This is a genomic window from Bacteroidales bacterium (assembly GCA_014860585.1).
In the GTDB taxonomy this organism is placed as follows: domain Bacteria; phylum Bacteroidota; class Bacteroidia; order Bacteroidales; family 4484-276; genus RZYY01.
This window is the reverse complement of the sequence record JACZJL010000116.1, coordinates 1-52,335: the sequence shown is the minus strand read 5'-3', so window position 1 is coordinate 52,335 and position 52,335 is coordinate 1. Positions and strand designations below refer to the sequence as shown.

37 protein-coding genes and 2 pseudogenes are annotated in these 52,335 nt (G+C 42.7%); 12 read left to right on the top strand and 27 right to left on the bottom strand.

The features are described from left to right. Both IH598_12805 and asnB read left to right on the top strand, forming a co-directional pair. A partial coding sequence (locus IH598_12805; GenBank protein ID MBE0639390.1) for a lactate utilization protein occupies window positions 1–946 on the top strand: 946 nt, incomplete at its 5' end. A 138-nt stretch (window positions 947–1,084) separates the two neighbouring features. Then, window positions 1,085–2,767, top strand: coding sequence for an asparagine synthase B (gene asnB, locus IH598_12800; GenBank protein ID MBE0639389.1), 1,683 nt, complete (start codon window positions 1,085–1,087; stop codon window positions 2,765–2,767). Window positions 2,768–3,423: 656 nt separating this feature from the next. On the opposite strand, the gene IH598_12795 is transcribed toward asnB, so the two are convergent. Both IH598_12795 and IH598_12790 read right to left on the bottom strand, forming a co-directional pair. Continuing rightward, window positions 3,424–3,657 (bottom strand): hypothetical protein, encoded by a 234-nt coding sequence (locus IH598_12795; protein MBE0639388.1) that lies wholly within the window; start codon window positions 3,655–3,657, stop codon window positions 3,424–3,426. 70 nt (window positions 3,658–3,727) lie between these two features. Next, complete coding sequence (locus tag IH598_12790; GenBank protein ID MBE0639387.1) at window positions 3,728–5,023, bottom strand: tyrosine--tRNA ligase; 1,296 nt, start codon at window positions 5,021–5,023, stop codon at window positions 3,728–3,730. Window positions 5,024–5,335: 312 nt separating this feature from the next. Between IH598_12790 and fbaA the strand changes: the two genes are divergently transcribed. Beyond that, the gene (gene fbaA, locus IH598_12785) at window positions 5,336–6,415 is read left to right on the top strand and encodes a class II fructose-bisphosphate aldolase (GenBank protein ID MBE0639386.1); all 1,080 of its coding nucleotides are present in this window, start codon (window positions 5,336–5,338) and stop codon (window positions 6,413–6,415) included. Window positions 6,416–6,525: 110 nt separating this feature from the next. Here fbaA and IH598_12780 read toward each other — a convergent pair whose 3' ends face one another. Beyond that, a complete protein-coding gene (locus IH598_12780) occupies window positions 6,526–7,620 on the bottom strand; it encodes a T9SS type A sorting domain-containing protein (GenBank protein MBE0639385.1) in 1,095 nt (364 codons plus the stop codon). A gap of 154 nt (window positions 7,621–7,774) precedes the next feature. Between IH598_12780 and IH598_12775 the strand changes: the two genes are divergently transcribed. Continuing rightward, the gene (locus IH598_12775) at window positions 7,775–9,445 is read left to right on the top strand and encodes a HAMP domain-containing histidine kinase (protein ID MBE0639384.1); all 1,671 of its coding nucleotides are present in this window, start codon (window positions 7,775–7,777) and stop codon (window positions 9,443–9,445) included. Beyond that, complete coding sequence (locus IH598_12770) at window positions 9,445–10,149, top strand: response regulator transcription factor (protein MBE0639383.1); 705 nt, start codon at window positions 9,445–9,447, stop codon at window positions 10,147–10,149. The genes IH598_12775 and IH598_12770 overlap by 1 nt, the downstream gene beginning before the upstream one ends. Before the next feature lie 51 nt (window positions 10,150–10,200). Here IH598_12770 and IH598_12765 read toward each other — a convergent pair whose 3' ends face one another. The 24 genes and pseudogenes from IH598_12765 to IH598_12650 form a co-directional block, all read right to left on the bottom strand. Next, window positions 10,201–11,838, bottom strand: coding sequence for a GDP-mannose dehydrogenase (locus IH598_12765; GenBank protein MBE0639382.1), 1,638 nt, complete (start codon window positions 11,836–11,838; stop codon window positions 10,201–10,203). Window positions 11,839–12,020: 182 nt separating this feature from the next. Next, window positions 12,021–14,480 carry a phenylalanine--tRNA ligase subunit beta gene (locus tag IH598_12760; protein MBE0639381.1) on the bottom strand — a complete coding sequence of 820 codons (2,460 nt, stop codon included), beginning with the start codon at window positions 14,478–14,480 and terminating at the stop codon, window positions 12,021–12,023. 360 nt (window positions 14,481–14,840) lie between these two features. Next, window positions 14,841–15,875, bottom strand: a complete 1,035-nt coding sequence (locus IH598_12755; protein MBE0639380.1) for a hypothetical protein — start codon at window positions 15,873–15,875, stop codon at window positions 14,841–14,843. Between the two features lie 516 nt (window positions 15,876–16,391). Beyond that, window positions 16,392–17,282 (bottom strand): annotated as a pseudogene (locus tag IH598_12750) (KilA-N domain-containing protein). Between the two features lie 492 nt (window positions 17,283–17,774). Beyond that, window positions 17,775–18,854: a PCMD domain-containing protein gene (locus IH598_12745; GenBank protein MBE0639379.1), complete on the bottom strand. Its 1,080-nt coding sequence runs from the start codon at window positions 18,852–18,854 to the stop codon at window positions 17,775–17,777. Between the two features lie 18 nt (window positions 18,855–18,872). Beyond that, window positions 18,873–19,643, bottom strand: coding sequence for a DUF481 domain-containing protein (locus tag IH598_12740; protein MBE0639378.1), 771 nt, complete (start codon window positions 19,641–19,643; stop codon window positions 18,873–18,875). A 189-nt stretch (window positions 19,644–19,832) separates the two neighbouring features. Beyond that, a complete protein-coding gene (locus tag IH598_12735; protein ID MBE0639377.1) occupies window positions 19,833–20,411 on the bottom strand; it encodes an SHOCT domain-containing protein in 579 nt (192 codons plus the stop codon). Further along, a complete protein-coding gene (locus IH598_12730) occupies window positions 20,401–21,174 on the bottom strand; it encodes a hypothetical protein (GenBank protein ID MBE0639376.1) in 774 nt (257 codons plus the stop codon). Before IH598_12730 ends, IH598_12735 begins: the two co-directional genes overlap by 11 nt. 159 nt (window positions 21,175–21,333) lie before the next feature. After that, on the bottom strand, window positions 21,334–22,611 hold the full coding sequence (locus IH598_12725) for a hypothetical protein (protein MBE0639375.1): 1,278 nt from the start codon (window positions 22,609–22,611) through the stop codon (window positions 21,334–21,336). A gap of 49 nt (window positions 22,612–22,660) precedes the next feature. Beyond that, a complete protein-coding gene (locus IH598_12720; GenBank protein ID MBE0639374.1) occupies window positions 22,661–23,575 on the bottom strand; it encodes a hypothetical protein in 915 nt (304 codons plus the stop codon). Window positions 23,576–23,665: 90 nt separating this feature from the next. Beyond that, window positions 23,666–25,333, bottom strand: a complete 1,668-nt coding sequence (locus IH598_12715) for a hydrolase (protein MBE0639373.1) — start codon at window positions 25,331–25,333, stop codon at window positions 23,666–23,668. A 33-nt stretch (window positions 25,334–25,366) separates the two neighbouring features. Continuing rightward, on the bottom strand, window positions 25,367–27,061 hold the full coding sequence (locus IH598_12710) for an amidohydrolase family protein (protein MBE0639372.1): 1,695 nt from the start codon (window positions 27,059–27,061) through the stop codon (window positions 25,367–25,369). After that, window positions 27,058–27,612 (bottom strand): threonine/serine exporter family protein, encoded by a 555-nt coding sequence (locus IH598_12705; protein MBE0639371.1) that lies wholly within the window; start codon window positions 27,610–27,612, stop codon window positions 27,058–27,060. Before IH598_12705 ends, IH598_12710 begins: the two co-directional genes overlap by 4 nt. A 68-nt stretch (window positions 27,613–27,680) precedes the next feature. Further along, window positions 27,681–29,063, bottom strand: a complete 1,383-nt coding sequence (locus IH598_12700; protein ID MBE0639370.1) for a beta-lactamase family protein — start codon at window positions 29,061–29,063, stop codon at window positions 27,681–27,683. 53 nt (window positions 29,064–29,116) lie between these two features. After that, entirely contained in the window at window positions 29,117–29,341 is a 225-nt protein-coding gene (locus IH598_12695) for a hypothetical protein (protein MBE0639369.1), read from the bottom strand. An 8-nt stretch (window positions 29,342–29,349) separates the two neighbouring features. Then, window positions 29,350–30,345, bottom strand: coding sequence for a class A beta-lactamase (gene bla / locus IH598_12690; protein MBE0639368.1), 996 nt, complete (start codon window positions 30,343–30,345; stop codon window positions 29,350–29,352). Window positions 30,346–30,368: 23 nt separating this feature from the next. After that, a complete protein-coding gene (locus IH598_12685) occupies window positions 30,369–31,814 on the bottom strand; it encodes a beta-lactamase family protein (GenBank protein ID MBE0639367.1) in 1,446 nt (481 codons plus the stop codon). Between the two features lie 31 nt (window positions 31,815–31,845). Beyond that, window positions 31,846–32,016, bottom strand: coding sequence for a hypothetical protein (locus tag IH598_12680; protein ID MBE0639366.1), 171 nt, complete (start codon window positions 32,014–32,016; stop codon window positions 31,846–31,848). A gap of 96 nt (window positions 32,017–32,112) precedes the next feature. Further along, window positions 32,113–34,740, bottom strand: coding sequence for a hypothetical protein (locus tag IH598_12675; protein ID MBE0639365.1), 2,628 nt, complete (start codon window positions 34,738–34,740; stop codon window positions 32,113–32,115). 247 nt (window positions 34,741–34,987) lie between these two features. After that, window positions 34,988–35,707 (bottom strand): annotated as a pseudogene (locus IH598_12670) (ATP-binding protein). Window positions 35,708–35,766: 59 nt separating this feature from the next. Further along, window positions 35,767–35,952: a hypothetical protein gene (locus IH598_12665; GenBank protein ID MBE0639364.1), complete on the bottom strand. Its 186-nt coding sequence runs from the start codon at window positions 35,950–35,952 to the stop codon at window positions 35,767–35,769. 282 nt (window positions 35,953–36,234) lie between these two features. Continuing rightward, window positions 36,235–38,931 carry a T9SS type A sorting domain-containing protein gene (locus IH598_12660; GenBank protein ID MBE0639363.1) on the bottom strand — a complete coding sequence of 899 codons (2,697 nt, stop codon included), beginning with the start codon at window positions 38,929–38,931 and terminating at the stop codon, window positions 36,235–36,237. Window positions 38,932–38,988: 57 nt separating this feature from the next. Then, window positions 38,989–39,162 carry a hypothetical protein gene (locus IH598_12655; GenBank protein MBE0639362.1) on the bottom strand — a complete coding sequence of 58 codons (174 nt, stop codon included), beginning with the start codon at window positions 39,160–39,162 and terminating at the stop codon, window positions 38,989–38,991. A 173-nt stretch (window positions 39,163–39,335) separates the two neighbouring features. Continuing rightward, on the bottom strand, window positions 39,336–41,162 hold the full coding sequence (locus IH598_12650) for a tetratricopeptide repeat protein (GenBank protein MBE0639361.1): 1,827 nt from the start codon (window positions 41,160–41,162) through the stop codon (window positions 39,336–39,338). 512 nt (window positions 41,163–41,674) lie between these two features. Here IH598_12650 and gyrB point away from each other — a divergent pair. The 7 genes from gyrB to IH598_12615 all read left to right on the top strand — a co-directional run bounded on the left by gyrB (window position 41,675) and on the right by IH598_12615 (window position 51,761). Continuing rightward, on the top strand, window positions 41,675–43,639 hold the full coding sequence (gene gyrB, locus IH598_12645) for a DNA topoisomerase (ATP-hydrolyzing) subunit B (protein ID MBE0639360.1): 1,965 nt from the start codon (window positions 41,675–41,677) through the stop codon (window positions 43,637–43,639). Window positions 43,640–44,265: 626 nt separating this feature from the next. Then, complete coding sequence (locus IH598_12640) at window positions 44,266–46,611, top strand: ABC transporter permease (protein MBE0639359.1); 2,346 nt, start codon at window positions 44,266–44,268, stop codon at window positions 46,609–46,611. Window positions 46,612–46,841: 230 nt separating this feature from the next. After that, window positions 46,842–47,252: an Rrf2 family transcriptional regulator gene (locus IH598_12635; GenBank protein MBE0639358.1), complete on the top strand. Its 411-nt coding sequence runs from the start codon at window positions 46,842–46,844 to the stop codon at window positions 47,250–47,252. A 1-nt stretch (window position 47,253) separates the two neighbouring features. Next, window positions 47,254–48,153 carry a 4Fe-4S binding protein gene (locus IH598_12630; protein ID MBE0639357.1) on the top strand — a complete coding sequence of 300 codons (900 nt, stop codon included), beginning with the start codon at window positions 47,254–47,256 and terminating at the stop codon, window positions 48,151–48,153. A gap of 42 nt (window positions 48,154–48,195) precedes the next feature. Continuing rightward, window positions 48,196–49,848 (top strand): hydroxylamine reductase, encoded by a 1,653-nt coding sequence (hcp, locus tag IH598_12625; GenBank protein MBE0639356.1) that lies wholly within the window; start codon window positions 48,196–48,198, stop codon window positions 49,846–49,848. A 16-nt stretch (window positions 49,849–49,864) separates the two neighbouring features. Beyond that, a complete protein-coding gene (locus IH598_12620) occupies window positions 49,865–50,188 on the top strand; it encodes a cupin domain-containing protein (GenBank protein ID MBE0639355.1) in 324 nt (107 codons plus the stop codon). Between the two features lies 1 nt (window position 50,189). Continuing rightward, window positions 50,190–51,761, top strand: coding sequence for a PepSY domain-containing protein (locus IH598_12615; protein ID MBE0639354.1), 1,572 nt, complete (start codon window positions 50,190–50,192; stop codon window positions 51,759–51,761). The last annotated feature ends 574 nt before the right edge of the window (window positions 51,762–52,335 follow it).

The following is a 52,335-nucleotide window of genomic DNA, read 5'->3' as shown; positions in this document are numbered from 1 at the left end:
CATCGTAACCCCGGCCATGCACAAATCGAAGGAGGAGGTTTCAGCATTGTTTCACGAAAAATTTGGTACGCCGGAAGATTGGGCGCCAGAGCAAATTACCAGCTATGTGAGGGAAAAATTGCGTGAAAAATTTTTCAAAGCTGATGTTGGCATCACAGGCGCCAACTTCCTGATAGCCGACACCGGATCCATAGCCCTCACTGAGAATGAGGGAAATGGTGTTTTGTCATTTTCGATGCCCAGGATTCACATTGCTGTTGCCGGTATCGAAAGAATTATTCCTTCAATCCGCGATCTTGATTTGTTTTGGCCACTTTTAGCTACGCACGGTACAGGCCAAAATATGACCGTTTACAATTCCATCATATCCGGGCCACGCCAAACAGGTGAAATTGATGGTCCTTTGGAAATGTATGTTGTTTTACTCGATAATGGACGAACCGAAATACTAAGACACAAAGAACAGCGTCGGGCTTTATCGTGCATTCGATGTGGCGCCTGCCTGAATGCCTGCCCGGTTTACAAAAACATTGGCGGTTACACTTACAATGCAACCTATACCGGCCCTATCGGTTCAGTGATTACACCTCATCTCAAAGGGATGAAAGACTACAAGCACCTGAGTTTTGCTTCCTCCTTGTGTGGCAGATGTACGGAAGTATGCCCGGTAAAAATCAATCTGCATGAGTTACTACTGGTCAACCGAAATGAGTCGGTAAAGCTTGGCTTCACCAAAAAATCGGAGCGCTTTGCTCAAAAGTGGGCAAAAAAAGCCATGAAAAAACGCAAGATGATGGATGCAGGCGGCGGGAAATTGAAAAACGTGGCCATGCGGATGCTAATGAAAAAAGTATGGGGGCCTCGGCGCACATTACCCGTATTTACTTCGAAAACATTTAAGCAGATGTGGGAAGAGCAAAGAGGGGAAAATAAGAAAGACCAATAAATTCCTACCCAAAACAGACCGATTTATATTGGTATTAATCGCCCTGGTAAAACTTCTTTTGTTTTTATCTGTTAGAAATCTTTGTTCTGCCTGACGGAACCCTGTTTTTCATTTATTAAACCAAACCAAATTTGATTTATGTGTGGAATTGTATGTGTGTTTAATGTAAATCAGCCCTTGCAGTCAATGCGGTCAAAGGTACTTGAGATGTCGAAGAAAGTTCGTCATCGAGGCCCCGATTGGAGTGGGCTTTACAGTTGCGAAACTGCCGTTTTAGCCCATGAACGTCTTTCAATAGTTGATCCCAGCTCGGGAGGTCAACCCCTGGTGAGCAAAGATAAAAACCTTATTCTTTCGGTAAATGGTGAGATTTACAACCATTTACACATAAGGGAGCGAATTGGAAGCAGCTACGAATTTTTAACCCAATCTGACTGTGAAGTGATTCTTGCACTTTACAGGGAATCGGGAAAGGAATTTCTGGAGGAACTGAGCGGCATCTTTGCATTTGCCTTGTACGACAAGGAAAAAGATAGTTACCTGATTGCCCGCGATCATATAGGAATCATTCCATTGTATATGGGTTGGGATCAGTATGGACAATTTTATGTTAGTTCAGAACTAAAAGCCCTCGAAGGGCACTGCACCCTAATCAGGGAATTTCCTCCGGGACATTATCTTACCAGTGATGATCGCGAGCCGCAACGCTGGTACAAGCGCGAATGGCTGGATTATGAGAACGTTAAAGAGAATAGTACCGATATTGCTGAATTGCGTAAAGCCCTCGAAGATGCTGTGCACCGGCAACTGATGTCTGATGTGCCTTATGGCGTTCTTTTGTCCGGCGGACTTGACTCGTCCATTATTTCGGCTATTGCAAAGAAATATGCTGCACATCGAATCGAAAGCGATGACACGCAGGAAGCCTGGTGGCCGCAACTGCATTCGTTTGTCATTGGCCTCGAAGGATCACCGGATGTGGAAGCCTCGCGTAAAGTTGCCGAACACATCGGATCGGTTCACCACGAAATCAAATACACCATCCAGGAGGGATTGGATGCCATCCGGGATGTAATTTATCACCTGGAAACCTACGATGTAACCACGGTGAGGGCTTCGACGCCTATGTACCTCATGGCACGGGTGATCAAATCAATGGGTATTAAAATGGTGCTTACCGGCGAAGGGGCTGATGAAATTTTCGGGGGTTATCTTTATTTCCACAAAGCGCCTGATGCAAGGGCTTTTCACGAAGAAACAGTGAGAAAATTAAGCAAGCTTCATCTCTACGATTGCCTGCGTGCTAACAAATCGCTGGCGGCATGGGGTGTTGAAGGTCGTGTTCCGTTTCTTGATAAAGAATTTATGGATGTTGCCATGCGTCTAAACCCGCAAGATAAACTTTCGCGCAACGGCCGGATTGAGAAATGGGTGTTACGCAAAGCGTTTGAGGATTATTTACCCGAAAGCGTTACCTGGCGACAGAAAGAGCAGTTTTCTGACGGAGTGGGTTACGGCTGGATTGATACCTTAAAGCAGGTGGCAGCCGATCAGGTGACCGATGAGCAGATGAAAAATGCAGCATTCCGGTTTCCAGTCAATCCTCCAATGTCAAAAGAAGAATACCGCTATCGCGAGATTTTCAGCGAGCATTTTCCTTCACAGGAAGCTGCAGCCTGTGTGCCTTCAGTTCCATCCATCGCCTGCAGCACTGCCGAAGCACTGGCCTGGGATGAAAAATTCCGGAACAATGTCGATCCATCCGGCAGAGCAGTGCTGGATGTGCATGAAAATAGCAAAGTTGAATCATTTGGTGGATAGGCGCTTAATTGGCAAAACTAACTCCCGTACGTACGGGATTGTTTACATTGATTGACTTTTTACTTGCCCCTCCGATGGGGCTGCCTGCTAATCCACAAATGATCTCTTCTCTGAGCCGTAGAAAAGTTTTTACTCTGCGGTTCTTTGCGCCTTCTTAGCGTTTCTCTGCGGTAACAAAAACATAAGGTTAAACCGCAGAGAACTGCAGAGTTTTTACGCAGAGAGCCGCAAAGATGAAACTTGATAATCCCCGACGGGCTTTTCTTTCACAGGGAGAAATTTAGTTTCTTAACCTTTGGTTGGCTCGAAATTAATAACAATAAACAACTATGAAAGCCAAAATGAAAGACTTTTAAAACAGCCTCATTTACTTATCTGCAAGGAATTTTGGATTCTGCCTGTTATCGAATAACGTTATTATCCTTATTTCAAATTTGACAACCCGGTAATAGATTGATATTTTTTTGGATAGAACAGACTTTCGCAATTCATTAGACTTTTCGGTTTCAGGAAAGAGAAATGGATTATTTTCAATACGTTTTAATTGTTTGTCAAGAAGTTGGGCGAAATTGGAAATTCCTTTTTCAGTCCATTTCCTTTCAAGATACTCAATAATACTTTTCAAGTTGGTCAGGGCTTCATCGGACTAAACTATTTTATAGGTATCTTTCATAAACCCTGCGGGTGGTTTCGTTAGAATGTGTTTTACCTTCTTCGAAATCTTTAAGTCCTCTTTTTATAGATTCTATCTCCTCTTTATTTAATGAATCCCACCAATCTTCGGATTTTGAATAATCATCTTTAATTTGCCTCAATCTATCAACTATTAAGTTGTCATTGAGTTTTGATATCCAACCAATTAGATCTAATTTTTCAGTTTGAATATTCATATTTGATCAATTGATTGCCTTTTGGTTTATTCAAAACGATTTTTTACAAAAATAACTATTTAAACAATTCTTAGCCACAAATTACGAGATAGTAGTTCTTTTTTCCGCGTTGAACAAGAATGTATTTGCCCTGAAGCAGCAAGTCAGTGTTCACAACAAGCTCCTCTGCTGCTTTTTCTTTATTAATAGAGATGGCATTATTTTTCAAAAACTCTCTGGCCTCGCGTTTTGAGGGAATGATTTTGGTGAAATCAGTCAGAAAATCCACCACCGGAATACCGGCGCTGATGTCGCTGAGGTTTACCTTGGTTTGAGGCACACCCTCGAAAATGCTCAACAGAACATTCTCTTTCATCTTTTTTAAAGTTTCGGTGGTTCCTTTTCCAAAAAGGATTTCACTGGCATCTACGGCGGTTTCGTAGTCCTCCTGTGAGTGAATCATCGTGGTCACTTCCCTAGCCAGCACTTTTTGTAATTCCCGCATGTGCGGAGCTTTTTGATGCTCTTCAATCAACCGTTCAACTTCTTCTTTCGAAAGCAGGGTAAATATTTTTATGTAGCGGGCAGCATCATCATCGGAGGTATTTAACCAAAACTGGTAAAAGGCATAAGGAGTTGTTTTTTCCGGATCGAGCCACACGTTGCCTTCCTCTGTTTTTCCGAATTTGCCGCCGTCGGCTTTGGTAATCAGCGGGCAGGTCATGGCAAAAGCCTGAGCTTCATGTCCCAGTTTGCGCCGGATCAATTCGGTTCCGGTAACAATATTTCCCCATTGGTCCGATCCGCCCATCTGAAGTTTGCAGTTGTGATCCTGGTAAAGCACCAGAAAATCAGTTCCCTGGACGAGCTGATAAGAAAACTCAGTAAACGACATTCCTTCATTTGATTCGGAACTGAGCCGCGATTTCACCGAGTCTTTCGACATCATATAATTAACGGTGAGGTGCTTACCGATTTCGCGGATAAACTGCAGGAAACTGTAGTTTTTCATCCAGTCGTAGTTGTTCACCATCAATGCGCCGTTGGGCTTATCATCGCCAAAATCGAGAAAATGTGCCAATTGGTTTTTAATGGATTCCTGATTGTGGCGCAAAGTAGGTTCATCCAGCAGGTTGCGTTCTTTGGATTTTCCTGACGGGTCGCCAATCATACCTGTTGCACCGCCAATCAGCACAATCGGACGGTGGCCGCAAACCTGGAAATGTTTCAGCATCATCACTGACACCAGGTGACCGATGTGCAGCGAATCTGCAGTTGGGTCAATACCAACGTAGGCGGTTGTCATTTCTTTGGCCAATTGATCTTCAAGACCGGGAGTCATATCGTGGATCATGCCACGCCAGTTCAGTTCTTCAACAAAATTCATAGTCGGGAAAATTTTTGCAAAGATAGATTTCTCCGAACTTTAAAACTGCTTTTTAGCGTTCACGTTTTATTAGTACCTGCCAGAAAACACTCTGAATATGATTTTCAACGATTTAATTACCCCACCCTAAAGGGAGTAAATCGTTGAAAATCAGGCTCCCGGAATTTATCCCGAGACTTCGGGAGGGTTGGGGCAACCAATGATTTTCAACATGAAGCGTTTTCTGGCAGCTATTAATTAAAAGGGAAATCAACAACCCAACCCTTCAAAAATCATTATTTTTGCCGCCAATTAATTTTAAACAAAGAAACCATGTCAGAAAAAATATTCGATTCAGTAAAACCCGGCGTTGTGACCGGAGATGATGTTCAGAAAGTATTCGAAATTGCAAAGAAAAACCAGTTTGCGCTGCCGGCAGTAAACGTTGTTGGCACCGATTCGGTGAACGCTGTGCTGGAAGCTGCTAAAAAAGTTAACTCTCCCGTAATCATTCAGTTTTCGAATGGTGGCGCCGCTTTTTACGCAGGCAAGGGTTTGTCCAATCAAAACGAACAGGCAGCCATTGCCGGGGGCATATCGGGCGCCATGCACATTCACAGGGTGGCAGAAATGTACGGCGTACCGGTGATACTTCACACCGACCATGCCGCCAAAAAACTTCTCCCTTGGATTGACGGGCTGCTTGATGCCGGCGAAGCTTTTTACAAAGAACACGGAAAACCGTTGTACAGCTCTCACATGCTCGACCTTTCCGAGGAGCCGTTGCACGAAAACATCGAAATCTGCAAGAAGTACCTCGCAAGAATGAGCAAGATCGGGATGACCCTCGAAATCGAACTGGGGATTACCGGAGGCGAAGAAGATGGCGTGGATAACTCAGGCGTTGACAGTTCAAAACTCTACACTCAACCGCAGGAAGTTGCCTATGCTTATGAAGAGTTGAAAAAGGTGAGCGACCGGTTTACAATTGCTGCTGCTTTTGGTAATGTGCACGGCGTTTACAAACCGGGTAATGTGAAGCTGCAACCCATTATCCTGAAAAACTCACAGGATTACATCCAGAAGAAATTCAACACCGGACCAAATCCGGTAAATTTCGTGTTCCATGGCGGATCAGGTTCATCGAGGGAAGAAATTCGTGAAGGGATCAGTTACGGCGTGATCAAGATGAACATTGACACCGACACCCAGTGGGCTACCTGGGAAGGCGTGCTGAATTTTTACAAGAAAAATGAAGGCTACCTGCAGGGACAAATCGGAAATCCCGAAGGCGAAGACAAGCCCAACAAGAAATACTACGACCCGCGCAAATGGCTGCGTGAAGCTCAGGTTGCGATGATCAAACGGCTCGAACTGGCTTTTGAGGATCTGAATAATATCAACAGGAATTAAATTGCTAAAGTTGGCAAAAAGTAGTTGGCAATAATGATATTCCAGTTTTCAAAACTTTAAAAGGGGCTTTTTGGCCCCTTTTAATCATTTAATTCTGAATAATTTTAGCTCTATTGAATCATTATCTTTTTGACAATATCGTAGATACCCTGAATAATCTGCAGGAAAAAGGGGCCTGTACCTTTTCCGGAAATGTCAATTTCTTTGTTGTATTTTCCTTCAAAATCCTTCAGTGTTTCGGAATAAACCAAACTTCCGTTGATATCGAAAATATTAATGGAAACCGTGCCCTTTTCTTTTAATGAGAAACTCAGGTTAAAAGTGCCATTATTTGGGTTAGGGGCGAATGTAAGGTCAATGGGTTCAAGTTCACCATTTCCCGTTTCTATTCCTGCTGTTTTCAACTCTTCAACAGTCACGTTCTCAGTTGTGTGAACTGAAACGTTTGACTTAACAATGACAATTTTTTCCCCATCTTCCAGTTCCCGGATATCAACATCATCGCCATCAACAACTATTGTAATCGTTTTTTCTTCCCCATCCTCCGCATCGAACTCAGTGGTTAGTGTAACAGTCTTCGTTTGTCTGGAGGCTTTATCATCAATTCCATGGGTAATCATAATCGTTTGACCATTGGTTTTAATGGTTGTATCAGGCGATCCTACAAAAATTATCTGGTCATTATCCCCTTTAATGATTTTGATTTGTTTTTCGGCGTTGGTTTTTTTCCCGGTATCATCAACGGTAACCCAAAATTGCTTCATACCCAAGGTTTCCATTGAATCCGCCCATTGAAAGCTTTGATGCAGTTTTTCCATTTCTTTCTCCAACGCTTTCATTTCATCATTGATTTTTGATTGTACGAAAATCATCGATTTCTCGATACTGTCAAATGAAAAGCTTTCAAAATCAACATTGAATTTGATCGAATCCAGTTTCCTTAATTCATATTGCAGATTATTTTTATCATTCCAGAAGAAAACAGGGTCATCCGAATCATCCCCATTATAAACAAAGGTTGTGTCCACTGTGGTAATTTTTCCGTTTTCATCTTCAACAATTTTGAGCGTCACAATTTTTGTCCGCTCAGTTTTAATTTCTTCATTGCGTTCCTGTGCAAACAGTGATGCTCCCAGCGCGATAATACACAAAGCAGCTACAAGCAAGGTTACTACCATTTTAATGTTTTCTGCAGTTGTTCTCATGTTTTAGTCCTCCGAATTTTTATAAAGGTTAATGTTCGTTTTACGATGCAAAACTATAACTCACTGGCTTCGTGTTTAGTTAAGGTTAGGTTAACAAAGGTTAAGGAAAAGTTAAAGTTACAATTATGCGTGTTTTAATATGTACTTTTGAAGCATGAATAAGAAAACATTACTACTTATCATCGTTCTGATGAGTGTGTCGCTGGCAGGAATCATTACTGTACAATTGCTCTGGATTCAAAATGCTGTTTCGATCCAGAAGGAGCAATTCGACCGTAAGGTGAACGATGCCCTGACCGATGTTGTAGCCAAGCTGGAAAAAAAAGAAAATTACCTGCTGATTGCCAGAAACCTGAATGAAATAGAACATCAATTCGATTTTCACATTCAGGACCTCGACTCACTGATGGAGTATCAACTCAAGTTGAGCGATTCGTTAAATGCCCGTCTTTTAGAATTTGATGTTATGAACGATAAATTGGAATGGCTCGAAAAAGACTTAATAACCAGCAATCAGATTTATCGTTTCATAGATTCAACCCAGGCAATGTACGTTTTTGATCAGTCTTCTCCACAACAGGTAGTGGTAACAACAACTTTTGACGATTCCCTTTTACCAGAACCAAAAAATGACGAACAAATTATTGCTTTCAAAAAAAGAGACGATTCAACGCAAATCACCATTAACGCATCGTTTAAGCTGGAAAAACGATCGTTTGAATTGAGCGATATGTTGAGTAAAATGGTGGTGGAGGTCGAAAGTTTTCGCCAGCCCATCGAACAAAGGCTCGATAAAAATTACCTCGAAGGGCAGTTGAGAAAATCATTGGTTGAAAAAGGACTTATGGATGAATTTGAGTTTGCGGTAATCACTGGTACCGGCGACGAACTAATACCTGTTAAATCTGACGGATTTACTGAAAAAAATCTTGAAAGTCCTTACCGGATCAGCCTTTTCCCAAATGATATTTTCCAGCGGCCAAATTACCTGTTATTGACATTTCCCACCCGGCAAAGATTTCTTTTGGAATCTATTTTCTTTCTTTTGCTTGGTTCCATCATTTTTACCCTTATTATTATCATCACCTTTTCGGTGACCATATCGGTAATTTTGAAGCAGAAGAAATTTTCCGAAATCAAATCTGATTTTATCAATAATATGACCCATGAATTTAAAACCCCCATAGCCACCATTTCACTCGCCGCCGATTCGATAAATAATCCTAAGGTGCTCGAATTTCCTGACAAAGTGAAATATTTCACCAACATTATCAAAGAAGAAAACAGCCGAATGAACGCTCAGGTTGAGAATGTGCTTCAAATGGCGTTGATTGATAAGCGGGATTTTGACCTTCAGGTGAAAGCAGTTGATGTTCACGAAGTAATACACCGTGCGGTGAACAATATCAAGTTATTACTGGAACAGCAGGAGGGAGAAGTCGTGCTGAATTTGAATGCGGAGGTATCAATGATTCAAAGTGACGAAAATCATCTTTACAACGTCATCACCAACCTGCTGGATAATGCCATCAAATATTCAGGCGAAAAGCCCTTTATCAAAGTTATCACCGGGAACACTACCGAAGGAATCTGTATTTCGGTGGAAGACAATGGAGTGGGTATCAGTAAAGAGGCTCAACAGAAGATTTTCGACAGGTTCTACCGGGTCCCTACCGGAAACATTCATAATGTAAAGGGATTTGGTTTAGGCCTGAGTTATGTAAAAGCGATTGTGCTGGCATTTGAAGGAAAAATCGAAGTGGAGAGTGAGCCGGGTAAAGGTAGCCGTTTTAGCATAATATTACCCTATAAAAACCAGGAATAATGGGACACAAAGTTCATATTTTCCTTGTCGAAGATGACCATAATTTTGGCGCCGTGCTAAAATCATACCTCGAAATTAATGATTACCTCGTCCACTGGATTGACGACGGAAAATATGCCCTCAGCGAGTTTCGCACAGAGGAATTTGATATTTGCATCCTCGATGTTATGCTTCCAAACGTAGATGGTTTTCAGATTGCGAAAGAAATAAAACTTATCAATAATAGTATTCCTATCATTTTTCTGACGGCCAAAACACTCAAACAAGACATTTTACAAGGTTATCAGCTTGGCGCCGACGACTATATCACCAAGCCGTTCGACTCCGAGGTTTTACTCTGTAAAATCCAGGCCATCCTCAAAAGGAATGTAATTCAGCAGGGTCAAAAAGAAGATACCGATGAGTTGAAAATTGGGAAATATCTGTTCAACTATTCGCACCGGAAAATTTTACTTCATGGCATGGAGCAAAAACTTTCGCCCCGCGAGGCGGAGTTGCTGCTGATGTTGTACCACAAATCTGGAAATGTTTTACCAAGGGACATCGCGCTTAAAAAAATCTGGGGAGAAGATAATTATTTCACCACACGAAGCATGGATGTCTTTATCACCAAACTCCGGAAATACTTCAAAGATGATCCGTCCATCGAGATTGTAAATATCCACGGAAGCGGCTTCAGACTTATCTTTTCTTCGAAAGATTGATTACTGACACCGGTATGATAAACCCATTAAGGTTTTGTGTCTAGGAACCAATTACCCTTTCACCTCTTTCTTAATTCGCTGCACGTGTCCGCGCCCCAATGCTTTCACCTCGCATCCCAGTTCGAAATATCTCCGGATTTTGTCGTCGGGCAACATACCGAAGGCATCAATTACTGCAATCGGTCCGCCGGCCCATTCAACAATATCTTCAGGTTTGAGGTTCTTGTAAGCCGAGTGTGGAACGGCAAAAATCATCGCATCTACTCCGGAAAGTGATTTTGGCAAATCCTTTTCGACTTTGATTTCGCTGAGGTGCTCCTGGTTTCTGAAAAAGCGTTTCCAGGAGGATTTTGGTGATGGATAGGTATCCTGATTTTCCATTTCGTACCAATGGTCAACAAAGGGGTCGTGCACCCTGATTTCGGCGCCCATTTCGGTGAGTTTTCTAGCCACCATTTCGCTGCCGCTGTAGCGGGTGTCGCCCACATCTTCGCGGTAGCTGGCGCCGCAGATCAGCACTTGCGAACCGGCGATATAGCGCGCCATGTTCCGGAGGGCATCGCGTACCAGTTGCGCCACATGCAGCCCGCGTGTGTCGTTGATGTCAATGGCGGTAGGGGTAATTTTAAAAAGATCATCACCATCTTCAAAACCTAAAATATGGCGGTATGCCCAATATCCCAATCCACCGTCCTTGGGCAGGCAATAGCCGCCGATTCCCGGGCCGGGGAAGATCATGTTGCTGTGGGTTGGGCGCATTTTAATGGCGTTAATTACTTTGATCAGGTCAACCCCGTTTCGCTCGGCAAAGATGCTCCACTCGTGCAGGTACGCCAGAATGGTTGCCCTGTAAGAGTTTTCGACAATTTTGGTGGTTTCCGATTCAATCGGGCGATCCATTACGGTCAGCGGGAAATCTTTGGTATTGAGCACTTCGTGAAGGAATTTTTCAACGCGGCGGCGGGCTTCCTCATCACAACCGCTGCACACCCGCCAGAAATCGCGGATACTCGAAACATATTCCTTTCCTGGCATCACCCGCTCGAAGCTGTGCGCCAAAAGTGGTGTCTCTTTCAATCCTCTTTTGGCAAACGCTTTTTTCAAAATCGGCCAGGCCACAAACTCCGTAGTTCCGGGCGCCACGGTGGTTTCGATCAGCACAAGGCAGTGTGGCAATATCGTTTCACCGATGGTGCGCATGGTGGCCTCCAACGCTGCCATGTCTGCCTCTCCGCTGCGCATGTTTCCCAGCTCTTTCTTCTCATAATCGCATTGTACGTCAACAACCACGACATCTGCAAGTTTAAGCACGTCGCTGTTGTAAGTGGCGATCAGCGTTTTCTTTTGGGTTACACATCGCGAGATCAGAAGATCAACTTCCGGATCTTCAGCTTTCACTGGCGAAACACCCTTGTTCAGCATCGGGATTTTCCAGTAGCTGCGTGTGCTTGGACGCTGGCAACCGATCACAAACTTGGTGTCACGACCATTTTCATCCATAGTATCAGCCACGATGGCGGCCATCACGGCGCCAACAAAACCCACACCCATCACAACCACGATTTCTTTACCCTGTTCACGGGCTACCTCTGTGAGCGCTTTTACCCTTTCGAATTCAGAAGGGAAATCAGCTTTTTCGGGTAATGCATATTTTTCACCGGATGGGCTGATCGAAAATTGTTTTTCCATTTGAAAGAAGGTTTATTAAAGTAAAATTTAGTGCTGATCCATTCAACCTGCTGATTTTTATCGGTTTTACCCCCGACCCCTAAAGGGGAGCCGATAAAATTCAGCAGTTTGGGAAAGTCCCCTTTAGGGGATTTAGGGGTCAAGTGGCATCTTTATTCATTATTGAAATATTTCTGTAAAAACTACCTGAGTACCGCATTAGCTTTTGTTTCAAATAGCCTGAGAATTTTAGCCATTGTTTTATCAATCTCTTTATCAGTAAGGGTTTTTTCTTCATCCTGCAGGATGAAGCTTAAAGCGTACGATTTTTTCCCCTGGCCGATTTTTTCCCCTTCATACACGTCAAAAAGGCTGACTTGTTTCAGCAAATATTTTTCCGCGTCGAAGGCGATCTTTTTCAAAGTTTCAAATTCAACCTCCTGATCCACCACTAAAGCGAGGTCGCGGCGGACTTCGGGGAATTTTGTCACCGCCTTGTAGGTGACTTTATGCTGCTTCATGGCCTGCAAAATCAAATCCCAGTTGAAGTTGGCCATAAAAACTGCCTGGCGGATATCGAACTGATGCAGCAGCTTTTTGCTCATCAACCCAAAATCCACAACCGTTTTGTTGTTCAGCGACAGGCGAACGCCCGTCTCCAGAACCAGCCCCGAAACCTGCTCCTGTGCAAAGCGGCTTTCATCCAGGCCGAGCCGCTTCAGGATGTTGTAAACAATATTTTTCAGGAAAAAGAAATCGGCCTCTTTTTCCTGCTGGTACCAGCTCTCGTTGTTCACCTTTCCGGTTACAAAAATGGCCAGGTGTTTGGCTTCGTGGTATTTATCCAGCGGATTTTTCCCCTCTTTTCCCTTTCCCTTAGCATAAACTTTTCCAAACTCAAAAAGTTTCAGGTTGAGATTTTTACGGTTCAGGTTGTAAAGGATGGTTTCCAACCCAGAAGTAATCAGGCTTTGCCGCATCACGTTCAGGTCGGCGCTGAGGGGATTGAGAATTTTGACATTGTTTTCTTCGGTATAAATCCCCAGTTTTTCAGCATAGCCTCCCCGTGTAAGGGAGTTGTTCATGGTTTCATAAAAACCGTTGCCGGCCAGGTAATCGGCAATAATATTCTGCAATTGCTCGGCATCGGGCTTTTCGATGTGTGAGAGCGAGGAGCGCAACTGTGCCGGGATTTCGATATTGTTATAGCCATAGATGCGGAGGATTTCCTCAATCACATCGGCTTCGCGGGTCACGTCGGCTTTGAAGGTAGGAACATCCACCAGCAGCCCCTCTTCGGTTTCGCAATGCGGTTCCATGCCCAGCCACACCAGGATATCTTTGATTTTATCGGTAGGAATGACCTGCCCGATCAGCCGGTTTACATTGTTATACTGTAGCTTCACCATTTTCTTCTTAATGGGCTTTGGATAAACGTCCACGATCTCCGAAGCGATGGTTCCGCCGGCAATCCTTTTGACCATCATCGCTGCCAGTTTAAGGACATAAACGGTAGCATTGGGGTCTGCGCCACGCTCGAAACGGAACGACGAATCGGTGTTCAGTCCGTGGTAGCGGGCTGTTTTCCGGATGGTTTTCGGGTCGAAAAAGGCGCTTTCGATAAAAATATTCTTTGTGCTTTCGGTCACTCCGGAGTGCATCCCGCCAAAAACGCCGGCCATGCACATTCCCTTTTCTTCGTCGCAAATCATCAGGTCTTCGCCCGAAAGCTCGCGTTCCACTTCGTCCAGCGTGGTAAACATTGTCCCTTTGGGTTCTTTTTTGATGATCACCTTGCCGCCGGCAATTTTGTCGGCATCGAAAAAGTGGTTGGGATGGCCGGTTTCGTGCAAAATGTAATTGCTGATGTCAACCAGGTTGTTGATGGGGCGGAGGCCGATGGCCAGCAGCCGGTTTTTGAGCCACTCCGGCGACTCCTTCACTTCAACGCCGGTCATGGTCACGCCGGAATACCTCGGACAAGCCTCCTCATCTTCGATGATGACTTCAAACGGCCGGCTGTTGTTGTCTGGTATAAAACTCCCCTCATCCGGCATAAACAACCTGAGCGGATCGGTGGCGCTTCGCAGGTTCAGCGAGGCAATCAGGTCGCGGGCCACGCCGATATGCGACATGGCGTCGGTGCGGTTGGGCGTAAGGCCGACTTCAAAAACATAATCTTCCTCGATCTGGAAATATTCACTTGCAGGCGTTCCAACTTCAGCATCGGCCGGCAGCACCATGATCCCTTCGTGGGAAGTCCCTAAACCCAACTCATCCTCGGCGCAGATCATCCCTTCGGAAACCTCGCCGCGTATCTTTGCCTTTTTGATCTCAAAGGATTTGTCGCCCATGTAGATTGTAGTACCAACAGTGGCCACCACCACCTTTTGCCCGGCAGCCACGTTGGGCGCTCCGCAAACGACAGGCAGGATCACGCCGCCGCCAACATCCACGGTGGTCACACTCAGTTTGTCGGCATCCGGGTGCTTGGCGCAGCTCTTCACCTCGCTAATCACCACACCTTTCAACCCACCCTTCAGGCTTTCAAACTTCTCGATGCTCTCCACCTCAAGACCGGTGTTGGTAAGTATCCGGGCTGCTTCTTCCGGCGCAAGATCAAGATGCACGTACTCTTTGAGCCAGTTATAGGAAATTTTCATAAGATTTCGGCTTAAAATTAAGGTGGCAAAAGTAAGCATATTGACCACCACAAGCGGCCAAAATTGACAATTTTTTGGATTTGGAGAGATTTTGGACTGGAGATTATGCCAATTCCACTTTGATGGAAGAATTGCTTAGTCCTATTCAAATCTCAGGATGAAACCCGATGCAAGGTTCTTTCAAAACTCCTTCAACGAAAGATAGTTCATAGAGGGTTGGGGGAGATGAGTTAACGTGCGGCCGCTAAACGCAGCAAAGGCAACATCTTTACCAAGCAAGATTACGTTAGCCTTGTTGCGATTAGCGGCACGTTACCTGCTGGGCTTCATATATTTATAAAAATCAATTAATACAGGTTTTTAATAAGGCACACCATCATTGCGTTCAAGAATATGCTGAAGAAAATGAGGCACACAATTTCTTGGTCCGCTACTAACATCGCCACCACCAGCAAAATTTATCATAATAACCCCACAATTGGTATAAGAATCACCGAGATCTTTAATATAATCATCAACCATCGGATTTATATATTCTGCTGTTTCCCACAACGTTTCACCACTCGCAACCCTTTCACCACTCACAAAATTCAAGTGAAACACATTGTTATAGGTTTCCTCATGAGCAAGCTGAATATTATGTTTCACTTCTTGATATTTGGTATTATCTGATACAGTGTTTAAGCTGTAATGGTCCTGAACATACCAACCTATTCCATTATACTCATGGTATGATCCTGTTGTATTATCCGGCCAATCTGCGTAGACTCCAAGTGAATGACTGAATTCCTTGTGAAATCTTCTAACGATATAGATTAACCCCCTAACCTCACCAAGTTTTGGCACCCTGTCCTCCAGGAAAAAGTTATATAAACCACGATCCTGTATTTGACTATACACCTTTTCACTGAAATCTTTATCACTAGCATTCGAATGTTCTTGCTTGATCATTAAAATTACAGTTTCTGTAGGGTGGTCATTTAAAAATACAACACAATAATGGAGGACATCTTTAAAGTTTTTAGCCAAAGACAAATCACTATGATGTAGAGTTAGGTTATCATCATAACACAATCTGATATCAAACCATCGAACTCCCAGAGCTAATTGACTGGGAATACTGAAATCCTGACATATAGCAAATGGTGCAACTAGAGAACCAAGGTCGGAGGTGTGTTTATCAGCGCCTGCATCATGTGTTCCGGGAATAGTGAGTTGGTTTAGGTAAATCGAATCTGCAACATGGCCCATCCAGTTTCTCCACGTATAGGGCAACTCCTGATCTCCCAATAATAGCTCTTCAGGCTCGGGTGTGTCCTTTTTTTTGCATCCATAAAATAGAAATAAGGATACCGTAATAAAGGTAATAAGCAGGTAAAGATGATTCTTTTTCATTTTTTAATGATTTTTAGGGTTAATAACTTTCTTATTCCATTAAATTTTTATCTTATGTGAAGAATTATAAGAACTTCTTATGCCTTGCAGGTAACTCGTTTATTGATACGGCAAAACTGTACACTGATTTGATCCTGGAAGGAAATATTGTACGGTTTGCACCTATTTTAATTTTTTCATTGTTCAATGAACTGAAAATGTCAAAGCAAAGGTAATGATTTTCAAAACATCAACAGGCGATTCTATTTTTTTAACATTTTTTCTGCACAAGGGGCATTACTCTCTTTTGACTGGTAAACTTTTGAATAGACCTCATGTCCGTTCCAATTTCAGGCAAATTATGCTGCAGTCACCCCGTGAATCATCTGCAAGAGCCACGGAAGATGATAGTTTAGTGGTCATTTGATAGAATTCACGGGGTGACTCCCGCCAGATTCAGTGTAAGTCACCCCATGAATCACCTGCAAAAGACACAGAAGTTGAAAGTTCATTATGTCATATCAAAATCTATTGTTATCAATCATTTTCCTCGTTCAGTTTCTTTCTGTCGGAATAGTTGATGTAAACATCATCCGATAGTTTTTTCAATGCTTTCAAAAAGTCTTTTTCATCCAACGATTTTTTCTGCAATGCAGCAATATCCTTTAGCTGCCTGAATCTTTCAGCTTTGTCAATTTTGTTGCGTATCAGGATTGAGTTAAGGCTTTCGAGATTTGCAAGGACTAACAACTCGTTGATGCTCGCAAAATCTCTAATGTTTAATCCTTTCTTTGCTTGCTCAGGATTGGTATCCCGCCAGTCTTTTGCCGTGCAGTTAAAGAGTACAACATTCAATAAATCGGCTTCCTCAGCATAAATCAGCCACTCCTTGTCCTTTTCGTAATTCATTTCGGGTAAAATGTAATCCCTAACAGCATCCGTATGAATTTGGTAATTTGTTTTGGTCAGAATCCTTTTTACGTTCCATTCAAGGTTGTACTGATTGCTCTCGATTTCTTTTAATAGCTGGTATTCCTTGATGAGCAACAATTTGAACATTGGACTTATCCACAAGCCTAATTCAAAGGCTAAATCTTTGTGGGCATAAGTGCCGCCATAACGTCCGGATTTTGAAATTAGTCCGATTGCATTTGTAGCTTCGATCCATTTTTTGGGAGTCAGGTTAAAGCTGTTCAGTCCGGCTTGTTTTCTAAAGGTGTCGAATTCGACAGGTTTAAAATTCGGGTTGTTCAAAGTTTCCCAAAGACCAAGAAACTCAACGGTATTCCGGTTTCTCATCCAGTTGCGGATATGGTTGGATCCTTCTTCGCCCCGAACCATGTCGGTCAGGCTGATAAAGTCCTGTTAATTTTGCTGAACAATCGAGATCAGTTTGTTTTCAACTTCTATTTGAGATTTCCTGGTCATTTTTTTGCTCAATGAGTCGGTTAATCTGACTTAATTTTTTGTGCAACAAATATACAGATTGTTTCTTGTTTTCAAATTTTTTTGAAGATTTTTACCTGACAATTCGAAAATGATGAATTCAGTTTATCTTTTGACCTACTTGACTTTTGATTGAAAAACTTTTGGATAGACCTCATGTCTAGTCTGACCGTGTGTTAGGCATCCCATACTCTTTGCCAAGTTTTGGCTTATGTGTCGAATTTTTAGCGACTTGGCAATGTGTATGGATGAGAGGGGGTGCACTTCAATATAAAAACAAATATTTAATCATTAATTTAAATCGGTTACCTGCTCCTTATTCTCCAATACCGTTTTCTCTGGAAATGGTCATTACTCAACGCCAGGTAACTAATTTGTAGGGCGACCCGATTAAAAAATCATGACCGCAAACTCCATGGTTATATGCAGGAATGGTTTCCTATTAGTCTTTCAGAAAAATTTATTTATCCGAGACTACTCTTCATACAGCATTTCAATGTCATCCACAACGAGCACACTGCCAACAGCTCCGGCAAAATTTGCTCCATCAAAGCTGGAGGAGGCAACAAAGGTGATATGTGTTGGTAAGGCGAAAGAAGCTGAATCGACACTGACATAAACATTGTCCGCCGGCTTCATGTAGTCAGGGAATGAATCATCAAGTTCTCCATAAGTAAAAAGAATCTCGATACTTGTCAAATCCCCTACCTCATCAGAGCTTCGGAACCATGCGGTGGCAAGGCGCTTTACGGCACCATTGAATCTGATTTCGAGGAAGGCATAAATGTCCAACATATCCGAATAGTTCAGCGCATTGCCTTCCCTGTCTTTGTTTTCCTCTCCTGCCTGATATTGGTATCGAAAACGGAGTTTGGCCGGCCGGCCTGTAAAGGGGGTTCCGAACTCAACAGCTGCCTGTGGATCTGTCGGATCCAGATTATCCGGATTAAAAAAACCAGTGAACAACGAGCCTGCGGAAATTGGCATTCCCAATGAAGCCGGTATCAGCCCATTATAAAGTGTTTCCATTTTTGCCGCCTTGTTGCTTTCGCCAAGGTCAAAAGGTGTAGTGGCCAGTTGGTTGAGTATTTGGGTTCCCGGGTTTCCGGTTCCCCAAACGGTTGATTCGGCGCTATTGCCGGGCTCATAATAATCCGAAGCCGTTTGATACCATTCATCCAACTGCCAGTTATCCAACTGAGGATTTGCACTGGCAACGAAGGATTTTACAGTCCAAACATGTGAGCTACCATCTTCTGCAATAACTGTTATGGTTGCAGGATCATTCAGATCAAGTTGATCTCCAACCGCTTTATCGGCTGATGCAAATGATGATACTTCCATGGTTTGTATGGTAATTGCCGAAAGATCAATGCCGCCGGGAATCTCAACCACCACAGTCATCGAATCGTTATTGATCGTGGCATTTCCTGCCTGATTGCTCACCAAAAATGATTTTATATTCCCATAGGGTGATAAACCAAAATAATCTTCTTTCACACACGAGCTTGCGATTATGGCAAGCATCAGCATCATATTCAAAAGTCTTTTCATTTTCTGTTAAATTTAGTGCTATTTCTTTGAACCAAAATAATAGGATAATCCAAGGTTTAAGGATAAAAGATCAATTTTTGCGTCTACTTTTTGATCCACTCTTCTTGATTCGGGGCCATTATTTGTGGACTGTTGTAAAACCGCCAGGTCATAACCGATAAGATTTAACTGTACTTGAAAAGCAAAACTTTCCATGGCAAAGAATGTAATGCCCGGGCTTATTCCTGCCCTGAAATGAAATCCTTCGGTGTATTGTGTATTTACTTCATCATCCTTTTTAACATTCCTTGTAAGTGCTGAGGTGTAGCCAAAGGTAAGCCCTGTTTCTACGAAAAAACTCAGCCGCTCATTTTTTGTTAGCGGAAAGGATGGCCGGATGTTGGGGGTGAAATCAAACGATCTGGACATGGAGTTGGACTGCAAAGTATCGGGGTCACGGAATACTGTACCCTCAAATTTATCGTGTTCATAGCTAAAATTAAAACCAACCATTGTATAGTCGCTTATGTAGTATCCACTTTTAAGCTCAAGGTTGTAGTCAAGACTTTGCCCATCCACAACATTTTGAAAAAAACCTGTCGTGTTTTCCTGCTGCAGGTCTTGCAGTGAAAAAGACAGGCCGATGTAAATATTTTTCTTTTTAAAAGGATTGAAACCATCGTTGTAATATTCCGACATGAGGTCATAGGCAGTATAGTTTTCGTCAGTATTTTCATTCTGGGCAATCATGACACCCGGAAATATCACTGCAAAAACAAGGATACTAATGATTTTGTAATTGTTTCTCATGATTATTATAGGTTAATAAAATACATTGATTTTTTCTATTAAAATCGATTTGCTTTTTGCAATTCAAAACAAAAATAAACGCTTCCTGAATTAATTTTTACCATAAACTCACAAAAAGTATATGAGGTAAATATTCGCAATGTGATGCTTACATGAATAAAGTGCTTAATAAAATGAATTTACTAACTGTTATAATTTTTTTACGTATTTCTTTTTAAGTATTAAAAACTCCTCATCATTGAGAATACCGGAATCAAAAAGTTCCTTTAACTGTTTTAAGTTTCCGATGGCAATGGCTTTTATCACATCCTCCTGGGTGTGAATTATTTCATTCTGTTCTATACTATCCTTCAGGTTGTCAAATTCAAGTTGCAGCTGATTCAGATTGATAATCATGAGGTACAGACTATCCTTTAAACTTGTATTGGATTCGATGAGTGACGAAGTATTTGAGTTGGTGTTAATTTTTAATGAATCAATAATATTGGCCATTTCCGCAGGATTAAAATCATTTTTAACAACCTTTTCTTTCACTACTTCATACATTCCAAAATACAGCTCTTTTTCATTGTTCACAGAATCAAGAGTTACAGATAGATTCTGATTAACTTTATTTAAAGAATCAATCTGAAGCATCATTTCTTCCCTTTTCAATTTTTGACTATGAGCCTGAAGGAAAAGCGAAACAGCCACTAATAAAAGATACACATTTTTCATATTTGAAATATTAATTGTTTTGTTGATTTCGACAAGCGTTTTAGTATTCAATGGTATTATTTTTTATATAGTCCTTTTTCAAATATTGAGGCGTATAAATAACTACTCCTATTTCAAAACCAGCCCCATTTGTACCATCTAAACGTGCTCCATAAGTAATGGCCGGAATAATAAAACTATTAGGTTCCCAACGCAAGCCAACTTTATATTCCGGTTTGGAGTATGCTTCGCCTTCAGTACCGTATAATTCACCTACAATAGCTGTTTTGGGGATTATTCTATAAATAGCCAAACGTGTAGTCCAAGTAAAACCAAAAGCTGCTTCATTATTGTTTCCATGATCGAAGTCAAGCATTGCGCCAGGCATAATATCCCACGAAAACATGTTATTGAGGAACGGAATGGTAATAGGAACTGCTGTCCATATGTTTTTATGAAATTCGGTAAATTGTGTTTCGTTATAATAACCAGGCGATTGACCAAAGCCTAAAAACACCCCTCCGCCACCTGTGTTTGCTTCATTCTTCCAAAACATATACTTTGCGTAAACAGTGGTTGTAAAATGTTGAGAAATTTGTTCATCTCTATAATCCCGGTACAAGTTACCCTGTAAAAAAAACTCAAAGCGGTCAATTAAGGCAAAAGACATCAACAATGATGAGTTTCTTACACCGGCTGTAGGACAAAAAGTGCTAATGCCCTTAGGCATAGTCAGGTAATTATCGGAATTAAATTGTTGGGCATAAGCAACATTTGCTGAAAGCAGCAGAGCGATAATTATCAATTTAACTGGTATTTGTACAATTTTATTCATCTGTTTAAATTTGATTAAATTTTTGATTATTAAGTATAAAGCCATTTTTTGGTTTTAATCATTTACAGTGGGTATGTTTTTGGTACATATGGATATTTCATATAAAATAATCTGATTTGTAACAGCTCCGTTTATCAAATATTTTTATTAATGCTAGGTTTAAAAAAGATATTTCACCATAAATTGCAATCTTTTGCCAGTCCCTTGTGTGTCATTCACATTTGTACGCCTTGCCATTATAAATTCTACTCCGGTATTTATACTCTTTATTGGAGACCAAATCAAATTAACATGACCAGATATCCCCGCTTTCATATCATATCCTTCTTTATATTGAGATGGATCAATAGAATACCAGTTGGAATTGATATTAGTAACAAGTGTGTTTGACAGGCGGAATGCAACTCCACCGCCTAAATTATAGGCAGGCATTGTTTCTAACGTGCCTTGTGGCGTAACAATGGCAGAACTTTGCGTGCCTATTGTAGCTACAATTTGACTCCCCCAACCCTGTCCATAACTCGCCATCCATCTGAAGTAGTGTTTTTTCGTTCCAAAGTATTCTCTTCCACTAAAGCTAAATCCCCACCCTATTGCCGTAGCATTGGGCATATCGCCCAAACCATCCCAACGGAGTTGAAGGACCGAAGCACCTATCATTAATCGACCACCCCTTTTGGTTTTCTTTGTAATTCGACCGGCCAAAAGAGGAAGTTGTTGGCTAGCTTGACCAACGGTATCCCTTCCATCTATGCCCGGAAACTCAAGCATTTCAAGACCCAGCGCATACATAAACTTACTTCCAAGCTTATCTTCCCATCGAATTTGAGCTCTTCGTGTTCCGGTTAAAGCATCGCCCGCTGCGAAATCAACTGTAGCTGGAACGGCAAACAAATCGGATTGCGTACCCCATGTTCTACCAACGAGTAGTCGACCTATGACCCCATATGCGTGACGCAATCGTGGCGCCTGATTAAACGGCCCCCGATCAAGGTTGTAAAAGTCCATTTCAATAAATATCTGGAAAGGAGTCCCTGCCTCTGAGATGCTTCTAATGTCAAAGTTGAAGCGCGATTCACGGGCATGCATGTTCATATAGCCACTTTGATCGGGGCGGCCGTCTCCGGCTACGGGAACATTCTGTATTTCATATTGAAACCGATCGTATCCGCCATTAAAATCCTGGATGTAATCCAATCTTACATAGCCACCTATAGCCATACGGGCTTTGGAGCCAAATATGGGCCATGAGTTCGGGAAAGCGGCATCTACCAAATCATGTCCCGTATAATTAATAATATTATCTCTAAAATCACTAATTCGGATCGAATCATTTTCAGCCGTATTAATTGTATCCCCAGGATGCCAATCTTGTGCCTTCACTACTTTTGGAGCAAATAGCAAGATAATTAATATTACTAGTAGAGCTTGTTTCATCGAGTTATTTATGAACAAGTATAATTTTTATTGAATTTAATTCGAGCTTTTACCATGGTAATGGAACAACAGGCGAAACAGTAAAACGTATTTGATGTTGTGGACCAAATGCATCTGGTGATGCCACATAATACCAATATTGCATATTAAACTTAATAGGCATTTTACCAAAAATCACCACTTTAGTCGCACCAGTACCAATAGGTAGTGTAAATCTATTTCCTTTTGCCGCTTTGTGGTTATAGGAATATGTTGGTGTCCCCGTGATTTGCCAACCATTTCCTACACCAACAACATAAAAATATTGGCCGGAAGTAATACTTGCAGATTCGCCTCCCGCAGCTGTAGCCCAATTGTCGTCTGCAAGAATTGTAAAACTTTCCGGATCTGCATCAAGGTGATTAACACTCCATGCGTGATTTACCATTAGTCCAACTGCACCCCATTTAAACAATTGAGCAACCATCAACTCTGGACCTAATAAGGTATAATTTGATTTTAAGGCATCATTGGTTGCCGTACGAAAACTAGCAAATGCACCAATTATTCCTATGAATTTAGATGGAAACGTTTTACCTACAGCAACATCGGCGCTGATATTTCCCAGATTGACTCCCTGATTTTCAAATCCATTTGCCCCATATGTTGGTTGCGTAAAATAAAGGGGGATATTAGGTCTTACGAAAAGATTTACCGTCTTACTTAATGGTACCGGAAGGATAGGCTGAAAACCCATGGTAAAGCTATTTTGGCTTCCCGCACCAGGCAAATCTCCCTGATAATTTATATAATCAAAATTGAAGTTCATAGTACCTAAGGCAGTGTTTGGATTAGATAATTCTGCCGCTATTTCGTCTGCTGATTTTGGTTCATCGCCCTTAGTATGGTCTTCTTGTGCCTTGCCTGAAATTGCAAATACAATGAGACAAGCCATCATATAAGATTTCAATATAGATGTTTTCATTTTTTAATTTTTTTAGTTGTGATTACAAATAAGTATTTAATAAAACAATGTGCCGGGTATAGGAATGCCCGGCACACTGCTTTATAGCTTTTAATGTTTATGACCTTTTTCATTGGCGAAGTCGCAACAAGGAATCCCACCGCCGAAATCGATCGGGGAGGCATAGAAGGTATTGTTCCACCCCTCGATGGTGAGCGGCTCAAATTTGCTCTTAACTGGTTCGAAGCGGATCGGCTGCCCAGGATTCACGCCTTTCAGTGGTTCCTGATCTTTCATGACAAGGGTTCCGTTAACAAGCACATGAAGGATTCCTGAAGACGGAAGTGCTCCGTTTGCGTAGGTCGAATTGTCTCTGACGGTTTCAGGATCGAAAATGGTAATATCGGCCACCATACCTTCCTGCATCCGTCCGCGAACCTGCATGGACTTCAAACCCATCTCACCCAGCGGCTTTGCATAATTGTAACTGGTCATGGATACGGCCTGCATCAGCGGGATATCGTTTTCTCTGGCAAGGCGAAGCACTGTGGCAAAAGACCCGGAAGTCCGCGGGTGGGTATTGGGCAGATCTTCATAGGGCGTGTCCCAGGTCAGGTTGTCGTCTGGGATCATTGGCATGCCGTCGCTGCCAATGGCAACACCAGGCATTTTGATCCAGTCAACAATAGCCGATTCCGGGATCTTGTAGACAAGCACGAGGCGTGTGGGTTCCTTTTTAAGCATCTCCTCACGCGATTTCTGGGTGTAGAACTCACCGGTTGCCACATCTTGTATGGTTTCCTCATATTTGTTGCCCAGGGCATTCACCCAAACTTCGGGTTCAAGAAATACGGCATTTAAAGCTGTTGAACCCGCAGCGTATGGATAGATTTCGCCCCAGACGTTGTAACCCCGTTCCCGTATCCGCATCAAAAGCTCATGCACCATATTGTATCCCGGATTGTTGAAATGGGCGGCGATGGCCGGTGTCCCTAATGCCGCCGCATTTGCGAGCATCTCCTGGATACCGTTGACTTCGCCGGTATCATCGCCCGGTGTATAGCGGAAATGCATACTGATAAAGCGGCCGTATAGCCCGCCCAGCTTTTGCAGTTCGAATATCTCGCGGGCCGAGACCCCCGCGCGCATGTAGCCAACGGTAGAGCCGATTCCAAGTCCTCCCTGCTGTAAGCCTTGGTCAATCAGGGCAAGGATCTGGTTACCCTGCTCCAGGGTCGGCCGGGTCTTTGACCAACCCTCCTTTGTGAGACGGGATTGGCCAGCGTCGGGACTGTAGAGATATTTCCAATCGGTAAAGCCGTCCAACACCTCCGCCCGCGCAAATTCGTGAGCCACCGCCACACCAAAATTCACCGGTGCTTTTCCTTCTCGTCGCTTGTACCACTCGTCGAGCTTTGGCCCGTGAGCGCCGATCTCGGTGTCCAGAAGCGTCGTACGACCGTCGCGTAGCATCAACCGGTATTGATAGGGCTCAATACAATGTTGGTGCCCATCGATAAATCCTGGCGCCACGACCAAACCTTTCGCATCAATACTTTCTTTACCATTAATAGTGGCTTCGGTTATGATGGCAATTTTACCATCTTTAACTCCTACATTTCGAATACCGTCGAAATTGGTTTCGGGGTCCATTACTCGGCCATTAAGGATGACCACATCAAATTCCTGATTCGGATCGGCAGCTTTTTTAGTAGCTGTTTGCTGGCAGCTCGTAAAAATAAGAGCTGAAATAAATAAGGCAAAAATTGTTCTTTTCATATCTTTTAATTTAAAGTTTATTTGGTTAAATATTTATTGTTTTTTATCAAGTATTTTTCCTGCACAATTGTCATCATCAACATGAGTATCTATAAGATCTGGATTTAAGCCAATAGTATGCTCATTCAACCATTTGTTTCGATCAATTGGAGTAAATCTGCCTTTGGCTTCTATTGGGAAACGAATTTCTTTTCCCGGCTTCACAGGCAGCACTTCATTGTTTTTTACCACAATGACTCCATTTACAAGAACATAAGGTATGCCTGTTGTTGGTGTTCCATGCTCTCCAACTTTAAAACTAGAATTATCTGTAACGTTTACAGGGTCAAAAATGGTAATGTCAGCAATTTTTCCAATCTGAAGACGACCACGTTGTTTCATGGTTTCAAGACCACAATCTCCTAAATGTTTGGCCGGCCAGTAACTCGCTTGCGCTATGGTAAACATAAGTGGGATTCCTTGTTCACGTCCCATTCTAAAAACAGCACCACGTGAGCCAGAAGTTCGCGGATGACCACGATATTCAGACCAATCAGCATCCCATGGTAACAATTTACCGTCAGCACCAACACCAGCCATGGCATCAGCTGCTATAGTCATGTGAGGAATTGCCAACCAATTATTCATCCATTCTTTTCTGTAAGGAAATTCAACCACAACAGAGCGACCAGGTTCTTTTTTCATCAGTGCCGCATAGGTTTCGTTGGTAAGGTATTTGTCATCAATAGGGTCGTAGATGGTTTCTTCGTATTTGTAACCACGTTTTTCTACCCACTCAGCAGGGGTCAAGAAAGCTGCAGCTATCGTTGTTGACCCTGCAGCGTAAGGATAATATTCTGACCACATATTCAACCCTTTATCTCTAGCCATTTGTAATTTTTCCTCAATTTCCCACCAGCCATAATCATTGTTATGCGCCATTAATAATGGAGCTCCTACTAACATTGCATTGGTAAACACCTCATCAAAGGCGATTGGAGCTTCAGTAGGTGTTTCCGATAAAAGATGATACCTGGAGTGAACAGATGTAAGGCGACCATAATTTCCAACCACCTTTTGAGCTTCAAAAAGTTCGTAACTACTAAGTCCAATTGCCATATATGCGATGGGAGCAGCAAGACCAATGGCTCCTTGCCTTAAATCTTCATCCAATAGCTGCATTATTTTATTCATGTCCTCGATTGTGGATATCGTCTCTGCCCATCCTTGAACACCATCTCCAAAAGCTTTTGCAGCATAGGTTGGTAAAGTCGAAAAGTCGACCGGCACGCTCAATTCAGCATCAGGATCATGCACAGCCATTCTATTATATAGTAAACTAGCAGATGAACCGTAGTTCACCTGCCAACCCGTTTTTGCTTTCTCAGCGTACCAATCTTTTACATTGAATGAACCCGCTTCAAGATCCATACCGGTAGTAACACCATCTCTTAACGCCATCTTACTAGCAAAAACATCCATTGCATGGTAGTGAGTGTCTATAAAACCAGGCGCAACTACATGTCCTGTAGCGTCAATGGTTTCTTTTCCTTTGATTTGGGATTTGGTTATGATGGCTATTTTTCCATCTTTAATACCCACATTTGCCACATCGTCAAACATGGTCTCGGGATCCATTACCCGGCCGTTTAATATGACCACATCATAGGTTTCATTTACGTTTGTTTTTTCCTGACCATATGATAAGGATATCAGGAAACTAAATAGAAAAATTAGAAGTTTTTTCATAATTTAATTTTAATTGGATTTATAATTTTTAGTGTTTGTTGACAGCTCGTAATAATAAGAGTTGAAATAAATAAGGTAAAAATTGTTGCAAATAAGAGATCAACCCAACCAGCACCCAGAAGGGCTGCAAGGCCAAGGCCAACAAAAGCATAGCCCAACATAGTAGCAAACTTTCCCCACGATGGCTGTACATGTTCAATGGCATCGATACGTGGATAGGCTTCTTTAAGCGACATTGTTTCAGTGCTATATTCCTTCAGCAGGTCACCCAGTTGGGCCAGTTTATCCAGATTGACATCTGGGGGCAATGTAGCAATAACTTCTACACGCTGAGGCGACTCAGGGGTTTCCCTTAAACCAAAAACAATTTCGGAGGGGTTTGACCGAAATACACCCTCATAGCCAAAACTTTTTGACAGGTCAACAAGAAATGATTCCAGTCGCGCTGATGTAGAGCCGTATTTATGGGCTACAACGCCTACCTTTAATATGAAACGCCATCCATCATCAAAGGAAACCTTGGAGACTACTGAGAATTTTGCTTCTATCATTTAAACAAGCTCTATTAAAGGACACTTCTCTTATTGAAGCGTCCTTTTCTGTTGAATTTTATTTCTTTTTATTCTCCATTGAGCATTTTCGCTGCGGCACGTTGAAAAGCGCCTGCTTTAAACTCACCGTAGCCATCTACAAATGGAGTCAGTGAAAAGAAGACACTTGCAAAGTCACGTTTTGGATCTACATAAATCATTTGGCATAAGTTTCCGCTTTTTGCCATGGCACCATCTTCCCAAATAAAGTCCCACTGGAGAGCATTACCCATGGCTGCTTCATTGAAATCCGCTATTGAAGTTTGAAGTTTAGCTCCTTTTGCATAACGTTCTTTATCAATATTATCATAGAATAATTTCAATAGATCTTCATCCACAATTCGCTCAGACGATACTGCATTCCAGCTTGGTGTAAACATGGCTGCGAATCTTGTATAGTCTTCTAAGGTTGCTGCAACAAAGCCAAGTGGCAACGCGAATCCTGTAGGACTCAACGGAAATAATATCGATCTTCTTGCATGTACTTTAGACCATACACGCTCTTCAAAAATGAGTCCCCAATTCTTATTTTCAACGTTTTCAGCCAACTTTGTTAAAATAGCTGTATTGATAGATGCGTAACGAAACACTTCCCCTTGTTTTTCGTTTCCGGGTAATTTTTGTTGATCCTGAGCAACTTCAAGCCAGGTTTCCAGTTTTCCGGTTGTAGCCCTTGGGCTACCTGCGCAGGCTGCAAGAAAACGAGTTACCGGTGAGTCTGGCTGTAAAATGTGTTCAATTGTTTCTTCATTATCCAGTGCGGTACACATGTTGGCTACACTGTAAACAGTTACGCCATCCCAAGCCGTGTTTTTTAATTCAGGAATGTAATCAGCGATATTTTTCTTTTCGTCAATTTTCCCTTCTTTAATCAATTGCGCGATTACAAGTCCGCAGGTAATTTTTCCAGTAGAAGAAGTTAAGTGACGATCTGAAGGGCGCATACCCGGATAGCTTTCATAAACTACCTTACCTTTGTGAATCATCATCATACCTTGCGCACGATACAAAGTATCATTCATATATTCTTCCAATGTAATATTACCCTTGCTCGTTTGTTGTCTGACATTACGGATTTCCGGACGGATATTACGTTCAAGCGGTCTGTACTCCATGCTTGGTGCAGATTCAGCCGAGTACATAAACTCCTGCAAGTGCATCGCATAGTATAAGGCATGGTCACCACCCATTTGGAAGTGAAAATTATCCCAGCTTTTACGCGCTTTATCAATCCATTCTGGAGTGAAAACATCTTTTGTTATTGCTTCACCAACGGGCAGTGTGACCCGTGCGCCTTCCACTTTTAGTGCTTTTTCGATCTGAGTGCTGGCCTGCTGAGCCACCGCTGGCAACGCAAACACCGCCAGGCAAAGAAAGGCTGAAACCTGCGCTACTTTAATGAAGTTGTCCATTTTGTTTTTCATTTTGTTTTTCATTTTATTAAATTTTTAATTAAACAATTATTTTATTTTTTCCCTGCAAACAATTTTGCAGATGTTATTAAATAACCAGGAGAATGATCAATTCCTGAAATTTCATCTGGATTAGGGGCTAAGCCATAGTATATTCCACAAAAGTCACGCTTCGGATCTACATAGATGCCTTGTCCCATATTACCATGCTTAAACATTCCTCCATCAGGAAAATAATGATCCCATTGTGCTGTATTATATAAGTTGTTGTTAGGCATAACAAAATTTATTTGTCTTGTGCCATTAAATAATAAAAGTCGTACAGAGTCCGGCTAACTTCTGCAATTGCCCGATCCCTGTCCGCCACGGATGTCTTGCTGCTGTTGGTGAACACGGCGATGGCAAACCGCCGACCGTCAGGGAGCGTGACATAACCGACGTCGTTGGCAATTCCGCCTGCGGTTCCGGTCTTGTGCGCTACGGACGCTCCCTTCGGCAGCAGCCCCTTGATACGGCCAGCGCCGGTGCGCGTGCGCGACATGACTCCCAGCAGGAACTTGCTGCTCTCGGCGCTCATCGCCGTACCACCGTCGATGGCAAGCAGGAGTTTCAGCATCGCAAGGGGCGTTGCGTGGTCGCGGGGATCCGCCTCGAAGTCCGGATTGGGATCAATCTGGGCCATCACCAATGCCGGGTTGTTTTTGATGCCCTCAGCGACAATTTCTGGCGTGGCCCCCGACAAGCCGTAGAAATCCATGAGAATCTCGCGGGTAGTCCGATCGACCCTGAAATCGTTGATCCCGAGCCGGCGCAGGTTCTTGGTCACCGCCGCTGGTCCGCCTGCCAGCCCCATACAGACGTCGGTCGCCGTGTTGTCGCTTTCCGTGATCATCACCTCTATCAGGTTCGCCACCGAGAGCTGGATCCCGGGGTGCGGGAACGTCTCGGCAAGCGCAATTACGCCGGTGACGAACATGTCGAGCGGGACTTCGACCAGTTGGTCGAGACTGAGTTCCCCCTTGTCCACGCGATCCAGCACAGTTGTGGCGATCGCCACCTTGTAGGTGCTGGCCATGGCGAAGGTCTCATCACCATTGACCGCTATGACCACGTCGCCGCCGATTTCCTGTGCAGCCACACCAATGCGGCCAACCAGCCCCTCCGAAAGTTTCTCAATCTTCTGAGAAACATCTTTCATATTTTGTTCCTGAGCAAATGCCGGTTGAACTGTAAATAATGACGCGATTATTACAGTAAATAATAGTACAATGTTTTTTTTCATGATTTTATGTTTTTAAATATTAATTAATCGTTTTCCCCGGTGGAGCGACGGAAGATCCGGTGCTGCATGCTAAGGAACGCCGGCTTTCCAGACTTGTCACGCAGCAACTCACCAACCGTTCCTTTAAAGGCACCATCTGTCATGATAACCATGTCTTTACCCGCGCTACTCATCGAAATCGGTGGAGGGTTCTTATAAATTTGGAGGTCTCCTAGTGGTTTGTACAAGCGCTCAGCCATGAGCTGGTCGTTGTCAAAATAGATTTTGTAGTCTTCATTATCCCCTAACCAAAGTCCTACGAAAGGCTCAAGGGAACTACGATCTGCAGTGATTGCAACCAAGGGTGTTTTCTCAATATCTAAATACTTTTTGAGAGCCAGTGCGATTACCGCATCGTACACTTCAATACCGCGGTCGCTGTTCGTAAGAACAACGATTCCAAATTTCTTATCTGGTGCAAACAGCATTTTGGCGGTAGCCCCTGCCGACCGACCGGCATGAAAAACGGTTCGCACACCGCCGATATCCTCAACGAACCACGTAACACCGTTGTTTTCACTCAGCTCGCCTTCGACCAAGGGACTGTGCGCCATATTCAGCAACTTTGGAGACAACAGTTGACTGCCGTCCTTGTCCTTACCGTCCATCTGAAATTTCATATACTTCATCATATCACTGACATTACTGAGTATGCCTCCGGCCGGATAGACGCTGCGCGGAAAAGGTGCAAAGCTGACCTTAGGTTCGGACGTCCCGTCATATACTCCGGCATGGCCAACAGCAAAGCGTTCTGCCATTAGTTCCGCCATGAAGAAGGAGCTGTGCGTCATGCCCAGGGGCAGAAACAACTCGTCCTTAACTTTTTGTTCATAAGATTTTGCACGGCTAACAACTTGAATGAGGCGTCCTGCAATGATGAAGTTGTTATTGTTGTAGGCCCAGACCTCGCCATAAGGTGTGCGTTGCGGTAGGAATCGAAAAGACCGCACGGCCTTCTCCAAGGCATCTTCACCCGAACTGGGATCCTCAAAGTAGTCGCCTTGCCAGCCTGTTCGGTGCTGGAAAAGGTCGATGACCTTCGCCTTTTCTGAAGCCTCTCTATCCAGGACCGAAAACTCAGGGAGATACTTCCGAACCGGGGCTTCGAGGTCGAGCTCTCCGCGTTCTGACATTTTAAGAACTACGGTGGACGTAAAAGACTTCGATATGGAGCCGATATAAAACACGGTGGCTTCAGTGACAGCCTGAGGATCGTCAACATTGGTAATGCCGAGGCCGGCCATTTGGACCTTGCCATCGTGCATGATCCCAATGGCTATACCTGGGACTTTGATCTCGTCCATGAGTCGCTGAGCTTCGCTCTTAATTTCCTCAAACCGCGTGTCCATGTTTTCTTGTGCAAATGCCTGTTGAACTGTCATCAATGACGAGACTAGTGCAATAAAAAATAGTACAATGTATTTTTTCATGATTTTTGTTTTTAAATATTAATAATTGAGTTTATCTAAATTCAGTGCCGACCTGTATCATAATCATGGACTGAACTTGTTTTGGCCCTTTAATATACTCCTCAAGGGTAGGGTTTTTACGCCCATCTAAGTTATTAAAGCTGATGTCCAATAACTCAGGATGTAAGTCCCTTTCCAGTATGCTTGTTTCTGCTTGTGACATTACCACTTGTGTTTTGAAAAATGTTGGCACAAAATTACATCTAACATGAGAGGTTATACATCATACTAAAGTCGCAAAAAGGTAGGGTTTTTAAGTTCAGATTTGCAGATTCCGGACCTTATTAAGCATGGAGGTGCGATTAGGAACCTCAAGTTTACGATAGATATTGGTTAGATGACTCTTAACAGTAACGGCAGAGATATTTAGCTCATCAGCAATTTCCTTATTTCGAAGGCCAGTTGCAATTAGTTGGATTACTTGCTGCTCGCGAAAGGACAATTCATGATATTTAGAATAGGGGACAGGCGGAAGTTCATTGTTTGATGATTTTAAACATATTCTGGACAAAAGCCTGCGGGATGTAAAGGATTGATCCACCAACTCGAACAAAGATGGCATAACCCGGTACGCCTCAATAATTGGTCGGATACTATCGTTCTTTTCAGCAAGCGTTAAAGCTTTATTAAGAGACTCTTTAGCATGTTCTTTTCTTCCAACCCGCAATAACGCCGTTGCCTTCAGAAGCTCGATATCTAAAACATGATACTTGTTGTGAAAGCTGTCCAGAAAAACTTCTACTTCGGCAAGTACGTCCAGTGCTTCCTCAACCTGTAAGACAGATCCATGGCTCACGATGATACGAATTTTGGTTAAGTCAGGCACATCCATCAACCATAAATACGGTTCATTAGTTTGCTTGTCCCAATTCATTTGAGCCCATTCTAACTCCTTGCTTCCTATTCCTTTATGAAGATTAACTCTTGCCTTTACAGAGCGTGCATATAATCGAAACTGTGAATTTTTCATTTTTGCAGTCATTAGTTCCATTGTGATAAGTAATGACTCAGCTGTTTTAGTATCTCCCTTTAGAGAATTTAATAAAATTAATCCTGCCAAAGCATCAAAATATATCCGATAATTAATAACCCCATCAAAGTCTATGACCTCTTTAAGTGACTGAGACGCTATATCCAAATTTGACATCTGAAATGCACTATTTCCAATTAAATACAAACTCCAGGCTCTCAAAATTTGCAATTCACTTTTCTTGGTGATAAAGTGAAATTTTTCAGATTCAATAACTGCATCCTTAAAATATCCGGAAAGTAAAAGAACATATATCCTGGCCTGCAATGAACGTATATGCATGAAAGATTCGTATTTAAAGTTATTATCGATATCATCAAGAAGTTTCAAAGCCAAAGTTGACCTACCCAACATTTGTCTTGTGGTTGCCATCATTAACTCTCTGCGCGCGCCAAACATACTCGTTTCGTCATGATACAAAGATTTGGATTGTTCCAGGTATTCTAAAGCTTTTTCAGGATTAGGCCTGATATAGATTAAATAATAGCCCAAATGAAATAGGTAAAGAGATTGATTCTTTGTACTAAAGTTTTCAACACCAATTGCTTCCAGTGTATCTAATAAAATAGATAACTCCTTTATTTCAAAGGTTTCCTCACTAAAATATAATTCTAATAACAGTAAATCTACATTGTTCATTCGAATTTTCTCAGGAATATTTTCTAACCACCTCTTCACAACCCACCATTCACCTACGCCGAATTTTGAGGTTGTATGCTCAATAATCAGATCGGCAGCCATCCCGAATTTTTTAGCCTTAATCGCATAGTGGATAGCTTCATCAATAAGACCCTTGCTTGCAAACCAGGAACTGATATGAATAAAGAGTGGATTTATGATGTTGGGTTCGTTTCTCTCCAGCCGCCTTCTGAGAATATCTCCAAATAAATGGTGGAACCTAAACCAGGATCCTTTATCCTTAGTTGCGATAAGGAAAAGATTCAAATCCTTCAGTTTTGCAAGGAAGCTACCCGCTTTGCCTGAATTTTTAAAAACATGGGTAAAAACTGAGTCAATGAGATCCTCATTGAATTGGTCAAATAGAGAACAGAGTTGTACTTGTTTAAAAAAATCAGGTTCCAGGTTAGCGCCAATGTGATCCACCAGAATATCCAGATCACTGGTTAAGAATCCTTTTTCCAGATTTCTATCCTCTGATATCAAAAGCGACCTTGTTTTCACAATTATTCTGATAGCCAATATCCAGCCCTCAGTTTTATTAAAAAGTTCTGAAATTTCGTCTTTCGAGAAATGGGTATTATGCTCAGTTGCCAGGAGCTCTGTAATTTCATCCTCGTTAAATCTGAGGTCTCTGATCCTAAGCTCCAGCATTTTTTGATATAGTCGAAGCTCTCGCAATTGAAGAGGAGGATCTCTCCGTGTAATGATAACCAGGTGAAAGTTGTTGATGTTTTCACTGATTATGGCGTCGATCAGCATGTGTATCTCCTTATTCCTGATCAAATGATAGTCATCCAGAATCAGCCGAATTGGTTCCTTTAACTCGTTAATTTTATTTATAATTAAATCAATAATTGATTCCCACAAAAGAAAGTTGTAATCCTGGTTCAGTTTTTTCAATTCCGGCATTTCAACTGAACTGCATTTTTCAAGCGCTGCAGCAAAATACGAAATGAAAGAAGATGAATCACTCATACTTTGATCCAAAGATATCCAACCACAATTATTTCCACACTGCTCAAGCCACTGACTTACAAGCATACTCTTTCCGTAACCCGCAGGAGCCGATATTAATATTAACGGCAGGTTTCTGTTTTTTTCTAATTTTTCAATAAGATGTGTCCTTATTAGAAAATCATTAGAAATTTTCGGCCTGTTAAGTTTCGTATGCAGCATCAGATAGAGAATTAATTAAGACATAAAACAGAATTACAATTAATTATTAAAAGTAACTAAAAGTTATTTGAACCATATCTCTAATAGCTATTGCCGGTATTTACGATTTCAATTGAAAAACAACACATTTAATTGAATGTTCAACTTTTACGTCAATTTACTGGATATTTCAGTCATACTGACCCCAAATCGGTGATATTGACCCCCCTTTAAGCTTTGGTTCAAAGAACGAGAAGACGTGACAATATTACAGTTTTTTTCTTAAGCTTTCACCTTTCAATTCTATTCGGTGTGAAGTGTGTACCAGGCGGTCTAAAATGGCATCGGCAATGGTTTCTTCACCAATAACATCAAACCAGCTTGATACGGGTAACTGACTGGCAATAATGGTTGATGATCTGGCATGACGGTCTTTGATCATTTCCATCAGATCGAGTTGCTGTTGATGTTCAAGATTGGTAAGCCCAAAGTCATCCAGGATGAGCACGGCTGCTTTTGAGATGTACTCGAAGAGTTTAAAGATAGTGCCTTCGGCACGGGACATTTTTGTTTTCATCAACAGCTTTTGGGTGTTGAAGTAAACTACTTTGTATCCTTGAGCACATGCCTGGTGGCCAAGCGCTGAGGCGATAAAACTCTTGCCGCAACCAGTGGCTCCGGTAATCAAAACCGATTCGCCTTTGGAGAGATATTCGCCCGTGGCAAGAGGGGTAATTAGCGCCTTGTCGATTCCGCGGGAAGCGTCAAAGCGTATCTTTTCGACAGATGCCTGGTAACGGAAGCGGGCAACTTTTTGGAGACGGTCAAAGCGTCGGTTTTCTCTTTCCTATTGTTCGGCCTGAAGAAGAATTTCGAGGCCTTCCATAAGGCTTAGTTCTTTGTGTGTGCGGGTTTCAGTCATTGCCTTCCAGCTTTGGCTCATCCCGTGAAGGCGCAATTGGCCCAGTTGTATTTCGATCTGTATCATACTTCTAAAGTTTAAAAATTTAGATTCATTTGTTTGTAATATTCTTTACCCCTGATGTTTTAATGTTTGGGTAAAATTTGATTTTGTTGTTCTTTTTCTTTTTTTTCAGCATCTGTCTCAAGATAATCTTCCGTGTTATTTTTGATTACGTTGGTCAAAAAATGATAGCTGTAGTTTTTATAATCCAGCGCCAAAGTACAGGCACGACTGAACTTGCCGGAATCGGTTTTGCGTTGCAGGCTCATGAAGCCGTTGCAGGTGCGGTAAAGTTGTTCCGGGTGGCGGTTTTGGTCAAAGACTTCGCCAATGAGTTGGTAAAATGTTTCGCTGATAGCTTTTGCTTTTTCAAGTTATTCAAAACATATTTTGAGAAATACCTTTGATGGTCTGAATCCCTAACAGTAATATTTCGGGCTTCAGGCGTGATGTGCTATGGTTGACAGTTTTTGAGTTGCATGTTTGTTTTAATAAATATAAGATAAGAAAAGAACAAGACATATTAGCCTTGTCCTTAATTCTCCCCCAAACTATTTTATTACAGTCAACTTCGTTGTTAGTGTTTCATTTTCAGAAATCACATTCACAATGTAGGTTCCATTCTCTAAATTTGAAATATCAATTGTAAATGAGCCATAAAGGTTTTGTTTTTCCATCATCAGTTGGCCATTGATATTGTAGATATAGATATTGCCTTCGGGAATATTTGAAAAACTCAGTTCATTTCTGGCTGGATTAGGATAAACTACAATATTTGTTGTCGATTCCAAATCAGCAACTCGGGTAATAAGTTCCTCTTTAGCTCCATTCATAATAGTTCCGGCATTGTGGTCGATCAGCATGCCAACGATTTCGAGGTTATCAATGTCCCACTCTTCAGGAATCGTTATCGAAAAGTTATAACTATGGGTTTCACCTGCATAAACTGTTGCCGGGAGGCTTCCTTCAACACCGTCCCAGCCACCGGGCAAGGCACGGGCAACATCCATGTAAATCATGTCAGCAGCCGGAACAGGGTTTGGAAGGAGTTCAAAACCACCCATTTCGCCAAATGCACCCCCAGAAAAGAAATTAGCCTGGTTATACCCGGCACTTGTTCCGGTAACGTAATCTTCAACCAAAACAGCATTCAGCCTATAGTTAGCAACCATAGCATAAAAAGTAGCCGTGATATCAAATGTCAATACTCCATTGGTAACAGATTGGTTTTCAATCATCAATTCGGCTGGCGCCACTTTATTGATTCTTTCAAGATAAGCTTCTTCAAATTGCCCGGGGAAATATGGCACACCTGAGCGGTCAATCAAAGCACTTGGATAGGCAACTAGATAATTAAGAATACCGGCATCATACTCGGGAACTACCATCGGATCGTTATTATGGACTGCAATTCCTATCCAGGTATCCGGATATGTTTCAGCCATATGTTCCATGACTACAATCCCTTCAGGACACCAACCGCACCAGGTTCCTGTTCCTTCTTCACCAACTACCATTTTAGGCGGAATGGACTCAACAATACCTACTGTGGTATTTAACATATTGTTTGCGGGCACTTCATCTCCTGCCAGCTGAGTTGTCACCTCCACATCATAGTTTCCAGGTTCAGCAGTCCATGTATCAAATACAACCTGGAATTCTTCACCAAGGGCAAGATCCGTCACGTTTTTGGTTGAAGTATAACCATTATCATTTATGTTGCAGGTCACCGGGAAGCTAACCGTTTGTAATCCAAAATTCTTTACAGTAGCTTTAGGAATAACGTTCCCTTGCAGAAAGAATGGATCCATATCAATTGTAACTACACCTGCATTGAGGTTGATGGATGAGCCTGTCAAAATCAATGTATAATCTTCCCATTCACCAAGCATAAGATTAGCACATGGATCAGGAGATGTTTGGAATATGGATGTACCGACGCGCACGACAGTTGGCCCAGGCAAACCATTTCCCGGGATTGTGATGGAGATTACGGAAAAAACACCGGCTTCGGCCATTTCAAAATCGGTTAATACCAGTTCATCAGGCGTAAATTCAAGATCCTGATTCAAATCGATCCATATACTTAGATTTTGACCCGGAGAACCAACGGATACAATAGCATAAGACTCAGAACCGATCTCAGCGGTTCCTTCCAGATTTGTAAAGACACCATATCCATTATTACTACATCCATTGTTGTAGTTTTCAATTCCTGCAAATGCAAAGTCAGTTATACCTTGGTAATTACCTATGGCGCAATTTCCAACCGGTACACAATACCAATTGGGATCAACAACGGGGAAAGCGTGTTCAATCTGGTCATTATCCGGATTCTCATCACCCGGAAGTAAAGTGGTAACAGAAGCTGTATAGAAACCCATCACTGAAGTCCAGGGATCAAAAGCAACAGTGACCGGTTCACCAAAAGCAAGGTTTGACACTGACTTTGTTGATGAGAAAACAATGTTTGAGCCCTCAAAAATCTCAAAAATCACATCAAATGAAACGATTTCAGACCCATAGTTGGCGATCTCAGATGAAACATTTACAACATCTCCTTCAAATATGAGATTTTCAAATCCTGTAATAGAGTAAGGCGCAACATCAAAAGAGGGCTGTTCACCAAGTGTCACATTATCAATATGCCATGCGTCTAACTGCCAGCTGTTATCCTCAAATTTAAAACAAAACTGGAAATCTGCCGAACCGATATCGGGTGTATCTACTATCAAAACCTCAAATGCACTGTAGTCTTCGGTGGTTAGTATTTCTAATTCCCAAACCTGGTTCCAGGTTACACCGCCATCACTAGTAGTCTCCACGCCTACCCAAAATCCACCTCCCATTACATAGTTATCGATTAAATGTAAAAATGATAAGCTCAGCTGGGTATATCCACTGGTATTAATCACAGGAGAAACCAACCTGGAAGTTCCCAAAAAAGAAGGGTCATAAAACATCCGCACTTCAGGTATAGCCCCACCTGCTTTGTTGGTTTCCACTATTCCCCAGTTTTCTGAGCCTTCTCCCAGTACCGTCCAGGCATCCAATCCCGCAGAGAAATCTTCGTAAAACACTACCTCATCGATTGATTTATGCCACCCCTTCGGAGCATTTTGTTTGGTGGTGATCGTAGTTTGAGGATTGTCACTTTGTCTGAAATTTGCATTTTGCTGAGCTGTTGAGCTGATGAAAATGGTAAAGCAAAATGCGATTAAACCTAGCTTTAGTAAATTTGTTTGCATAGTATTCAATTTTAATTGTTTAAAAATTTGTTTATGATGTAGAATTGATTTTTGTTCTCATTTCTTACTCTTTCTGGAAGATTTCATTTCTTCGGATTCAGGCAATTTCGACCTGTTGTTTAATTCTGTCAGAACCTTTTTAAGGATGCGACTCTGAATATTTGATCGTTCGATGATCTCATCTATTTTTGTGTTCGATCCGGTTTCGATTTTATTTTCGTCAGGTTCCATAAAATGCACTTGTTAATCCTATGTGAAATGAAAAAATTAATTTCACCACAAAGGAAAACATCAAATGATCACACAGCAAATTTTTGAGGTAACATTAAGGCGTCACTCCGGTTTTTGAGAGTAACAAAAAGTGGACATGATTTGTTAATCCCTGTTAATCAGGACTTAGAAGGTTATAATTTTGTAAGGTAAGCGATCAGGTTTTCATCGCGGTCTAAACCAAGCTTTTTACGTAAACGATAGCGGGCTGTTTTAAGGCTTTCGGCTGACTGGTATGTAATGTCGGCAATTTCTTTTGATGTCATGTTCAGGCGGAGAAAAGCACAAAGCCTGAGTTCATTGGGGGTAAGGTCAGGAAATTGCCTGCTGAGGCTGTTATAAAAGTCAACATGTACCTCCTGAAAACGAACCTCAAACTCTGTCCAGGTATCCTGGGTAATGCTTTTATCGAGTTCCGAAATAACATTATTTATTACCGCATTATTATCCTCTTTTTGCCCCTGATTTGTGTTTTTCAGTTTATAGGATATTGCCGAAATGAATTCATTCTTTTTGAGCAAATACATCACATTGGTAGTAAGCTCTTTATTTTTAAAATCCAGTTCTTTTGACAGTTTTTCTTTTTCAAGCAATATCATTTTTTGCTCAAGGTTTTTCCTGCGTATCTGGTTACGCTGTAAAATTAGAAGGAATACGATAATTAAAAGGATTGCGCCGACACTGATGATGATCAGCGAATAAGTGAGTTCTTTACGGTAATGTTTTGCTTCGATTAGTTCACTTTCGAGCTTTTGCTGTTTCCGCTCCTTGTCAAATTCGTATTGGAGCGTTAACTCGGTGATTTTTTGGTTACTTTTTATCCTTAAGAGGCTATCATTAAGCGCAGCGAAGTTTTTATAATAAAAATAGGCGCTATCTTTATTTCCCTGCTGATGAAAAAGATCGGCCAGTTTTTGTGACACCTCGGTCATGATTTCCAGATTTGATGAAACTGATGCGCTGTAAAGTGCCTGATGATAAAAATAAAGAGCCTTTTTAAAATCGTTAAGTTGGAAATAGGCATCTCCCTTATGTCTGTAAATCGTTGCAAAAATATAGGAGCGGGATCCCCAAAAATCATCAACCAAACTATCTGCCGCGCTTTGCGATTCCTCAAACAATTCGAGTGCATCTAAAGTCCTGCCTTGCGAAAATGCCATTTTCCCAAGGTTTGAATACATGTTGGTTAGCCCATAATAATTCGAAATCTGTTTTGCAATTTTGAGTGCCTTATTCAAATAAAAATAGGCGCTGTCGTTTTTACCCATCTCTGAATAAGTACTACCTATATTGTTTAAGGTATTTCCGATTAAGTAAGGGTCATTCAAATGCTCAAATAATTCGAGTGCTTTTGAATAATACTGAAGGCTTTTATTATAATCGTCGAGCTTGGAATAAATGATGGCAATGTTATTATAAAACCTGGGAAGGTAAAGGCTGTCGCTATGTTCTTCAGCGATTTGTAATCCTGTAAAAAAGGCATCCTGAGCGCGGTATAGGTTGGATTGCGTGGCGTACAGGTGTCCTATTCCAAGATAAAGGCGTATGATATCTCTTGTTTCAATAGTTTCATCAATCAGGTCTTTGGCACTTAACAAGAATTTTTTGGCTTCATCGAGATCATCAATTTTTCGCTTGATATTACCTAATGCGAGGTAATTTTGAAACTGGCCATTGATATAATTATTACGTAACGAAACTTCAAGGCCATTCCAGGCAAAATGCAGTGCCGAATCAACTTTGAATGCCAAATATTCTTCACCAAGTTTGGCACAAATCAGTGCTTTTTCATTTTCGGAAAGCTCCCGCGAATTGAGGAGTTTCAATAAACTATCCACACTTGATTGTGCGAAAATTTGGGAAATACTCAGAAAAATGGTCAACAAAATGACCAGAGCAAGAGCAATTCCACTTTTGAAATTACACAGTTTGTGAATTAAAGAAATAGTTTGATTTTTCATTTTAACGATCAAAAGTACGATTATAATTTTCAATGAAAAGCGAAAAATTGAATTTTATGTAATGTACACCTAAACTTGAGGACCGTGCCTCGTTCGGTCAATCCTGTCCGGCTTTGTCTGATGATCAGAAAAGACGGCTGGGAGCCTAAGCTGTGGGGAAGAGCATTGTTTTGAGTCAAAAAGTCACCCCGTGAATCACCTGTAAGAGCCACGGAAGATGATAGTTTTGTGGACATTTGATAGCATTCACGGGGTGACTCGGGTCAAACAAGAAGAAATTTTTGCCTTGATCGAAAAAGTACAGCTACTTGTCGGCGCAACCTCACCATAACGGAGATGTTTTTCTTCACTTTGTGGAAGACCATCTTTACACCCTGGGCCGTTGGATTTTGGGGTTTTTAACAATCAATGTTTGATAAAATCCTGTTTCCGGTGATCAAAAAAGGATACCATCAAGATGCTTTTTTGTATCTTTGCAGCGCTTTAATGAATTTATTTTCAATTAATTGATTATGACCGCAGAAGAAAAAAACTTATCAGCTATCAACGATTACTCAGCTGACAACATCCAGGTGCTCGAAGGCCTGGAAGCAGTGCGTAAAAGACCCTCGATGTACATTGGCGATACCAGCAGCAGGGGGCTGCACCACCTTGTTTACGAAGTAGTTGACAACTCTATCGACGAAGCCCTCGCTGGGTATTGCGACAAAATAGAAGTGATCATTCACACCGACAACTCCGTAACAGTAATTGATAACGGACGCGGAATCCCCACCGGAATCCATGAAAAAGAAAACCGTTCGGCCCTTGAAGTCGTTCTAACCGTGCTTCATGCAGGTGGAAAATTCGATAAAGGTTCCTATAAAGTCTCCGGAGGCTTGCACGGCGTGGGCGTTTCGTGTGTGAACGCACTCTCCACAAAACTCGAAGCTACAATTTACCGTGAAGGGAAAATTTTTTATCAGCAATACCACTGTGGAAAGCCGGTTGAACCGGTAAAAATTATTGGTGAATCCAAAGAAACCGGCACAAAAATTACTTTTCGTCCCGACGACACCATCTTCACCGTTTTGGATTACGATTACAGCATTCTCGCCACCCGCCTGCGCGAACTGGCCTTCCTGAATAAAGGCATTCTTCTCACGCTGGCCGACGAACGTTTGAAAGATGACGAAGGGAATGTTACAACCGAAAGTTTCTTTTCAGAAAAAGGGCTGGTTGACTTCATCGAATACCTCGACGCCAACCGCGAAAAGCTGATGCCTGTTGCTATCAATATTGAAGGAGAAAAGAACAACACGCCGATCGAGATTGCCATGCAGTACAATACTTCCTTCTCTGAAAACCTTCACTCGTACGTGAACAATATCAACACCCACGAAGGCGGTACCCACCTGGCCGGATTCAGAAGGGGGCTAACCAGAACGCTGAAATCCTATGCCGAAAAATCGGGCATGCTGGCCAAGCTTAAGTTTGATATCAACGGCGACGACTTTCGTGAAGGATTGACCGCCATCATTTCGGTAAAAGTAGCTGAACCTCAGTTTGAAGGCCAGACCAAGACCAAGCTGGGCAATTCTGACGTGATGGGATCGGTAGATCAGATGGTGAGCGAGTCCCTGTCGCATTATCTCGAAGAAAACCCACGGGAGGCCAGAACCATTGTCAACAAGGTGATACTTGCGGCTACCGCTCGTCATGCCGCCCGCAAAGCCCGCGAATTGGTTCAGCGAAAGAATGTGCTCAGCGGCTCGGGCTTGCCGGGAAAGTTGTCAGACTGCTCCGAACGCGACCCTGCACTCTGCGAAATCTACCTGGTTGAGGGCGACTCTGCAGGTGGAACGGCCAAAGCCGGCAGGGACCGTAAGTTTCAGGCCATCCTGCCCTTACGCGGGAAAATCCTCAACGTCGAGAAAGCCATGCAGCATAAAATTTATGAAAGCGAAGAGATAAAAAACATTTTCACTGCACTTGGGGTAAACATTGGTACAGCTGAAGACAGCAAAGCGCTTAATCTCGAAAAATTGCGCTATCACAAGGTCATCATCATGACCGATGCTGACGTGGACGGCAGCCATATTGCCACACTCATTCTCACCTTCTTCTTCAGGTACATGAAGGAGTTAATCGAACTTGGTAACGTGTATATTGCCACGCCGCCATTCTACCTCATTAAAAAAGGCAAGGAAGAGCGCTACTGCTGGAATGATGAAGAACGCAACCAACTGGTCAAAGAGTGGTCGGTGAACGGAGAAGGAAAAGGAATTCACATTCAGCGCTATAAAGGTTTGGGTGAAATGAATGCCGAGCAGCTATGGGATACTACCATGAATCCGGCAAACCGGATCCTAAGACAGGTAACCATCGAAAATGGAACAGAAGCCGACCGCATCTTTTCCATGCTGATGGGCGACGAAGTGCCACCCCGCCGCGATTTCATCGAGAAAAATGCCAAGTATGCCAAGATTGACGCATAACAGCGGTTTTTTATATCAATGGAGAATTTTCCTTCCTTAGATCAATAGCTCATAATAAGTTTCACTATTAATTCCATAATCCTATCTCGCGAAGATCGGGACAGGCTGTACCGGGTTATTGTTTTCTTGTAAATGCTATTTTCCTACTATAGTCAAACTTCCCGAAGATCGGGACAGGCTATACGGAGTTTTATGCCAACCCAGTATGGGTTGGGTTACTATAGTAGCATAAATGATTGACCACTTTGATTAACAACCCGGTATGGGTTGGACTATTTTCTCTCATAAAATTAACAGACATTGACACCCTTCAGAAATTATGCCTAAGGATTATAATATCATCTTCAGTTCTTTAGAAGTCAGTTGTAATTTAAATTTTAGTGAGGGAAAACCTTCAGAAGAAAATGGAACCCCTACACACACAGGTTCCATATTTTTTGCTCGTAAGCATTATCCGCAGATAAGCTCTTAATGTTGAAAATCAAATTTAATGGGTTTTCTTGCTGACTCTCCGTAATCACCAATAATTCCATTACATTTATTTACAAATGTAACTTCAACTTTTTTTGTAACTCCTAAAACTATAATCTTGCAAAACAAAGTCGAAACAAAAAAAACCCGGGCTTATGTTTATCAACTACATCAAAATAGCGCTGCGAAACATTGTTCACCAAAAGGGGTACTCGTTTATCAACATTTTTGGCTTGTCCGTTGGCCTGGCTGCATTTATCATGATTTCGCTGTGGATTTATCATGAATTGAGCTACGACAGACACAACAGGAATTTCGACAGGATTTACCGATTTGCGCAGGTGCAGCATTATTCCACAGGTCCATTCATAGTATCCAACATGCCCGGGCCGCTGGCAGCAGATGCTAAGCGTGAATTCCCTGAATTTGAAGAGGTGTTTCGCTTTTTCGAAACCTCAGCGGTAGTGAGTCATGAGGATAAGAAATTCAGTGAAATGATCACTCATGCTGATTCAGGACTGTTCACGGTATTTGATTTTAAAGTTATTCATGGTACCCTGGAAGGCGCTTTGTCAGGTGGCTACACAGCAGTAATTACAAGAAAAGCAGCAGACAAGATCTTTGGCGAAACCAATGCGGTGGGGAAAACCATCCGGATCAACGATCTTAATGACTTCCGCATCACCGCCGTGATCGAAAATCCACCCGCCAACTCTTCATTCACCAACGACGTTTTTATCCCGTTTGATTTTTTGCAGCAAATGGGGCACGATCTTACCCGGTATGGCTGGAATACCTACTTCATCTATGCGCTGATGAAACCGGGAACTGAGATTGAAAAGTTTAATGAGAAATTCCGCTATTATTTCCGAAAAGTCAGCAACGATGAAACGATTACTACAGAGCTCTTCCTGTTTCCATTAGCCAAAGAGCGCCTTTACTATTATGACGGAACACCCACGCACCTGAAAAACATCACCATGTTTGGCATTATCGCAGCCTTTATTCTGCTAATGGCCTGCGTTAACTTCATGAATCTTTCCACAGCCCGCGCCTCCAAGCGAAGCCGGGAGATTGGTTTAAGAAAAGTGGTAGGCGCTTCGCGTGGTCAACTGATCCGGCAATTCCTGGGAGAGTCGCTGGTGACGTCTGCCATTTCACTGGTTTTTGCATTGGTGTTGGTTCAGCTTCTTCTCCCGGTCTTTAACGACTTAACCGGGAAAACCCTTGCATTGTCGTTGTTCCAGCCTGAGATTGTGCTTACGTTGATTGGCGTTACCTTGTTCACCGGGCTTATTGCAGGAAGCTATCCGGCGCTTTACCTTTCTTCTTTAAAACCCGCTACGGTGATAAAAGGCGCCGGAAGATCGGCACAGGGAAACACCTGGTTCAGGCGTTTTCTGGTGATTTTTCAGTTCATCCTATCGGCAGGGTTAATCATCAGTACGATGGTTATTTACCGACAGTTAGATTTTATGCTGAAAAAAGACCTGGGAATGAACAAGGAAAATGTGGCCTATTTCGTATTCCGGGGCGATTTAAGGAGTAAATACGATACCTTTAAAGGGCAGTTGCTTCAAAACCCCAATGTGCTCGGCGTTGCTTGCTCTTCTCACCTTCCGTACATGATCGGCAGCAACAGCGGGGGTTTTAACTGGGAAGGAAAAGATGCCGACGATGAAGTTCTGGTTAGCATCCTGTTTGGCGATGCCGCCCTCCCTGAGCTAATGGAGTATCAGCTTGAAAGTGGTCGCTATTTTTCAGAAGAATTTTCCACTGATACGGCTGCTATTTTGATCAACGAATCAACCGCAGGTTTGATGGGACTTGACGATCCCCTGGGAAAATGGGTTACCTGGGGTGATGATTACAGGTTTAATGTAATCGGAGTGGTGAAGGATTTTCACTTTCAAAAAATGCAAAGTAAGATCGAACCGCTTATGATTTTCAACAGCAAGGAACAAACTTACCACGTGCTTGTGCGCATCAGTGGCCATAACACCGATGAAACCATGGCATTCATCGAAGAAACATGGAGCAGTTTTGTGCCTGCTTTTCCGTTCAATCCGCAGTTTCTCAACAGCACCTATGAGCAGTTCCACATCAGCGAGGCACGTTTGAGCAAACTTATCCGCTATTTTACCATGCTGGCCATCATCATCTCCTGCCTGGGGTTGTTTGGTCTCGCCTCATTTACCGCCGAACAGCGAACCAAAGAGATTGGTATCCGCAAAGTAATGGGCGCCTCAGTTGGAAGTATTATCTTTTTACAGCAACGCGAATTTATGCTGCTGGTGCTGGTTGCCAACATTATTGCCTGGCCGCCGGCATGGTATTTTATGAAAGATTGGCTTGATGGTTTTGCCTACAAAATCTACCTGCATCCCGGATTTTTCCTCCTTGCAGGAGCAATCACAATGTTCATCACTTTCCTCACTGTATTTTTCCTTGCCTGGCGGGCCTCGCTGAAAAACCCGGTGAATGCCATCAAGTGGGAGTAGGACGTAAAGCAGCGACGATCGGTCACTTTCTTGACGACCCTATTTCTCATCAATGCAGCTCAACCAAATCTGCCACGGTGATTCATTGATGCAGTATGGAATAAAAAAAATTACGATCACAAAGTATTAATATTCAAAGTAATAACTTTCCCCAGAAAAAATCTTTTTGAAAAAACGCTCCGGTTAAAAAATTATATATACTTTTGCGTAATCAAATACCTATTTACCTCATGGCAAAATTATTCAACATATCCGAAGCGTCAAACATAGCTGTTCACAGCCTGGCACTTATTGCTGCCAGCGATAAGCCACTGAATACCAATTTGATATCTGATATGCTCAATTTATCCCGAAATCACATTGCCAAGGTATTACAGGCATTGACAAAATACGGAATCGTCGGCTCGGGGAGGGGCCCCAAAGGAGGGTTTGTCCTGCTGAAAGACCCGAGAGAAATTTCTGTCTTCGAAATTTATGAACTGATTGATGGAAAGATTGAAGCAGACCATTGCCGCCGCACCGAAGGAATTTGTCCTTTCGACAGTTGTGTTTATGGTGATGAACGGCAGAGACTTTATGATGATTTCAGGGAATATTACTCAAATCGTAAACTATCTGATCTTAAAATGAAAATTGACTAAGATGAAACGAAGTATCATTAACATTGATGAAGAAAAGTGCACCGGTTGCGGGCTTTGTATCCCCAACTGCCACGAAGGCGCATTGCAATTGATTGACGGGAAGGCAAGGCTGATCAGCGATCTGTTTTGCGACGGACTGGGCGCATGCATCGGGCATTGCCCCGAAGGCGCGATCACCATGGAAGAGCGTGAGGCCGAACCTTACAACGAAACACTCGTCATGGAGCAAATGGTGAAAAAAGGGAAAAACACAGTGCTGGCACACCTCGCCCATTTAAAAGAGCATGGTGCTGATGAGTTTTTGAAGGAAGCCATCGCCTACATCAGGAACAACAACATTGATTTGGATGTCACCAAAGAAAACCGGGATCATGCTGAGGACACTATTCATCAGGCAATGATGGGAGCAAAGAGTGCCGGCTGCGGCGGTGGATGCCCCGGAAGTGCTGCGGTTAGTTTTGATATTGACCTTGATGAGGTTGAAAAAGCCGGAAATGGAACTGAAACTATTGAGGCCAGATCAGCATTGCGCCAATGGCCCGTACAATTGCACCTGCTCAATCCACTTGCCCCCTATTTGCGTAATGCTGACCTCTTACTGGCGGCCGATTGCGCTGCTTTCGCCATGGGAAATTTCCACAGTCGTTTTCTAAAAGGAAAAGTACTGGCTATAGCTTGTCCAAAACTGGATTCGAACCAGGAGAGTTATTTACAGAAACTTATTGCGATGATCACAGATTCCAAACTGAACACCATTACCGTAGTAAGAATGGAAGTGCCCTGCTGTGGTGGATTGACACGTTTGGCACAATTAGCAGTTCAACATTCAGGACGAAAAATACCGCTAAAACAGGCTGTGGTCAGCTCAAGGGGAGAGGTTTTACAAGAAGATTGGATTTAAACAGTTTGATTTATAGTAATTATTCATTTTAAAAAAATTATTATGAGTATGTTTTGTTTTCAATGCCAGGAGACGTCAAGAGGTACGGGTTGTACCATCAAGGGCGTCTGTGGAAAGACAAGCTCAGTAGCCAACATGCAGGATCTGCTGATGTTTGTGATCAAAGGAATTTCTATTTACAGCACCGAGGCGCGAAAGTTTGGCCACGAAGATGCTGATGTCAACAAGTTTGTCTTCGACGGACTGTTCTCAACCATTACCAATGCCAACTTCGACCGGCAGGTGTTCGTTGAGCGCGTAAAAAAAGGCCTCGAATTGCGCGACCGGATGAAAAAGAAAGTGGAGGAATTTGGCGGAAAATTACCCAATCCATTGCACGAATCCGCCACCTGGTTTGCCAACAATGAAGAGGCTTTCGAGGACAAAAGCGTTGAAGTGGGCGTGTTAAGTACAAAGAATGAGGATATACGCTCTTTGCGCGAAATGATTACCTACGGAGTAAAAGGTCTTGCTGCCTATACTGAGCATGCCTTTAACCTGGATGAAGAAAATCCGGCCCTTTATGCATTCATGCAGCGCACCTTGGCCGCTACTACCAACGATTCGCTCACTGTGGATGATCTTGTTGCTTTGACGCTCGAAACCGGAAAATACGGCGTAGAAGCCATGGCGCTTCTCGACAAAGCCAACACCGGTCGTTACGGTAACCCTGAGATCACAAAAGTGAACATCGGAGTTGGCAAAAACCCGGGAATTCTTATCAGCGGCCACGACCTGCGCGATATGGAAGACCTGCTGAAACAAACTGAAGGTACCGGCGTGGACGTTTACACCCACAGCGAAATGCTTCCGGCACACTATTATCCTGCATTTAAAAAGTACAAAAACTTCGTGGGAAATTACGGAAGTTCCTGGTGGAAACAAAAAGAGGATTTTGAAACCTTCAACGGTCCGGTTCTTTTCACCACCAACTGCATCGTTCCCCCTTCTAAAACCGCAACTTACACCGGGCGTATTTTTACCACCGGTGCAGCTGGTTACCCCGGCTCAATCCATATTCCCGACAGGACAAACGACGGGATGAAAGACTTTTCACCCATCATCGAAATGGCGAAAAAGTGTCAGCCACCTGTTGAAATCGAAACGGGCGAGATCATCGGTGGGTTTGCACACAATCAGGTCATGCAACTGGCTGATAAAATTGTAGCTGCCGTGAAATCGGGCGCCATTCGCAAATTCTTTGTGATGGCCGGATGTGATGGGCGTTTCAAGGACAGAAGCTATTACACCGAGTTTGCAGAAAAGTTGCCCAAAGACACCGTAATCCTCACCGCAGGCTGTGCCAAGTATCGTTACAATAAACTGAAACTGGGTGATATCGGCGGAATCCCGCGGGTTCTTGACGCCGGTCAGTGCAACGACTCCTACTCGCTGGCCGTCATCGCCTTAAAACTCAAAGAAGTTTTTGAACTGAACGACATCAACGAGTTGCCGATCGCCTACAACATCGCCTGGTACGAGCAAAAGGCCGTCATTGTGCTTCTGGCATTGCTTTATCTTGGTGTGAAAAACATTCACCTTGGACCCACTTTGCCCGGTTTCCTTTCGCCAAATGTAGCCAATGTGCTGGTGGAGAAGTTTGGGATTTCAGGAATCACCACCGTGGATGAGGATATGAAATTGTTTTTGAATTAAATCATATATAACCAACATGTTAGACATCAATACATCAGAAATTTTCGGATTAAAAAATTCGGTCGAGTACGCTTCCGGCGCCATTGTCAGCAAAACCATCATTAAAAAATCCTCTGGGAACATCACCCTTTTTGCCTTCGACGAAAGCCAGGAACTGAGCGAGCACACTGCTCCTTTCGATGCCGTTGTTTATGTGATGGATGGAAAAGCAGAAATTGCCATTGACAAAAAACCATTTATCCTGAACCAGGGCGAAACGATCATCATGCCGGCCAACATCCCACATGCGGTGAAAGCGGTGGAAAAGTTCAAGATGATGCTGGTGATGATCAAATCGTAACATGGCTGCCGGTATTGATTCCAAAATTTCCGCGAAAACTAGCAGGGCAGCAAAAGGTTACAAAAAACTGAAAGCCTGGCACAAATGGGTGTCCATCGTGTTGACGCTGTTTGTGTTGCTTTTTACTCTTTCCGGGATTGTGCTGAACCATCGTTCGTGGTTTTCGGAAGTAGATGTGAATCGCAATCTTCTACCCAGGGATTATCGCTACCAAAACTGGAACCTGGCCTCATTGCGCGGCAGCGTTGAAAAAGACACCAATGAACTGCTGGTGTATGGTAATATCGGCGTGTGGAAAACAAATGGCGACTTTTCACAATTCGAAGATTTTAACAACGGTTTTCCTGATGGAATTGACAACCGGAAAATCAGTAAAATTATCCGGACGGAAAAGGGCAAACTGATTGCAGGAACCTATTTCGGGTTGTATGGTTTGAAGGGCGATAACTGGGAAAAACTCCCGCTTCCTGTTGAAGAAAACCGTATTGTTGATCTGCTGTCTTACGACGAAAAAATCTACATCCTCACCCGCTCAGATCTGATGATTGCAGATTGCGACCAGCCAACGAATGAAGCTAAAGTCATCATGCTTCCCAATGCTGAAGACGACGATTACAAAATCGGCCTATTCAAAACCCTGTGGGTGATCCATAGTGGCGAGATTTACGGAATCGCCGGACAGTTGTTTGTGGATTTTATGGCGCTGGCGCTCATCTTTCTTACCCTAACCGGACTCATACTATGGCTTTTTCCGGGATGGATTAAGCGGAAAAGGAGTAATAAATCCGGAGTAACACTTTTGGTTCGAACCATGAAATTCTCGTTGAAATGGCACAACAAACTGGGCTGGTACCTGGCCATTTTCCTGATTATCACAGCCGCCACCGGAATGTTTCTTCGTCCGCCGCTCCTCATCCCGATCGCCAATGCAAGGGTAGACAAGATTCCTTTTTCAAAATTGAACCAGCCAAACCCATGGTACGACAAGTTACGCGCAATTACCTATGACGATTACCACGGACGATTTATCCTGAGCACTTCCGAAGGATTTTATTACTCTGATAACCATTTTTCGTCTGAACTGAAAAAATTTGAAACTCAGCCCCCGGTCAGCGTCATGGGGATCAATGTCTTTGAGCAACTGGGACAAGGAGGATTTCTGGTAGGCTCGTTCTCAGGGATTTTCAGTTGGTTTCCCGAACGGAACTATGTCGAAAATGTGCTGACCCGTCAGGAATACATTCCCACCGGGCAAAACAGCGCTCCTTTCTCAGAACAGTCCATTGCAGGAATGGTATGGGATGGCGCATCGAGGCCTTATCTTTTCGATTATATCAAAGGTGCTGAACCCTTTTTGCATGAGCAAAATTTTCCTGAAATGCCGCGCGAAATTGTTGCAGACAGCCCGATGTCGATCTGGAATCTCGCCCTCGAAGTGCACACAGCACGCATTTACCGGCCGCTGATCGGCGATTTCTATATCCTGGTTATCCCTTTATCCGGTCTGGCGCTGCTGTTTATTGTGATTTCCGGGTTTTGGATGTACTGGACGGGCTTCAGACGAAAATCCTGATCTGTTTTTTTGCGCGATCGCCTCTTTCCATCACGGTTATTCTTACCATTCTATCCGGGATTATACCAAAGCTTTTTCCACTTTTTCAATTTAATGTCTATTTTTGCTGACAAGTTTTTTTATGAAATGGTGACTGAATGAATCAAACAGACTTTTTTCGACACTAAAAATGGCCGATCCGATGACAAGGAAAATGATTTTCCTTATCTCGAAAATGGCTTACACTTTTTTTTGATAAAAATCTTCTGCAAGTCCCATGAATAAAAGCTTCTCGTTAGTTTACCCACTGTGACTGACGGGGCTGTGCTGTGCCCGGAGTGCAGGTTTTCGACTTAAATCAACTCTATTTTTCCTCCGCTAAAAATCATCCAAAGGCCTTCTTCGTTCATTACACTTTAATTCAAACAGGAAAATGGTAGGTGTTCAGTAGGAGTTTGGCAGGAACAAGGTCTTTACCAACAACCTTGAAAAACGAATCTGGAGCGAAGTTGACATAGACCTGGTATATGAAAAGTGGTTTAGAAGGATGATAAAAACAAAGAACACCAAACAAAAACTCGTCATTAACTGCTGC

Bases quoted from the DNA above. Each gene is read 5' to 3' on its own strand.
- IH598_12665 (MBE0639364.1), bottom strand. From the start codon at position 35,952: ATGAGCCTGCAACGCAAAACCGATTCCGGCAAGTTCAGTCGTGCCTGT.
- IH598_12685 (MBE0639367.1), bottom strand. From the start codon at position 31,814: ATGAAAAAATACATTGTACTATTTTTTATTGCACTAGTCTCGTCATTG.
- IH598_12770 (MBE0639383.1), top strand. From the start codon at position 9,445: ATGGGACACAAAGTTCATATTTTCCTTGTCGAAGATGACCATAATTTT.
- bla (MBE0639368.1), bottom strand. From the start codon at position 30,345: ATGAAAAAAAACATTGTACTATTATTTACTGTAATAATCGCGTCATTA.
- IH598_12795 (MBE0639388.1), bottom strand. From the start codon at position 3,657: ATGAATATTCAAACTGAAAAATTAGATCTAATTGGTTGGATATCAAAA.
- IH598_12640 (MBE0639359.1), top strand. From the start codon at position 44,266: ATGTTTATCAACTACATCAAAATAGCGCTGCGAAACATTGTTCACCAA.
- IH598_12790 (MBE0639387.1), bottom strand. From the start codon at position 5,023: ATGAATTTTGTTGAAGAACTGAACTGGCGTGGCATGATCCACGATATG.
- IH598_12745 (MBE0639379.1), bottom strand. From the start codon at position 18,854: ATGAAAAGACTTTTGAATATGATGCTGATGCTTGCCATAATCGCAAGC.
- fbaA (MBE0639386.1), top strand. From the start codon at position 5,336: ATGTCAGAAAAAATATTCGATTCAGTAAAACCCGGCGTTGTGACCGGA.
- IH598_12775 (MBE0639384.1), top strand. From the start codon at position 7,775: ATGAATAAGAAAACATTACTACTTATCATCGTTCTGATGAGTGTGTCG.
- IH598_12695 (MBE0639369.1), bottom strand. From the start codon at position 29,341: ATGCCTAACAACAACTTATATAATACAGCACAATGGGATCATTATTTT.
- IH598_12615 (MBE0639354.1), top strand. From the start codon at position 50,190: ATGGCTGCCGGTATTGATTCCAAAATTTCCGCGAAAACTAGCAGGGCA.
- asnB (MBE0639389.1), top strand. From the start codon at position 1,085: ATGTGTGGAATTGTATGTGTGTTTAATGTAAATCAGCCCTTGCAGTCA.
- IH598_12655 (MBE0639362.1), bottom strand. From the start codon at position 39,162: ATGGAACCTGACGAAAATAAAATCGAAACCGGATCGAACACAAAAATA.
- IH598_12650 (MBE0639361.1), bottom strand. From the start codon at position 41,162: ATGAAAAATCAAACTATTTCTTTAATTCACAAACTGTGTAATTTCAAA.
- IH598_12760 (MBE0639381.1), bottom strand. From the start codon at position 14,480: ATGAAAATTTCCTATAACTGGCTCAAAGAGTACGTGCATCTTGATCTT.
- IH598_12630 (MBE0639357.1), top strand. From the start codon at position 47,254: ATGAAACGAAGTATCATTAACATTGATGAAGAAAAGTGCACCGGTTGC.
- IH598_12675 (MBE0639365.1), bottom strand. From the start codon at position 34,740: ATGCTGCATACGAAACTTAACAGGCCGAAAATTTCTAATGATTTTCTA.
- IH598_12765 (MBE0639382.1), bottom strand. From the start codon at position 11,838: ATGGAAAAACAATTTTCGATCAGCCCATCCGGTGAAAAATATGCATTA.
- IH598_12700 (MBE0639370.1), bottom strand. From the start codon at position 29,063: ATGGACAACTTCATTAAAGTAGCGCAGGTTTCAGCCTTTCTTTGCCTG.
- IH598_12660 (MBE0639363.1), bottom strand. From the start codon at position 38,931: ATGCAAACAAATTTACTAAAGCTAGGTTTAATCGCATTTTGCTTTACC.
- IH598_12755 (MBE0639380.1), bottom strand. From the start codon at position 15,875: ATGAAAAAGAATCATCTTTACCTGCTTATTACCTTTATTACGGTATCC.
- IH598_12710 (MBE0639372.1), bottom strand. From the start codon at position 27,061: ATGAAAAAACTTCTAATTTTTCTATTTAGTTTCCTGATATCCTTATCA.
- IH598_12740 (MBE0639378.1), bottom strand. From the start codon at position 19,643: ATGAGAAACAATTACAAAATCATTAGTATCCTTGTTTTTGCAGTGATA.
- IH598_12725 (MBE0639375.1), bottom strand. From the start codon at position 22,611: ATGAAACAAGCTCTACTAGTAATATTAATTATCTTGCTATTTGCTCCA.
- IH598_12620 (MBE0639355.1), top strand. From the start codon at position 49,865: ATGTTAGACATCAATACATCAGAAATTTTCGGATTAAAAAATTCGGTC.
- IH598_12635 (MBE0639358.1), top strand. From the start codon at position 46,842: ATGGCAAAATTATTCAACATATCCGAAGCGTCAAACATAGCTGTTCAC.
- IH598_12705 (MBE0639371.1), bottom strand. From the start codon at position 27,612: ATGATAGAAGCAAAATTCTCAGTAGTCTCCAAGGTTTCCTTTGATGAT.
- IH598_12780 (MBE0639385.1), bottom strand. From the start codon at position 7,620: ATGAGAACAACTGCAGAAAACATTAAAATGGTAGTAACCTTGCTTGTA.
- IH598_12720 (MBE0639374.1), bottom strand. From the start codon at position 23,575: ATGAAAACATCTATATTGAAATCTTATATGATGGCTTGTCTCATTGTA.
- hcp (MBE0639356.1), top strand. From the start codon at position 48,196: ATGAGTATGTTTTGTTTTCAATGCCAGGAGACGTCAAGAGGTACGGGT.
- gyrB (MBE0639360.1), top strand. From the start codon at position 41,675: ATGACCGCAGAAGAAAAAAACTTATCAGCTATCAACGATTACTCAGCT.
- IH598_12730 (MBE0639376.1), bottom strand. From the start codon at position 21,174: ATGAATAAAATTGTACAAATACCAGTTAAATTGATAATTATCGCTCTG.
- IH598_12715 (MBE0639373.1), bottom strand. From the start codon at position 25,333: ATGAAAAGAACAATTTTTGCCTTATTTATTTCAGCTCTTATTTTTACG.
- IH598_12680 (MBE0639366.1), bottom strand. From the start codon at position 32,016: ATGTCACAAGCAGAAACAAGCATACTGGAAAGGGACTTACATCCTGAG.